Origin of the sequence: Erwinia wuhanensis, assembly GCF_030484085.1 — a bacterium.
GTDB lineage: Bacteria > Pseudomonadota > Gammaproteobacteria > Enterobacterales > Enterobacteriaceae > Erwinia > Erwinia aeris.
In genome coordinates this window covers 629,156-683,135 of sequence record NZ_JAUJUH010000002.1, presented here as the reverse complement: position 1 = coordinate 683,135, position 53,980 = coordinate 629,156, and the positions used below count along the sequence as shown (strand labels likewise).

Annotated in this window: 59 protein-coding genes and 1 riboswitch (1 of these 60 only partly in view); of the genes, 33 read left to right on the top strand and 26 right to left on the bottom strand. The window is 56.6% G+C overall.

The annotated features are described in order from the left end of the window. Positions 1 to 127: flagellin (locus tag QZH36_RS07765; RefSeq protein ID WP_301729716.1), on the top strand; the 127-nt coding region annotated here is incomplete at its 5' end. A 100-nt stretch (positions 128 to 227) separates the two neighbouring features. Here QZH36_RS07765 and QZH36_RS07760 read toward each other — a convergent pair. Then, positions 228 to 461 carry a hypothetical protein gene (locus tag QZH36_RS07760; protein WP_125288333.1) on the bottom strand — a complete coding sequence of 78 codons (234 nt, stop codon included), beginning with the start codon at positions 459 to 461 and terminating at the stop codon, positions 228 to 230. Between the two features lie 174 nt (positions 462 to 635). Between QZH36_RS07760 and QZH36_RS07755 the strand changes: the two genes are divergently transcribed. The 6 genes from QZH36_RS07755 to QZH36_RS07730 all read left to right on the top strand — a co-directional run bounded on the left by QZH36_RS07755 (position 636) and on the right by QZH36_RS07730 (position 6,152). Further along, the gene (locus QZH36_RS07755; protein ID WP_301252258.1) at positions 636 to 761 is read left to right on the top strand and encodes a hypothetical protein; all 126 of its coding nucleotides are present in this window, start codon (positions 636 to 638) and stop codon (positions 759 to 761) included. 97 nt (positions 762 to 858) lie between these two features. Further along, positions 859 to 1,056 (top strand): hypothetical protein, encoded by a 198-nt coding sequence (locus QZH36_RS07750; RefSeq protein ID WP_301252260.1) that lies wholly within the window; start codon positions 859 to 861, stop codon positions 1,054 to 1,056. Between the two features lie 576 nt (positions 1,057 to 1,632). After that, on the top strand, positions 1,633 to 2,307 hold the full coding sequence (locus QZH36_RS07745) for a hypothetical protein (protein WP_301729915.1): 675 nt from the start codon (positions 1,633 to 1,635) through the stop codon (positions 2,305 to 2,307). Positions 2,308 to 2,450: 143 nt separating this feature from the next. Next, complete coding sequence (locus QZH36_RS07740; protein ID WP_253455139.1) at positions 2,451 to 3,869, top strand: sugar porter family MFS transporter; 1,419 nt, start codon at positions 2,451 to 2,453, stop codon at positions 3,867 to 3,869. A gap of 378 nt (positions 3,870 to 4,247) precedes the next feature. Continuing rightward, positions 4,248 to 5,537 carry an MFS transporter gene (locus QZH36_RS07735; RefSeq protein WP_253455138.1) on the top strand — a complete coding sequence of 430 codons (1,290 nt, stop codon included), beginning with the start codon at positions 4,248 to 4,250 and terminating at the stop codon, positions 5,535 to 5,537. Between the two features lie 450 nt (positions 5,538 to 5,987). Continuing rightward, positions 5,988 to 6,152 (top strand): hypothetical protein, encoded by a 165-nt coding sequence (locus QZH36_RS07730; RefSeq protein WP_301729914.1) that lies wholly within the window; start codon positions 5,988 to 5,990, stop codon positions 6,150 to 6,152. Between the two features lie 25 nt (positions 6,153 to 6,177). Here the strand turns inward: QZH36_RS07730 and QZH36_RS07725 are convergent, their stop codons facing one another. Further along, entirely contained in the window at positions 6,178 to 7,221 is a 1,044-nt protein-coding gene (locus tag QZH36_RS07725; RefSeq protein WP_301729913.1) for an FUSC family protein, read from the bottom strand. A 157-nt stretch (positions 7,222 to 7,378) separates the two neighbouring features. Next, a riboswitch (Fluoride riboswitch) is annotated at positions 7,379 to 7,451 on the top strand. A gap of 69 nt (positions 7,452 to 7,520) precedes the next feature. Between QZH36_RS07725 and crcB the strand changes: the two genes are divergently transcribed. Then, positions 7,521 to 7,901, top strand: a complete 381-nt coding sequence (gene crcB, locus QZH36_RS07720; protein WP_301729912.1) for a fluoride efflux transporter CrcB — start codon at positions 7,521 to 7,523, stop codon at positions 7,899 to 7,901. Positions 7,902 to 7,958: 57 nt separating this feature from the next. Here the strand turns inward: crcB and QZH36_RS07715 are convergent, their stop codons facing one another. Together QZH36_RS07715 and QZH36_RS07710 are read right to left on the bottom strand one after the other, a co-directional pair. Beyond that, a complete protein-coding gene (locus QZH36_RS07715; RefSeq protein ID WP_253455134.1) occupies positions 7,959 to 8,741 on the bottom strand; it encodes a hypothetical protein in 783 nt (260 codons plus the stop codon). An 86-nt stretch (positions 8,742 to 8,827) separates the two neighbouring features. Next, on the bottom strand, positions 8,828 to 10,276 hold the full coding sequence (locus QZH36_RS07710; protein ID WP_253455133.1) for a sugar porter family MFS transporter: 1,449 nt from the start codon (positions 10,274 to 10,276) through the stop codon (positions 8,828 to 8,830). 267 nt (positions 10,277 to 10,543) lie between these two features. Here QZH36_RS07710 and iraP point away from each other — a divergent pair, with 267 nt between their 5' ends. Beyond that, positions 10,544 to 10,834 (top strand): anti-adapter protein IraP, encoded by a 291-nt coding sequence (gene iraP / locus QZH36_RS07705; protein ID WP_253455132.1) that lies wholly within the window; start codon positions 10,544 to 10,546, stop codon positions 10,832 to 10,834. A gap of 20 nt (positions 10,835 to 10,854) precedes the next feature. Next, positions 10,855 to 11,331, top strand: coding sequence for a nuclear transport factor 2 family protein (locus tag QZH36_RS07700; protein WP_253455131.1), 477 nt, complete (start codon positions 10,855 to 10,857; stop codon positions 11,329 to 11,331). Positions 11,332 to 11,506: 175 nt separating this feature from the next. On the opposite strand, the gene QZH36_RS07695 is transcribed toward QZH36_RS07700, so the two are convergent. Together QZH36_RS07695 and yjbE are read right to left on the bottom strand one after the other, a co-directional pair. Beyond that, positions 11,507 to 11,710: a hypothetical protein gene (locus tag QZH36_RS07695; protein ID WP_253455130.1), complete on the bottom strand. Its 204-nt coding sequence runs from the start codon at positions 11,708 to 11,710 to the stop codon at positions 11,507 to 11,509. A 159-nt stretch (positions 11,711 to 11,869) separates the two neighbouring features. Then, on the bottom strand, positions 11,870 to 12,124 hold the full coding sequence (gene yjbE, locus QZH36_RS07690; RefSeq protein ID WP_301252269.1) for an exopolysaccharide production protein YjbE: 255 nt from the start codon (positions 12,122 to 12,124) through the stop codon (positions 11,870 to 11,872). A 573-nt stretch (positions 12,125 to 12,697) separates the two neighbouring features. Between yjbE and QZH36_RS07685 the strand changes: the two genes are divergently transcribed. Beyond that, positions 12,698 to 12,928 carry a hypothetical protein gene (locus QZH36_RS07685; protein WP_125288345.1) on the top strand — a complete coding sequence of 77 codons (231 nt, stop codon included), beginning with the start codon at positions 12,698 to 12,700 and terminating at the stop codon, positions 12,926 to 12,928. 146 nt (positions 12,929 to 13,074) lie between these two features. Here the strand turns inward: QZH36_RS07685 and QZH36_RS07680 are convergent, their stop codons facing one another. Beyond that, positions 13,075 to 14,091, bottom strand: a complete 1,017-nt coding sequence (locus QZH36_RS07680; RefSeq protein ID WP_367652765.1) for an acyltransferase — start codon at positions 14,089 to 14,091, stop codon at positions 13,075 to 13,077. 213 nt (positions 14,092 to 14,304) lie between these two features. Then, on the bottom strand, positions 14,305 to 14,544 hold the full coding sequence (locus QZH36_RS07675; protein ID WP_253455129.1) for a hypothetical protein: 240 nt from the start codon (positions 14,542 to 14,544) through the stop codon (positions 14,305 to 14,307). Between the two features lie 647 nt (positions 14,545 to 15,191). On the opposite strand from QZH36_RS07675, the gene QZH36_RS07670 reads away from it, so the two are divergent. Then, positions 15,192 to 15,386, top strand: a complete 195-nt coding sequence (locus tag QZH36_RS07670) for a hypothetical protein (protein WP_125288348.1) — start codon at positions 15,192 to 15,194, stop codon at positions 15,384 to 15,386. Between the two features lie 34 nt (positions 15,387 to 15,420). Here QZH36_RS07670 and QZH36_RS07665 read toward each other — a convergent pair whose 3' ends face one another. From QZH36_RS07665 to QZH36_RS07635, 7 genes are all read right to left on the bottom strand, one after another. Continuing rightward, positions 15,421 to 16,992: an ABC transporter substrate-binding protein gene (locus tag QZH36_RS07665; protein WP_301729909.1), complete on the bottom strand. Its 1,572-nt coding sequence runs from the start codon at positions 16,990 to 16,992 to the stop codon at positions 15,421 to 15,423. 142 nt (positions 16,993 to 17,134) lie between these two features. Beyond that, a complete protein-coding gene (locus QZH36_RS07660; RefSeq protein ID WP_301252330.1) occupies positions 17,135 to 17,797 on the bottom strand; it encodes an ABC transporter ATP-binding protein in 663 nt (220 codons plus the stop codon). Continuing rightward, a complete protein-coding gene (locus QZH36_RS07655) occupies positions 17,790 to 18,638 on the bottom strand; it encodes an ABC transporter ATP-binding protein (protein WP_301252271.1) in 849 nt (282 codons plus the stop codon). The genes QZH36_RS07660 and QZH36_RS07655 overlap by 8 nt, the downstream gene beginning before the upstream one ends. Next, the gene (locus QZH36_RS07650; protein ID WP_253455126.1) at positions 18,628 to 19,488 is read right to left on the bottom strand and encodes an ABC transporter permease; all 861 of its coding nucleotides are present in this window, start codon (positions 19,486 to 19,488) and stop codon (positions 18,628 to 18,630) included. Before QZH36_RS07650 ends, QZH36_RS07655 begins: the two co-directional genes overlap by 11 nt. Further along, the gene (locus QZH36_RS07645) at positions 19,485 to 20,537 is read right to left on the bottom strand and encodes an ABC transporter permease (protein WP_253455125.1); all 1,053 of its coding nucleotides are present in this window, start codon (positions 20,535 to 20,537) and stop codon (positions 19,485 to 19,487) included. Before QZH36_RS07645 ends, QZH36_RS07650 begins: the two co-directional genes overlap by 4 nt. Further along, positions 20,537 to 22,102 carry an ABC transporter substrate-binding protein gene (locus QZH36_RS07640; protein ID WP_301729908.1) on the bottom strand — a complete coding sequence of 522 codons (1,566 nt, stop codon included), beginning with the start codon at positions 22,100 to 22,102 and terminating at the stop codon, positions 20,537 to 20,539. The genes QZH36_RS07645 and QZH36_RS07640 overlap by 1 nt, the downstream gene beginning before the upstream one ends. Positions 22,103 to 22,235: 133 nt before the next feature. Next, entirely contained in the window at positions 22,236 to 22,904 is a 669-nt protein-coding gene (locus QZH36_RS07635) for a CPBP family intramembrane glutamic endopeptidase (RefSeq protein WP_301252273.1), read from the bottom strand. A 222-nt stretch (positions 22,905 to 23,126) separates the two neighbouring features. Between QZH36_RS07635 and QZH36_RS07630 the strand changes: the two genes are divergently transcribed. Continuing rightward, positions 23,127 to 25,724 carry a bifunctional diguanylate cyclase/phosphodiesterase gene (locus tag QZH36_RS07630; protein WP_253455122.1) on the top strand — a complete coding sequence of 866 codons (2,598 nt, stop codon included), beginning with the start codon at positions 23,127 to 23,129 and terminating at the stop codon, positions 25,722 to 25,724. Between the two features lie 273 nt (positions 25,725 to 25,997). After that, positions 25,998 to 26,294, top strand: a complete 297-nt coding sequence (locus tag QZH36_RS07625) for an I78 family peptidase inhibitor (RefSeq protein WP_253455121.1) — start codon at positions 25,998 to 26,000, stop codon at positions 26,292 to 26,294. Here QZH36_RS07625 and QZH36_RS07620 read toward each other — a convergent pair. Beyond that, positions 26,291 to 26,797 carry a redoxin domain-containing protein gene (locus tag QZH36_RS07620; protein ID WP_301729907.1) on the bottom strand — a complete coding sequence of 169 codons (507 nt, stop codon included), beginning with the start codon at positions 26,795 to 26,797 and terminating at the stop codon, positions 26,291 to 26,293. The two genes, QZH36_RS07625 and QZH36_RS07620, sit on opposite strands and share 4 nt — an antisense overlap. Before the next feature lie 369 nt (positions 26,798 to 27,166). Next, the gene (locus QZH36_RS07615; RefSeq protein ID WP_301252276.1) at positions 27,167 to 27,421 is read right to left on the bottom strand and encodes a biofilm development regulator YmgB/AriR family protein; all 255 of its coding nucleotides are present in this window, start codon (positions 27,419 to 27,421) and stop codon (positions 27,167 to 27,169) included. Positions 27,422 to 27,925: 504 nt separating this feature from the next. Here QZH36_RS07615 and cspE point away from each other — a divergent pair. The 4 genes from cspE to QZH36_RS07595 all read left to right on the top strand — a co-directional run bounded on the left by cspE (position 27,926) and on the right by QZH36_RS07595 (position 31,826). Then, a complete protein-coding gene (gene cspE, locus QZH36_RS07610; protein WP_125288360.1) occupies positions 27,926 to 28,138 on the top strand; it encodes a transcription antiterminator/RNA stability regulator CspE in 213 nt (70 codons plus the stop codon). A gap of 398 nt (positions 28,139 to 28,536) precedes the next feature. Continuing rightward, on the top strand, positions 28,537 to 29,739 hold the full coding sequence (locus QZH36_RS07605) for a multidrug efflux MFS transporter (RefSeq protein WP_301252277.1): 1,203 nt from the start codon (positions 28,537 to 28,539) through the stop codon (positions 29,737 to 29,739). 171 nt (positions 29,740 to 29,910) lie between these two features. Beyond that, complete coding sequence (locus tag QZH36_RS07600) at positions 29,911 to 30,060, top strand: hypothetical protein (protein ID WP_301729906.1); 150 nt, start codon at positions 29,911 to 29,913, stop codon at positions 30,058 to 30,060. A gap of 236 nt (positions 30,061 to 30,296) precedes the next feature. Then, a complete protein-coding gene (locus tag QZH36_RS07595; RefSeq protein ID WP_301252279.1) occupies positions 30,297 to 31,826 on the top strand; it encodes an FAD-dependent oxidoreductase in 1,530 nt (509 codons plus the stop codon). A gap of 40 nt (positions 31,827 to 31,866) precedes the next feature. On the opposite strand, the gene proC is transcribed toward QZH36_RS07595, so the two are convergent. Then, positions 31,867 to 32,676 carry a pyrroline-5-carboxylate reductase gene (gene proC, locus QZH36_RS07590; protein ID WP_253455115.1) on the bottom strand — a complete coding sequence of 270 codons (810 nt, stop codon included), beginning with the start codon at positions 32,674 to 32,676 and terminating at the stop codon, positions 31,867 to 31,869. A gap of 98 nt (positions 32,677 to 32,774) precedes the next feature. Here proC and QZH36_RS07585 point away from each other — a divergent pair, with 98 nt between their 5' ends. From QZH36_RS07585 to QZH36_RS07575, 3 genes are all read left to right on the top strand, one after another. Further along, the gene (locus QZH36_RS07585; protein WP_253455114.1) at positions 32,775 to 33,293 is read left to right on the top strand and encodes a hypothetical protein; all 519 of its coding nucleotides are present in this window, start codon (positions 32,775 to 32,777) and stop codon (positions 33,291 to 33,293) included. A gap of 9 nt (positions 33,294 to 33,302) precedes the next feature. Next, on the top strand, positions 33,303 to 33,746 hold the full coding sequence (locus tag QZH36_RS07580; protein ID WP_253455113.1) for a DUF421 domain-containing protein: 444 nt from the start codon (positions 33,303 to 33,305) through the stop codon (positions 33,744 to 33,746). Between the two features lie 80 nt (positions 33,747 to 33,826). Beyond that, entirely contained in the window at positions 33,827 to 34,279 is a 453-nt protein-coding gene (locus QZH36_RS07575; protein WP_301252283.1) for a YaiI/YqxD family protein, read from the top strand. Positions 34,280 to 34,332: 53 nt separating this feature from the next. Here the strand turns inward: QZH36_RS07575 and QZH36_RS07570 are convergent, their stop codons facing one another. Next, the gene (locus tag QZH36_RS07570; RefSeq protein ID WP_301729903.1) at positions 34,333 to 35,046 is read right to left on the bottom strand and encodes a DUF2076 domain-containing protein; all 714 of its coding nucleotides are present in this window, start codon (positions 35,044 to 35,046) and stop codon (positions 34,333 to 34,335) included. Between the two features lie 298 nt (positions 35,047 to 35,344). Here QZH36_RS07570 and aroL point away from each other — a divergent pair, with 298 nt between their 5' ends. From aroL to ppnP, 4 genes are all read left to right on the top strand, one after another. Further along, positions 35,345 to 35,869 carry a shikimate kinase AroL gene (gene aroL, locus QZH36_RS07565; protein WP_253455110.1) on the top strand — a complete coding sequence of 175 codons (525 nt, stop codon included), beginning with the start codon at positions 35,345 to 35,347 and terminating at the stop codon, positions 35,867 to 35,869. Positions 35,870 to 35,998: 129 nt separating this feature from the next. Continuing rightward, positions 35,999 to 36,190, top strand: coding sequence for a YaiA family protein (locus QZH36_RS07560; RefSeq protein WP_125288368.1), 192 nt, complete (start codon positions 35,999 to 36,001; stop codon positions 36,188 to 36,190). Positions 36,191 to 36,572: 382 nt separating this feature from the next. Next, positions 36,573 to 37,280 (top strand): AroM family protein, encoded by a 708-nt coding sequence (locus QZH36_RS07555; protein WP_301729901.1) that lies wholly within the window; start codon positions 36,573 to 36,575, stop codon positions 37,278 to 37,280. A gap of 44 nt (positions 37,281 to 37,324) precedes the next feature. After that, positions 37,325 to 37,615, top strand: a complete 291-nt coding sequence (gene ppnP / locus QZH36_RS07550; protein WP_253455108.1) for a pyrimidine/purine nucleoside phosphorylase — start codon at positions 37,325 to 37,327, stop codon at positions 37,613 to 37,615. A 222-nt stretch (positions 37,616 to 37,837) separates the two neighbouring features. Here ppnP and rdgC read toward each other — a convergent pair whose 3' ends face one another. Together rdgC and eat are read right to left on the bottom strand one after the other, a co-directional pair. Further along, the gene (gene rdgC, locus QZH36_RS07545) at positions 37,838 to 38,749 is read right to left on the bottom strand and encodes a recombination-associated protein RdgC (RefSeq protein ID WP_253455107.1); all 912 of its coding nucleotides are present in this window, start codon (positions 38,747 to 38,749) and stop codon (positions 37,838 to 37,840) included. A 92-nt stretch (positions 38,750 to 38,841) separates the two neighbouring features. After that, complete coding sequence (gene eat / locus QZH36_RS07540) at positions 38,842 to 40,206, bottom strand: ethanolamine permease (protein ID WP_301729900.1); 1,365 nt, start codon at positions 40,204 to 40,206, stop codon at positions 38,842 to 38,844. Positions 40,207 to 40,424: 218 nt separating this feature from the next. Here eat and QZH36_RS07535 point away from each other — a divergent pair, with 218 nt between their 5' ends. Both QZH36_RS07535 and qhpR read left to right on the top strand, forming a co-directional pair. After that, positions 40,425 to 41,429, top strand: coding sequence for a phosphotransferase enzyme family protein (locus QZH36_RS07535; protein ID WP_301252332.1), 1,005 nt, complete (start codon positions 40,425 to 40,427; stop codon positions 41,427 to 41,429). Between the two features lie 62 nt (positions 41,430 to 41,491). After that, complete coding sequence (gene qhpR / locus QZH36_RS07530) at positions 41,492 to 42,544, top strand: AraC-like transcriptional regulator QhpR (protein ID WP_301729899.1); 1,053 nt, start codon at positions 41,492 to 41,494, stop codon at positions 42,542 to 42,544. Positions 42,545 to 42,580: 36 nt separating this feature from the next. Here qhpR and QZH36_RS07525 read toward each other — a convergent pair whose 3' ends face one another. After that, positions 42,581 to 42,982, bottom strand: a complete 402-nt coding sequence (locus QZH36_RS07525; RefSeq protein ID WP_301729898.1) for a cell envelope integrity TolA C-terminal domain-containing protein — start codon at positions 42,980 to 42,982, stop codon at positions 42,581 to 42,583. A gap of 238 nt (positions 42,983 to 43,220) precedes the next feature. Between QZH36_RS07525 and QZH36_RS07520 the strand changes: the two genes are divergently transcribed. From QZH36_RS07520 to QZH36_RS07510, 3 genes are read left to right on the top strand one after another with little or no spacing between them, the layout of a single operon-like run. Further along, entirely contained in the window at positions 43,221 to 43,898 is a 678-nt protein-coding gene (locus QZH36_RS07520) for a CsgG/HfaB family protein (RefSeq protein ID WP_253455103.1), read from the top strand. A gap of 11 nt (positions 43,899 to 43,909) precedes the next feature. Next, on the top strand, positions 43,910 to 44,263 hold the full coding sequence (locus QZH36_RS07515) for a DUF4810 domain-containing protein (protein ID WP_253455101.1): 354 nt from the start codon (positions 43,910 to 43,912) through the stop codon (positions 44,261 to 44,263). Then, on the top strand, positions 44,263 to 44,910 hold the full coding sequence (locus tag QZH36_RS07510) for a DUF799 domain-containing protein (RefSeq protein WP_301252291.1): 648 nt from the start codon (positions 44,263 to 44,265) through the stop codon (positions 44,908 to 44,910). Before QZH36_RS07515 ends, QZH36_RS07510 begins: the two co-directional genes overlap by 1 nt. A gap of 238 nt (positions 44,911 to 45,148) precedes the next feature. Here the strand turns inward: QZH36_RS07510 and QZH36_RS07505 are convergent, their stop codons facing one another. Beyond that, positions 45,149 to 45,619 (bottom strand): DMT family transporter, encoded by a 471-nt coding sequence (locus QZH36_RS07505; RefSeq protein WP_253461091.1) that lies wholly within the window; start codon positions 45,617 to 45,619, stop codon positions 45,149 to 45,151. 7 nt (positions 45,620 to 45,626) lie between these two features. Then, complete coding sequence (locus tag QZH36_RS07500) at positions 45,627 to 46,061, bottom strand: DMT family transporter (RefSeq protein WP_253455097.1); 435 nt, start codon at positions 46,059 to 46,061, stop codon at positions 45,627 to 45,629. 98 nt (positions 46,062 to 46,159) lie between these two features. On the opposite strand from QZH36_RS07500, the gene QZH36_RS07495 reads away from it, so the two are divergent. Then, positions 46,160 to 47,116 carry a LysR family transcriptional regulator gene (locus QZH36_RS07495; RefSeq protein WP_301252292.1) on the top strand — a complete coding sequence of 319 codons (957 nt, stop codon included), beginning with the start codon at positions 46,160 to 46,162 and terminating at the stop codon, positions 47,114 to 47,116. Here QZH36_RS07495 and QZH36_RS07490 read toward each other — a convergent pair. Then, positions 47,089 to 50,757, bottom strand: coding sequence for an SbcC/MukB-like Walker B domain-containing protein (locus tag QZH36_RS07490; protein ID WP_301729897.1), 3,669 nt, complete (start codon positions 50,755 to 50,757; stop codon positions 47,089 to 47,091). The two genes, QZH36_RS07495 and QZH36_RS07490, sit on opposite strands and share 28 nt — an antisense overlap. Further along, positions 50,754 to 51,962 (bottom strand): exonuclease subunit SbcD, encoded by a 1,209-nt coding sequence (gene sbcD, locus QZH36_RS07485; protein ID WP_253455092.1) that lies wholly within the window; start codon positions 51,960 to 51,962, stop codon positions 50,754 to 50,756. Before sbcD ends, QZH36_RS07490 begins: the two co-directional genes overlap by 4 nt. A 198-nt stretch (positions 51,963 to 52,160) precedes the next feature. Here sbcD and phoB point away from each other — a divergent pair, with 198 nt between their 5' ends. Together phoB and phoR are read left to right on the top strand one after the other, a co-directional pair. After that, a complete protein-coding gene (gene phoB, locus QZH36_RS07480) occupies positions 52,161 to 52,850 on the top strand; it encodes a phosphate response regulator transcription factor PhoB (protein ID WP_125288383.1) in 690 nt (229 codons plus the stop codon). Positions 52,851 to 52,873: 23 nt separating this feature from the next. Next, a protein-coding gene (gene phoR, locus QZH36_RS07475; protein WP_253455091.1) for a phosphate regulon sensor histidine kinase PhoR crosses the window boundary here: on the top strand, positions 52,874 to 53,980 show its 5' portion. It continues 207 nt past the right edge of the window; only the first 1,107 of its 1,314 coding nucleotides appear in the window; the start codon lies at positions 52,874 to 52,876; its stop codon lies off the right edge, out of view.

Below are 53,980 nucleotides of genomic sequence, written 5' to 3'. Positions count from 1 at the left end.
CCAGGATGCTGACTACGCAACTGAAGTTTCTAACATGTCGAAGGCGCAGATCCTTCAGCAGGCTGGTACCTCCGTGCTGTCAAAAGCCAACCAGGTTCCACAGGGCGTTCTGTCTCTGCTGCAGTAAGCCTTACGCTACAAGACAAAACCCGGCTCAGGCCGGGTTTTTTTATGCATCAAAAAGGTTACGACACGCTTACATCAAAATAGCCGTACGGCTACAGCTCTTATTTGTGGGTAAAAATAAAATGCTGTGGCACTTCATCGCTCAAAATATAATCTTCCTCACCTAATCGTTCGGATTCAAAATTAAACGTTTCCTGTAATGCGCCGCTGAACAGCGCCGTGCTTTGCTCGGTTTTGGCAATAATTAGCGTTTTATCAAGGCCGCCGCCGGTCTGCGTTTCGCTGTATTCGGCCGGAAAGGTTAAATTGCCATACTTAACCGTCATTTTTTCCATTATTTTCCCCTTAAAGCGTTAACCAGAAAAAATTCAGCGTCATAACCTGTTAAAACCTTAGAGCAGCCTGGTTAAAAAGTCACCATGCCACGGGCTCGCCTTTCCGCCTTTCGGGACTCAGATCTTAAAATTGGGTTTATACTTCTGTTTCATTCGCTATTCAGGAGGTCACCTATGTTCATTTCTTATTCTAACGATCCGCGCTTTACCGGCTTGCAGAATCGGATCGAAAAAGATCCCAAAGAGCAGAAAGACAGCCCGGACGATGCGCCAGAATCGGGCGACAAACTTCCCGAATAAATCGCCGCGAGTTTTATCGGATCTGTGATGCAGCGCGGGATCGGTTTGGTGCCAGCCTCTATAGTTAACTGACCCATATGGGGTGATGGAGGTGGCTATGTCTGAACGTCCGGATTACCAGGAACCGGTTCCTGATGACGCTGAATATCCAGCCGATGATGACCATGAAGATATCCCTGAAGGCAGCGATGAACTCGTCGATCCGCTGGAAGATGACGAAGAAATTGATGCACCGCTGGAGGATGACGATCTCGTTGAGTCCGATGATGAAGAGGACGACGACGAGGACAGGTAGGAGGATATCTGATTGAACCCGTGTCGTGAGCCGCCTCCGGAAACTGAGGCGGCTCGCTTTATTGTGCCTTACGCTGAGGCGATCCTTGCAGAAAAGGCAATAAAAGAGCCGGTCTGAAACATAATTAAAAGCAGCGTGCCGGCAATCTTTAAAACTAAGAGCCGCTGGCTTTGCTTAGCCGGGCAGTTGCTCAGCGATATGCCAGTCATAAACGCGCGAACGTTTATGATTTGAATGCAGGTCGTCAGCAGGCAGGCACAAAAAAACCCGGCTGGTAGACCGGGTTTTTTGAGGACCTTCAGAAACCGTTACTGAGCGTTCCTGACCGTTCCCGAATACAGCAAACAAGCTTTGACAATAGCGCGACTGGCGTCGGGGAAATGTAAGAGCTGTGCTGGCGCGCCTTTAACATTCTGACCCGCCCGCGAAATTTTTAGCTATTGATATGCTTCGCAAAACCCTTTCCGTCCCTGCTATTTTCCTGTTTTTAGTCTTGCTGCTGCCAGCCCGCTGTTTGCCCTTTCTCTCCCGTGGCTTCTACACTGGCATGCTTAACAGCGGACGGGAGAACACAAGGTGGAAGAAGAAAGCCTTACGCAAATCTATCATCAGCGCTCGCAGGAAACGCTGCGCATCTGGCGCGATCCGACAACGGCTAAAGCGTACAGCGGCTTCTATCCGGAAAATCTAAAAGCCATCGCCACCGGCATTAAGCCCGCCTTGACCCAGCCGATAAGCGCGTTGCTGGCAGAGCTGCGGGAACAGGTGCTGGACGATCCGCTTGCCGATATCATGCAGCCTGACCATTTTCATCTGACTTTTCTGGCCATTACCCCTTCGTGTTATGACCAACGCCACCAGCCTGAGGGCATTGAGGAGCTAACGCGAATTGCCGCGGCGCACTGCCTGGAAAAAAAGCTTACCGTCCGCGAGCTGCGGCTGGTGGCTTTGCCTAATCAATTACTTATCGCCGGTATAGCGGATGCGACAGATATCACGAGAAGAGAAGCTTTCTGGCAGGCGTTGCAGCATTCCGGCTATGCGGGCCTGTTAAAAGAGAGGTATAGCGGCAGCGCCCGGCCACCGACGTTCTGGCACAGCACGCTGCTGCGCTATAACGCAGCGGTGTTGCCCGAGCGCCTACAGCAGTTTTTTAAAGCGCGTATGAATCAGCGATATGGCGACATTACCGGCACTATTCAGCTGCGTCTGGTGACCTACAACTGGTCGCAAACCGCCGCGTTGTCCTGAGCATGGCGCAAAGGAATGCGATCGTCATCACAACTTCGTGCGCCACAGCCATTTTATCCATGCCTGTGGACTTTTTAACATAACCTCCGGCCTGCGCGAGTCTGTATGTTACCGGCAGACAGGATAAAACCGGGGTTAAAAAAATGTCTTCAATCAATAACAGTATGGTGCTGCCGCAGGCGCGGAAAAACAAAGTCCGGCGGATGAATCTCTTTATTTCGTTTTCGGCAGGCCTGGCCGGGCTGCTGTTCGGGCTGGATATCGGCGTGATTTCGGGCGCGCTGCCGTTTATTACCCAACACTTTACGCTCGACAGCCATGAGCAGGAGTGGGTAGTGAGCAGCATGATGCTGGGCGCGGCAATTGGCGCTATCTGCAACGGCTGGGTGTCGCACCGGCTGGGGAGGAAATATAGCCTGATGGCGGGCGCGTTGCTGTTTATCGTCGGCTCGCTGGGATCGGCGCTGGCGGTCAATCTGGAGGTCCTGCTCGCTTTTCGCGTGCTGTTGGGCGTCGCCGTCGGCATCGCTTCCTATACTGCGCCGCTTTATCTTTCTGAAATGGCGACGGAAAATATTCGCGGCAAGATGATAAGCACCTATCAGCTGATGATCACCTTCGGCATTCTGCTGGCGTTTTTATCGGATACCGCCTTCAGCTACAGCGGCAACTGGCGCGCCATGCTGGGCATTCTGGCGCTGCCCGCCGTTTTGCTGTTCGTGATGGTGATCTTCCTGCCCAACAGCCCGCGCTGGCTGGCGGCGAAAGGCCTGCATGTGGAGGCGGAAGAGGTGCTGCGGATGCTGCGCGATACGTCCGATAAGGCCAGGCAGGAGCTGAACGAGATCCGCGAAAGCCTGAAAATGAAGCAGGGTGGGCTGTCGCTGTTTCGCAAAAACAGCAACGTCCGCCGCGCCGTGTTTCTCGGCATGCTGTTACAGGGAATGCAGCAGTTTACCGGTATGAATATCATCATGTATTACGCGCCGCAGATTTTTAAAATGGCGGGATTCCAGAGTACCCAGCAGCAGATGATGGCGACGGTAGTGGTTGGCGTCACCTTTATGCTGGCGACTTTTATCGCGGTCTTTACTGTCGATAAGGCGGGCCGCAAACCTATTTTGAAAATCGGTTTCTCTGTGATGGCTTTTGCCACGCTGATCCTCGGCTATTGCCTGATGAAAGTGGGGCAGGGCGAAGCCACCATGAACCTTTCCTGGGTGGCGGTCGGCATGACGATGCTTTGTATTGCAGGCTACGCGATGAGCGCCGCGCCGGTGGTGTGGATCCTCTGTTCGGAAATCCAGCCGTTAAAGTGCCGCGACTTTGGCATCACCTGTTCCACCACTACCAACTGGGTAGCGAACATGATTATCGGCGCGACCTTCCTGACCCTGCTGGGCAGCATCGGCGCGGCGGGCACCTTCTGGCTTTATACCGGCTTTAATCTGGTATTTATTGTAATTACTTTCCTGCTGGTGCCGGAAACCAAAAACATTACGCTGGAACATATTGAAAAGAATCTGATGGCGGGGAAAAAACTGCGGGATTTGGGGCAGTAATGCTGCTGCCACGTTGAAAATATTGGCCCTGAGCCGACCAGCTTCAGGGCCGACAAATAGTGTTTATGCTTTATTTATTGCGCTGCAAAGTATTATTAATCTGATTAAATAATCAACCGAAAAAATTACATTGAGAAAGATATTAATATATTTCCATTTGCTTTGTATTTGCTCACATAACGGTGCAATGCTATGTTTCTGCTGAAGAAAATAATTGTCACTCGGCTCCTGTCTTAATTATTGCAATGACCTCGTCAATATCAACGCATAATTTTTTTGTCTGTTTTTCTGCCCGTTAAGCTTGCTGTCACGGCAAAAGCACGACTACCTTTTACAGTGCAGGTTTGCTTTTGTGGAATAAAAAAGACAGGAAGCGCAATGAAGAAAGTTCTCGGCACCTTTTTACCTTTATACAGCACCACGCTGCTGATGCTGTTGGGTTCCGGCCTGCTGACCACCTATGTTTCCCTGCGTCTGGCGCAGGAACAGGTTAGCGGCAGCCTGATCGGCGGTATTATCGCAGCCAACTACATCGGCCTGGTGATAGGCGGCAAGGTAGGGCATAACCTCATCGCGCGGGTGGGGCATATTCGCGCCTATGTCTCCTGCGCTGGCATCATTACGGCTTCCGTGCTGGGACACGGGCTGACGGAATGGCTGCCTGCCTGGATAGGACTGCGGCTGATTATCGGCCTGTGCATGATGTGCCAGTATATGGTGCTGGAAAGCTGGCTGAACGATCAGGCGGAGCCGGGCCAGCGCGGTCTGATTTTTGGTTTCTATATGGTCGCCACCTATCTGGGACTGTCGTCCGGTCAGATCATCCTGATGACCCAGGCGGCATCCGGTAGCGCAAGCCTGCTGATTGTGGCGCTTTGCTTCGCGCTTTGCCTGGTGCCTATTGCGCTGACCACCCGTACCAACGCGCAGCCAATGTCGCCCGCGCCAATGGAGCTGGGCTATTTTTTTCGCGCTATCCCTCGCATCCTGCTGATTACGCTGGCGACCGGCATGGCCGTTGGCGCGTTTTACGGCATGGCACCCGTTTACGCCAGCCAGCTTGGGTTTACCACGCGGCAAACCGGCTTATTTATGGCCATTACGATTTTCGCCGGGCTGGTGTCGCAATTCCCTTTGAGCTGGCTCTCCGATCGTTTTAACCGCCATCGTCTGCTTTGCGGTACCGCGCTGCTTTATTCGATAACGGCGCTGTTGCTGACGCTGCCGCTGCATTTCACTTTCATCTGGGTGACCGGCGCGGCATTTATCACCAGCATGATGCAGTTCTCGCTTTACCCGCTGGTGGTGGCGATGGCTAACGACAGCGTGGCTCCGGAAAGGCGCGTTTCGCTGACTGCCTGCCTGCTGATGGCATTTGGCGTTGGTGCCTGCATCGGGCCGATGATCACCGGCGCGCTGATGCAGCCGCTGGGCGGGCATATGCTCTATCTGTTTTTCGCGCTTTGTGGCGTAATAATTGCGGTAATGAGCTGGCACCGTAGCGAAATCCAGCAGGAAAATGCCGAAAATCCTACGCCGCATGTCGCCGTACCGGACAGCCTGGCCAGTTCACCGCTGGCCGTCGCGCTGAATCCCTCGCTGGATGAAGAGGAAATTCAGGCGGCAATGGTTAACAGTGAAGAAGATCAGGCCGAAGCGACTTCTTAAAAGCGCTAATCCACCGGCGGTGCCCCGGCATCGCCTTATTGGAATTAATTTTATTTATATGGAATTTTTAAGTTAATAAAATGCGTTAATTCTGGAATGTAAAAATGTTTATCTTTCCTGATATAGCACTAATAAAAAATATTATCAGGCGTTAACTTTTTGAGGGGTGTTGTTAAGCGTTTTTTGTAATTCAAATAGCATTTTGAAAGTTAGTTATTGAAATATAAAGCGCTATTTTATTGTTTATAAATTTAGTGTGGTAGATCCCATATTGCGAAAATAATAAATGGATAGTTAATTTAGTCGCTATATTTTATAGTGGCTCTGTTTCTGACAGAGATAAGGAGCGTCAATGGGAAAATATTTATCATTTCGCGGAAAAGTCTGGCTGAAGATTGTGCTGGGCTGTCTGATATTCTGGATACTGTTGCTGCTGTGGGGGATAGCTTAATGGCTACGCTTCCTGAAAAATCATGCCTGAAGGGCTGGAAAATGAATCAGCAACAGCAACGTTTTCTGGAGTCTTTCTTTCCTGAGGAAGAGGAAAAACCAAAACCGGCCGCAGAGGAACCCACCCTGAACATGGCTGAAAAACGTCCTGCAGCAAAGCGGTGAGCTTCAGCCGGAAAGGGCGCGGTGTTCAGGCCGATTTACGCCGCCGCAGCAGGATCTGTTTGCGGGTAAAGAGGCGGGTCATCACCAGGGCAAACAGCGCGAACAGGCCGCCTATAGCGGTGGTTTCCAGACGATGGGTGGCAACAACAATTTGCGACGTTCCCAGGCTGGCGATCATAAACACCACCATCATGGTGACGATAAAGGCAAAGACGAAATAGGATTTAGCGATCAGCGAATAGGACCAGGTAAAGGCGGCGTAACCAAACAGCATAAATCCGCCTATCAGGTAAAGCGGAGCGTCACACAGATCGATAAGCGCCGCCGCCGCAATACTGCCCATCAGCGTGCCTGATACGCGCGCGCGCACCCGCGACAGCGAGTCCCGATAGTTGTTACGCAGACAGATTAACAGCGTCATGCCCGCCCAATAGCCGTTTTTCAGATGGAAAAATTCCACGCCGGAGAGCGCCAGCCCCATCGCCATTAGCGCAAAGAAAACCGACCATTGCAGATGGATTTTGTGTTTATATTTGCCTGTTGTGACGCGTAAAAAACGCAGCCAGGCGCGCGGATAAACGTCTTTCAGATAAAAAGGGTAGCGGCGGAACACCAGATAGAGGAAAAACATCTGGATCAGACCGCCAGCGCCAACCAGCATAGCCCGATCGGCGGCGTGCTCCGGCGAACCGGCAAAATAACCGGAGACCAGCCAGGCGATCGACCATTGCAACAGCATCCACCATGCGCTGTCATCCACGTTCGCCATCGTCACGTAAACGGCCGCATAAAGCATGGCTCCGGCAATATAGAGCGGCGTGATGTTGCCCGCCAGGCAGCCCAGCGCTGAAGAGAGCGCCACCCCCAGCGTGGTGGTAAACAGCAGCGAAAAAGAAGATCCGCCCCAGGTTTTATTCGCACCGAACGCCAGCGTCAGCGCGCCGCTGGCAACCAGGCCTGCGGCCTGCACCTGTCCGAAGGTAAAGCCGGTCAGATAGATAACGAGCAGCGCGGGCAGGCAGCAGAGGCCCAGCAGTAAATCATGTCGCGGCAGGGGAATTAAACGCATGCGGTAGCCAAATGTCCTTGTAGCTAATAACGAAAGCAAGCATAGCGCAGCACGGCTGATCTGCTATAAATTCCAGTAAATTCATGGCAATGCTTCTGATGCCGTCGCTGATGCCGGGCCGCAGGCTTGCAAAAGTTCACGCGACTGATTACGCTCAACGGCCTGAGGCGATGGCGTGCCGCCTTTCCCAACCGCCCCGCTCATAAGGGGCTGATGACGCCTGACAACGCTCTCTTTTAACCAGCAGGAGTGCGCGTCGGGCTTCTTACGCAATCCTCGTCACTCTATTGAGGAAGATGATGTTTAAACCTCTGCTTGCTGTGATTATCGGCGGTTCGGCCGGTTGCGTTATTCGCTGGCTGCTGGCCGTCCGTCTTAACTCGTTGTTTCCAAATCTGCCGCCGGGTACGCTGCTGGTGAATCTGCTGGGCGGATTTATTATCGGCGCGGCGATGGCGTGGTTTTTACGTAATCCGCAGCTTGATCCTGCCTGGAAGCTGCTGATCACCACCGGCCTGTGCGGCGGCATGACCACGTTTTCCACCTTTTCGCTGGAAATTGTTACGCTGATGCAGGCGGGAAACTATCTGTGGGCGATGATTTCCGTATTAACGCACGTGGTTGGTTCGCTGCTGATGACGTTCGCCGGCTTCTGGCTTATCACTTTAGTGATGGGCTGATGGGCTGATGGGCTGATGGGCTGATGGGCTGATGGGCGCACCAGCCCGAAAACCGTATTACTGCGGCGGCTGTTCCTCATCCTCATCGCTATCGAAAGCTAACGCGCTGGCGCTGGCGGCATCAAACAGCGACAGGCTCTCAATCTGACTGAGCAGAATAACTTTACGGAACGCCATCGCGGATTTCGGTTCCGAATCCAGCGTAATATTATGCTCCGCATACCACTTGCTGTAGTTGTGTTCTACGCATAGATTCAGCGTCTTGCCGTCACGATAGCCGCTCAGCATCGGGATCAGCACAATATTAGCGGTATTCTCGATCTCATAGGAAGCCGTATGGATCATACCGATATAGATGCGGCGCGATTTGAGCGTCACCCAGGCCAGCTCGCCTTCTTCCATGCACTGAAACAGAATGCCTTCAACGCCGTTAGAGCGTGAAAGTTCTTTATAAAGCTTTTTGCGGCCCTTGCTGTTCAGCCTGGCGCTGCCGGACCAGTTAGAACGGTAAAGACAAAAGGCGACGGCAAAAGAGAGCATCACCACAACTGGCGCCTGGATACCGAGAAAGCTCCAGTTCATAAATTCCATTTGCCAGTTGTGGTGATGACCGCCCGTAAGCTCAGGCATGATGTTCAGCAGGCTGGAGCAGGCGAGCAGAAAGAGCCAGATTAGCCCGGTGGCGATCACGCCCTGCAAGACAAAAATACAGCCGTAAAGGGCGACCAGAAAGTAGACGTCCCAGCCAAAAGAACGCTTGATTTTAAAGCGGGTGGAAAGGTCGCGACTGGTGTACCAGTAGCCGCAAACCATCAAAACCATAAATATCGCCGTTCCCATTTCAGGCCTCTTTATTTGTTTACCTGCCGTGCAGGCTCAGAAAGTTTCCTTTGTCAGAAAGTTGTGCGCCATCCCTGGCGCCTCGATTAGTTGTCCGTTTGCGGCGCAGGATCGTCCTGGAGATGCTTTTTAAAGTGCTTCTCGATCTGTTCCAGCGTTTTTCCCTGCGTTTCCGGCGCGAACAGCACCGCAAAGATGCCGCCGGCGATACCGATAGCGGCAAAGGCAAAGAAGGTGTTGGTCAGGCCGAATTTTTCCAGCAGCGTCGGGAAAAGAAACGCGATGGAAAAGTTCGTCATCTGCATGGCGAAAACGGAGATGCCGTTAGCCATCCCACGGATACGCATCGGAAACATTTCCGACAGCAGCAGCCAGGTGACCGGCGACAGCGCGCCCTGCTGGAAGCAGAGGAAGATCAGCATGCCGGCCAGCACCAGGTAGCTGCGCAGCACGTCCGGATGACCATCAACCGTTTCCGGCATCAGCCAGGTCAGCAGCCCAATCGCCAGCAGCGTGCAGGTACAGCCAATCTGGCCGGTCAGCAGCAGCGGACGACGGCCAAAGCGGCTCAGCAGCATAATTCCCACGAAGGTCATAATCACGGAAATGACGCCGTTAGCGATGGTCGCCAGCAGCGAGGCGTTAGTGCCCAGGCCGGTCGCCTGCAGCATGGTTGGCGCATAGAACATAATAGTATTTACGCCGGAAAGCTGTTGCAGCATCGCCACGCCGATACCCAGTGCGACCAGGCGCTTCATCCAGGTCGAAATCGTCTTTTTACGACGGGCGTTTTTCTCGCTTTTCGAGGACATCGATTTACGGATCTCGCCCATTTCTTTCTCTACCACGCGCGAATGGCGGGTGCGCTCCAGCACGTCGCGCGCCTCACGGTAGCGGCCGTGCATTGCATACCAGCGAGGCGTATCCGGCAGGAACAGCATCCCGACCCACAGCACAACTGCCGGAACGCAGGCTACGCCCAGCATCCAGCGCCAGGTGGTTTCGCCGCCCCAGACTTCGTTAATCGCGGCGTTGCTGGTATAGGCGATCAGCTGGCCAGAAACGATCATCAGCTCCTGAAGCGTCACGAACTGCCAGCGGCGATTGGCCGGCACGATTTCCGCAATATACACGGGAACGATAGCCGCCGCGCCGCCTACGGCCAGGCCGAGGATAAAGCGGAAGGTGATCATCATCTCCACGTTTGGCGCGGTGGCGCAGCCCAGCGAACCGGCCATAAAGATCACCGCCATCACCAGGATGACTTTTTTACGACCAAAGCGGTCTGCCACGCGCCCGGCGAAGATGGCGCCGATGGCGGAACCCAGAATTAAGAAGCTGGTGACCATCCCGGTGGTCAATGACGTTAAATGCAGGTCGTGCTTCATAAAAAGCAAGGCGCCCGCAATCACCCCGGTATCATAGCCGAACAGTAAACCGCCAAGCGTCGCGATAAACGCGATCACTTTTACCAGGGGTTCGGTCGGGGTACTCGTTTGAGTGCCGGCTGTCCCGCCGTTTGATGTCTGATTCACAAGTTACTCCCTTGCCAACGTTATTATTGTGATAATGATGTGATAAGCATCACAAGATTAAATCTACTCCACGCCGGGCATTTAGCCAGGCGAAACGGGAAATATAATTGCTTTTGCCCAGGGAAAATGGCCATCTTGCTTATAAAATGCGCTAAAAAGGAAGAAAGTGGATCAGAATGCAACAGAAGGTGCAGCCAGCGGCGTTTCAGTTTGCTCGTTTCTGAACGTAATGGTAATTTCTGGGATAATTTATTGCGGGGAGTAATGATGAAGCAGCTGGTTATCGATATCTTAATGAAGATGGCTAAAATTGAAGTTGATGCAAAAGAGCTGACGGCGCAGGTAGAAGCGCAGTCGCTGCTGGTGGCGGCGCTGCTGCTGACGGCCGGAAAAGGCGATGGCGCATCGACGATTTCAGACAACATCCAGAACGCCATCGTGGCGGCCACGACATCCGGCGAAAGCTTTTTGCAGTCGGATATCGATCTGTTGTTGACCCATATTAATCGACTGCTGGCGGTGACGCGCTACGTCGATGAAAAAGCCGAGGCGCAATAGCCTCTCCGCGAGGAAAAGTGATGGCTGAACAGGAACGTCGTTTGCCGCTTCCGCCCTTTACGCGTGAAACGGCAGCAGAGAAGGTACGCCTGGCGGAAGACGGCTGGAACAGTCGCAATCCGCAAAAAGTGGCGCTGGCCTATACCCTGGATACGCAATGGCGTAATCGGGCGGAGTTTATTCATGGCCGTCAGGAAGCGGAGGCTTTTCTGAGCCGTAAATGGGCGCGCGAGCTGGAGTATCGCCTGATTAAAGAGCTGTGGGCTTTCACGGACAACCGCATTGCGGTGCGCTATGCCTACGAGTGGCATGACGATTCCGGCAACTGGTTCCGCTCTTACGGCAATGAAAACTGGGCGTTTGATGACAATGGCCTGATGACCACGCGCTATGCCTGTCTTAATGACCTGCCCATACAGGAAAGCGAGCGTAAATTTCACTGGCCGCTGGGCCGTCGCCCGGATGACCATCCCGGCCTGAGCGAGCTGGGGCTCTAGCGCCGAGGCAAACCAGAAGCGGGCAGCCTGGCTCAGGCCGTCTGCTTCTGGGCTGTTCTGAGTCGCCTGACGGGCGCCGCATGCAAGCTCAACCAATACCTGCCTTCTGCGTTAACATTCATGGCTTTTGAAGAGCCATCCTCACCTTTGCCACTAAACGCCCAAAAAGATTGTCTTACGGGTTTATATCCGTCGTTTCGCTGTCATGGTTGCGATAGACCTCGCCGCACAGTAATACGGCGGAAGGGCGGCGTTCATGAATACGCTCTGCCATGCGCTCACAGGATGCGCGCGTCGGGAAAATATGTTCGGACACCGGTAAAGCGTCACAGGCGTCGTGGCCGCAGGCGCTAACCAGTAAAACGAAGCCGATTAACATTGTTCCCTCCGTAATAAAACCACATCAGTCCCAAAGTATAGGCGAAAAGCGAGGCGGCCGACGAATGTCAGCTGGCGATGCGGTACAGCCATGGGGTTGAAAAGCGAGGCGGACGTTAACTAAAAGCCGGCCCTTTATGACTAAAAGGCCGGCTGCGGACTAATGAGCCGTGGTGGAGGTGGTCGTTGTGGTGGTTCCCGTGTTCGAACCGTCGCCGCCGCCGCCCATGGTCGCCAGAGCGATACCGAGCAGCGCGCCGACCGCGCCGACGCCAACGGCGTTGGAGTTACCGTCAGAAAGCGTGGTCGCTTCACTGCCGGCGGCGACGCCCGCGGCGGCTGGTGCTGGTGCGGCAAAAGCGGCATGGCTGCCCGTCATCATCAGGAACAAAGCCAGCGCGGTGATTTTTTTCATTATTTTTATCCTCAGGCGTTATACAGGTGTTGTTGGCGGAAAGCTTAGTTTTAATCCTTTGCGTTGCAAATAGCCGCAAAACAGCCTTTTTGATTATTTTCTGTTTAAGAATGGCGTAAACAGATCCAGTAATTAACAGAGTATGGAAAGTAAAAAAGGCTGGCGCAGAAAGCGCTAAAGCTGGCGAGTGCCAGACAGTAAGAGGTGAAAAGGTAAAACTACAGAATAATCTTAATGCGCCGGGCGGCGATAAAACGATCGGGTCTGGTCATAAATCAGATCCGCTTTATTCCAGAGTTTTGGCGCAAATTTAAGAATAAACGACGGCATAAAATCCTGGTTGTTAATCGCTGTTGCGACTTAAGGTAAATTTCGGCCCGAAAAATTGTGTGGCGATATTATTTCTCGTTAATAAGTATGACTAAAAGATGACGAACAGGCGCCCGGTGGCTGATTTCATTGAAAAAAGCGAAAAATAGCGACAGCATAACGATAACCAGTTTAAAAGACTGAGAGATGGCAATCTCCCCAGCTTCTGCCAGACTTAAAATTTACCGGCAACAGGAGGAGACGATGAGTACAGATCACGATTTACTGGCTTCGAGCGATGAAGAAGTGTGCACCATTATTGGTAAAGCGGTGGTTGACCTGAGCATAACAGGACAGCCTGTTAATAAGGCCACGCTGGCGCTTAAGCTGTTGGCGATGGCGGATCAGGACAGCGATGAAGAGCGAATTTTACTCTACTGGATTGCGCGCAGAGCAATCAATCAGCCACACAGATTTGCCGCAGCCAGTTACTGACGGTCCGTGGCGCACCGGTAGTTTGCCGGAAGAACGGCCGCTTTCCGAGGCGGCCGTTCTTACTGCTTCAGGCGATCAGGCAGGACGCCCGGGGGATGTATCGCGCAAGCAGCCAATGCGGCGTACGCAAGGGAGCCGTCGGAACATCAGGTAATACGACGTACCCAGGGGATCTGCCGTAGCAGCCAGGTAATAGCGGCGGAAATAGCGAAGCAGGCCAGCGCGACGGCCGGAATGGTCAGCGCGGATGAATAGCCTTCAAATTCGATATGCAACAGATGCAGCAGCGACTCCAGCACCATCAGGTGCACAAAGAAAATCCCCAGGCTCAGCCGCGATAGCCCGTGGATAAGCCGTATGGCGCGCTTGCTATAGTGGAAGGGCGCATTCAGCAGCATAAAGAAGCAGGCCAGTGAAACCACCACCAGCGTCGGCGCGGAGTAAAACAGAAAAATGGCGTTAGGCGCAAAAGTGCTGATTGAAAGCGAATAGGTCATTACCGACGTTAACACCGCAGACAGAATAAAGATAATGCCTGAAATCAAGACCTTGGGATTGATATCAAAACGCCTCGCCACGCCGCCGATAATATAAAAACCGGACAGATACACCACCATATCAATATTGCTGGGCGCCGGAATGGCGTGGCCTTCCAGCAGGTTCGCCTTAACGTTATCAAACAGCATATAAACCGAAGCCAGCACAAACCAGACAGTAACGGTGTAATTAACGCGCTGCTGGCTACCATTTTGAATAAATGTATTCAGCAACGGCGTCACCAGATAAAGCAGGATCATCGTATAGATAAACCACATATGCGGATAGGCGGGCGTGCTCAGCAGCTCCAGCAGGCTGACCGGTGAAGTATCCGCGTTAACTTGTTTATTATAAATAATATAAATAACGGACCAGACAACCAGCGGGATTACCAGATCCAGCACGCGCGTTTTTAACGTACTGAGCAGCGACTCATTTTTATTAAGAGAAACGTAGCCGGCAATCAGTAAGAAGAGGGGAAAAGCGATGCGCCCGAGCGCTTCATACATCACGGACACTGACCAGGCCAGATGGAAATAGCTGAAAGGAACGGCCGCCGTATGTAGCAGAACAACCAGATAGGTGGCCACCAGCGTCAGCAGCTTAATATTCATTTTTTTCAACACTTAACTCCTTGTCAGGAAGCGTAATCAGACGCGAGCAGTCAGATTATAGCCATTCGGCTAAAGGTAACATACTCCGTCGTACAGACGTATCTCCGGACAGGAAAAAAGCGTTCAGATCTGGCGCCTGGCCGCCTCGCCGTTAGCGTATCAGCGCGAAGCCGATGGGGCGTAGTGCCTGGCCGCCTTGCCGTTAGCGTACCAGGGCAAAGCCGCTCAGATGTGGTGCGTCGCCGCCTCAATAGTTAGCGTGCCGGGGCAAAGCTGGTCAGGCTTGACGAGGCGATATTCGGCCTGGCCCTGGTGGATATACATGCAGGCACGTCCTGCGGATCCGCCATCCTGCTCCTGAGAGAGCGTCAGCGTGACCTGCTGCGCCGGCGCGTTCAGCGGCAGCAGCACGGTAAAAAGCGCTGGCACGGCCAGAGTAAGAAAAGTGTTCGATCCATTCATCATAAACAGCCAGAAGTTAATAGAAGAGGCCCGGCTCTGCTTTTGTGAGGCACTGCCAGTGATAAGCTATGACGGTAGCGTCCCGACACGGCGACCTGCAAGCTTTCACGCATAATATCGGACGAAGCCTGGTCAAATCAGCTGGAAAACTCTTAATATAGCTGGAATCAAAATTTTTGCCGGTTTTGCAAAGAAAGCTCATTAAATATCAACAGGTTTTGATAAGCAGGAAAGCAAATTATTTTCTTTTCAGGGCCAGCGTAATATGAAAAAGGATTAGAAGAGAGGAAATTTGGCTTAGAGGGAAAAAATTGCCTCGGGAAGTGGGAAACCCTACTGCACTTCCTGAGGCTATGCAAATGCATAATACGTTACGCACGGGAATGTAGACTTTTTTAACGCCTTGTACAAGTTTTATTTAATCCTGTACAACTTTTCGTTAATGCATAGTTATGCAGTGGCAATAAACGTGCTATCTGAGGGATCGTGCGAGACAGGATCGCGATCGATCGGGATCGAAAGCTGGCGACAACGCGTGACAAGTAGCAACAGCCGAAAGCCGATACGGCACTGGAAACAGAGAAAATATTCTGCCGAAAAGAACGAAAGTTGTTAAAATTACTCTTTACTCTTTTTTCATGGAAGCCGCTATGTCATCAGAAATTGCTCATCCTTCAAGCAGCCCTAAACAGGCCGCGCTCCAGCTGGTTATTGAACTGGTTCGCGCCGGTAAACTCAGCCCGTTACAGGGCGATGCGTCGAACATGATCTCTATTTACGAGCAGTTCAAAACGCATTTTGAGTCCGACAAGCACAAGCACTCTGCCGACTCCGCTATCTCCTGATATCCCGGCGGGCGGTAAACCGCCCGCTTCGCGCCTAAATCTTACTTACCGCGTCGTAGTACAGCATATTCACGCCGATGCTTTGTTGTGCGCCCTGTACGTTGCTGCGTAAGCCGACCAGCTTCTGCCCCTGAAGCGTCACCACGTAAGGCGAATCCTGCTGGATCTGCGTTTGCAACTGCTGATACAGCGCGTTGCGCTTCTGTACGTCGCTCTCGGCCGCCGCGGCCCGCGTTTCCTGGCTCAGCTGCGGGATGTCCCAGCCCAGTCGCCATGCCAGCGTTTTCGGCCCGCCCGGCACGTTATAGGCAAAGGCGCTGGCGTTGGTGTTGGGATCGATATAGTCCGCGCCCCAGTAGATAAAGATCGACTGAAAATCACGTCCGCGCATTTTGCCCCACAGCTCGGCTTCCGCCACCGGCTGAATATCAAGCTCAATATCCGCTCTGGCAAAGCTGGCCTGTAGCGCCTGCGCCACGTCGGTGTAAGGCGGCTGGTTAACGATGGTCAATGAAAAGCGCGTGCCGGGCTTGATGCCGCCCTGAGATAAAATGGCTTTAGCCTTCGCCAGATCGTAATGAAAGGGCTGGTTTTCCAGCGCGCCGTCGAAACCCTGCGGCAGAAAGCTCTGATGCACCTGATATTGCCCTTTCAGCAGCTGCTGTGAAATAGCCTGATAATCCACCAGCCAGCGCGCCGCCTGCCACAGCGCCGGATTGCCTAAGGCGGGCTGCTGCTTATCCTGGGTATTGAAACCCAGATAGTAGACAAGGCTGGAAGGGAAGCTGGCAACGGTGACGCCCGGCTGGTTTTTCAGCGCCGCAAACTGATCGGCCCCTAAATCATAGGCGACATCGGCATCGCCCTGTTGCAGCAGCAGACGACGCGAGCCGGCATCGGCCACGCCCTTCAGGATCACTCTTTTCAGCTTCGGCGCCGGGACAGCGTGCGTGTTCTCCTCCAGCACCAGCGCCTGCTGCGGCACGAAGTTGCGAATGCCGTAGGCGCCGCTGCCGGCGGAGTGGGTACGCAGCCAGCCGTTGCCGTAATCGTTGCCGCTGGCGTGCTGTATAGCCAGCCTGCGGTCAACGATGGAAGCCACAGGCGCGGTCAGCAGACGCAGCGCCAGATCGCGGCCGATAGCGGCAGGCCAGCGGATTTCCACCTGATTGTCACTGCGGCGGATCAGCTGCTGGTCTATATTTTCCGGCGTCCAGCCGAACTCGGCCAGGATAAACGAAGGCGTCTTATTCAGCTTGACCACGCGGCTCAGCGACCAGATAACATCGTCGGCGGTGACCGGATTGCCGCTGGCGAAGGTCGCGCCCGGCTTCAGGGTAAAGATCAGGCTGTGTTCGCTGCCGCCCGGCTGCCAGGATGTCGCCAGCTGCGGCGCCAGTTTAGTGGGATCGTTGCGATCGGCATCGACCAGCTTCTGATAAAGGTTGATCAAACTGCTGCTGCTGACGGTTTCAAAACTTTCCGCCGGATCGAAGCTGATAATGCCGTCCAGCGGAATGGCTACGATTAACGTGTCGGCGGGCGTAGCGGCGTAAGCCTGCGCGGCGAACAGGCTGGCAAAAAGAACGGAGGCAATCTTGCGCATCGGCATATCCTGAAGAGAGAGATATCAGGACTATAGGAGGAAAAAAGCGGCGGGGAAATGCGAATTCCGGCAAGGGTTAGCAGTTTAAGAGATTAGCCAGATCAAGCGCTTATGGCTGAACACCGCGTTCAGCCATCGCCCGTTATTTAATGTAGCCGCGCTCCATTCTCACCGCGCGGTCGCACATATGGTCGATCACGTCCGGATCGTGGCTGACCAGCACCATCGTCAGGTTATCCTGCTGCTTCAGCTTGTTCAGCAGGTTGAGGATTTCGGCCTGCACCGACATATCCAGCGCGGAGGTCGGCTCGTCCAGCAGCAGAATTTTCGGCTCCAGCAGCAGCGCGCGCACGATAGCGACGCGCTGGCGCTGGCCGCCGGAAAGCTGATGCGGATAGCGATCGGCCAGCGCCGGATCCAGCCCGACATGGCGGAATCCCTGCTCGATACGGTCATCGATATCGCGCACCTTCAGCAGCTTCAGCGGCTCCGCCAGCGTGCGCTTCAGACGATGGCGCGGATGCAGCGAAGCATAGGGATCCTGAAACACCATCTGCACGTCCCGACGCAGCTGCCCGGTAAAGGGTTTGCCGGACGTCGCCTGATGGCCGGCCAGCGTCATCGTGCCCTGCCAGTTTGGGTTCAGACCGGCCATGACCCACAGCAGCGACGATTTGCCGCAGCCGGAAGGCCCGACCAGGCCGAAGCATTCGCCCGCCGCAACCTGAAGCGACACGTCATGCACCACGGTGCGCTGTTCATAGCCCTGGCGGTGCGCGACGCTGAGGTTCTGTAAATCAATCATGCTCACGGTAAGCCTCCAGCGCGGCGCGATCCAGCGTCGGCAGCGGTTTGCCCTGCGTGGCTTTACTCGGGCGACACGACCACAGGGTGCGGGTATAGGGATGCGTGGCCTGCGGCAGATTAGCGGCGGGCAGGGTATCCAGAATATTGCCCTGGTACATCACCATCACGCGCTCGCAGTGTTCGGAAACCTGCTGTAAATCGTGGCTGATCAGCAGCAGGCCCATATTCCGTTGTTCCACCAGACGGCGGATCAGCGCCAGCACCTGATCGCGCATGGCGTGATCCAGCGCGGAAGTCGGCTCGTCGGCAATCAGAAACTGCGGGTCGGCAATCAGCGCAATCGCCAGCATCACGCGCTGGCCCATGCCGCCGGAAAGCTGATGAGGATAGCGCTGCATCAGCTGCGCGGGCTGCGGCAGGCCTACCGCATCCAGCATCTCGCAGACTTTTTCTTTGATTTCGGCACGGCTGAGGCGGGCGTGCAGCTTCAGCGGCTCCGCCACCTGCCAGCCAATGGTGCGCATCGGGTTCAGCGCATATTTCGGATCCTGCATCACCATCGCCAGCCTGCTGCCGCGCAGCTGGCTCCAGCGGCTTTCGCTCAGCGTCAGCGCATTTTCGCCCGCCACGCTAAGGGTGGAAGCCTGTAAATGCAGGGCGGGGGAGAGCAGGCCCATCAGGCTGCGCGCGGTCAGCGACTTGCCGGAGCCGGATTCGCCCACCAGCGCCACGCGCTCGCGGCCCAGCGTAAAGCTGATGTTTTTGACCAGCGCCACACCGGCGGCGCTGCTTATCGTCAGGTTGTCCGCCACAACCAGCGGCGTAGAGTCAGTTGGCATTTCGGGTATCCAGTCGGTCACGCAGGCCATCGCCCGTCAGGTTAAAGGCCAGGCTGGCGAACAGGATCGCGCCGCCCGGCGCGGCGGCTACCCACCACTGGTCAAAGATGACCTTGCTGCCTTCAGCGACCATCGATCCCCATTCCGCCGTCGGCGGCTGCACGCCCATGCCCAAGAAACCGAGGCCGGCGGCGGAAAGGATAATGCCGCCCAGGCTCAGCGCGGCGCGCACCACGGCGCTGGGCAGGCAGAGCGGCAGAATATGGCCGAACATCAGGCGCAGGCCGTTGATGCCCTGCATTCTGGCGGCGGCCAGATAGTCGCTGCGGCGCAGCGCCAGCGTTTCGGCGCGCGCCTGACGAGCGAAAGGCGGCCAGCTGGTTAACGCCAGCGCCAGCGCGCCGTTCAGCAGGCCAGGGCCAAGCATTGCCACCAGCGCCAGCGCGATCACCAGGTTCGGCAGCGACAGGAAAATATCGGTAATGCGCATCAGCACGCGCTCCGTCCAGCCGCCAAGATAGCCCGCGCAGATGCCGACCAGCATCCCGACCGGGATAGTCAGCAGCAGGATCAGCGATACCAGCAGCAGCGTAGGGCGAGAGCCGTAAATCACGCGGGAAAGCAGATCGCGGCCAAAGCCGTCGGTGCCCAGCCAGTGCGCGGAAGACGGCGGCAGCAGGCGCGCCGAGATAATCTGCGCGTTGGGGTCGAAAGGCGCTAATAGCGGCGCAAACAGCGCGGCCAGCAGCAGGATAGCCACCAGCGTGCCGCCGATAGCCAGCGACGTGACGCGTGGTCGACGGCGTCGGCGCGGGGCGGCGAGTTCAAGATCGGTAAGATTTTGCGTCATCGGGTTCTCGGATCGGTGAGATAAGTTAACGCATCCGCCAGCGCGTTCAGCAGAATAAAGCAGCCGCCGATCAGCAGCGTAGAGCCGAGGATGGCTGGCGTATCGGACGCAAACAGGGCGGTAGTCATATAGCGGCCCACGCCTGGCCAGGCAAAGACGGTTTCGGTCAGCACCGATCCTTCCAGCAGCGTGGCGTAAGAAAGCGCCAGTACGGTGATAAGGGTGCCGCGCACGTTAGGAAAAACGTGCAGCAACAGAATGCGGCCCCGGCTGGCGCCTTTTGCCCGCGCCAGCGTTACGTACTCTTTGCTGCTCTCTTCCAGCAGCGCCGCGCGCAGCAGACGGGTAATGCCCGCCATCGCCAGCAGGCCCAGCACCACTACCGGCAGCCACAGATGGGCAACCGCATTGCGGAACATCTCGGGATCGCCGGAAAGCCAGCTGTCGATCAGCACCAGGCCGGTTTTAGGCTCCAGCGTATAGATCCAGATATCGTCCAGGCGACCCGGCCCGGCCGACCAGTGCAGCACGGCGTAAAACAGCAGCAGGCCGAGCAGGCCCAGCCAGAACACCGGAACGGAATAGCCCAGCAGCGAAACCAGACGCGCCAGGTTATCCACCAGACTGCCCGGTTTCCATGCGGCGACCAGCGCCAGCACGATGCCGAAAAAGGCACCGAAAATCATCGAGCAGGTGGCCAACTCGATGGTGGCCGGAAAGGTGCGCAGCAGATCGCTGGCGACGGGCGAATTGGTCAGGCGTGAAATCCCTAAATCGCCGTGCGCCAGATGCGTCAGATAGTGCCAGAACTGCATCAGCAGCGGCTGATCCAGACCCAGCTCGCTTCTTACCTGCGCGTAGGTTGATTCGCTGGCGTGATCGCCGGCAATCTGCAAAACAGGATCGACCGGCGACAGATGCGAAAGCGTAAAGGTGAAGGCGAGCAGGCCGAGCAGCGTGACCGCCAGCGAGACCAGACCGGTCGCCAGGCGGCCGCCGCGCAGCCAGAACAGCCGTGCGGACCCGGCTTCAGCGGTAAAACGCGCCATTACTTACTGACCTGGCTGTAGTAGACCATATCCGGGTTGATGCCCTGCACGTAGCCTTTGAGATTGGCGCGCAGCGCAATCAGGTTGCGAGCCTGTAAGCCGATTACGTAAGGTGAGTTTTTCTGCACTTCGCGCTGCATGTTTTCATACAGTTTGATGCGCTTTTCCTTATCGCTTTCCGCCGTGGCCGCCAGCGTCTGTTTATTCAGCTCCGGGATATGCCAGTTAGAGCGCCATGCCAGGGTTTTGCTGCCGTCTTCCGGGTTGTAGGCAAAGGCGGAGGCGTTGGTGTTAGGATCGAAATAGTCCGCTCCCCAGGCGTTCAGCGTGGCCTCATACTGATGGGCTTTGACGGCTGTTGCCACTTCGGTGCTGATACCAGGGATCAGCTGAACCTTGACGCCGCCGCGCGCGAAGCTGGCCTGTAACGCCTGAGCGATATCCAGGTAAGGCGGCTGGTTGCTGACGCTCAGCCTGAAGCTGACGTCTTTCAGTCCCGCCTTCGCCAGAATCGCCTTAGCTTTTTCCGGATCGAAGGTGTAAGGATTGTCGTTCAGCGCGCCCAGAAAACCCTGCGGCAGAAACGACTGATGCACCTGGAACTGGCCTTTCAGCAGATCGTCCGCGATGCCCTTGTAATCGAACAGGTAGCGGGACGCTTCCCAGAACGCCGGGTTTTTCAGCGCCGGGCTGGCGTCGATATTAAACTGCATGTAATACAGCGAGGCCATCGGCACCGCCATTGGCTTCACGTCCGTTTTGCCCTTGAGCGACGCCATCTGATCGGCGCCCAGGTTGCGGGCGATATCCGCATCGCCCTGTTCCAGCAGCAGGCGACGGGCAGCCGGTTCCGGCACGTTTTTAATCAGCACGTTTTTCAGCTTTGGCGCGCCCGCTGGTGAAGAAGCGTTAGCGGAAAGCAGCAGCACCTCATGCGGAATATATTTGCGGATCTGATAAGGGCCGCTGCCCGCCGAGTGCGCGATCAGCCAGTTATTGCCGAAATCATTTTTTTGCGCGTTAGCCATCGCCACTTTTTCATCCACGATGGAGGAAACCGGCGCGGCGAGCAGGCTCAGCACGTAGGTCGGGCTGACGTCAGCCGTCCAGCTAATCTGCACGTGGCTGTCGTCGATCTTTTTCAGATGCGAGTCCACGTTCTCTTTGGTCCAGCCCAGCTGGGTCAGGATAAAAGAGGGATCGAGGTTAAGCTTGACCACGCGTCCCAGAGAGAAGATCACATCTTCCGGGCGCAGCGGGTTGCCGGAAGAGAATTTCGCGCCGTCGCGTAGGGTGAAAGTCAGGCTGCGGTTATCGCTGCCCGGCTGCCAGGCGCTGGCCAGTGTCGGCTGCAGGTCGACAGGATTTTGCGGATCCGGCTGTACCAGACGCTGATAGAGATTGGTAAACGCCTGTACCGAGGTCAGCTCAAAGCCCTGCGCGGGATCGAAGCTGTTGGCGTCATCAATAGACTGCGCGATAACCAGCGTATCCGGCGGCGTAGCGGCCTGTGCCGCAAAAGAACCTGCCAGCGCGACGGCAATGGCGGGAAGCAGAAGTTTCATGACGTTTCCTTACCCTGTTTTAATTTGTTGGCGAGTGTAGATTACCTGCATACCGGATAAATAGTAGATTATCGGCTATCGATATGCGAATTGGTTATAAGCAAAACCTATTGGTTATAAACACTAACCATTGTTACCGCAGGAAGGTGGCCCACAGCCAGGGCGCAACGCCGATAAAGTTATTCAGCATATGCAGCGCGACGGGCAGCTTCAGGCCGCCCGAATAAAAACGGGCCAGGCAGAGCAGCAGGGAAAGCGCCGTTAGCGCCAGGAGCGTTTGCAGATGAACATACTGGGTGTGGAGTCCGGCAAAGATTAGTGATGTGAGTAGCGCACAGGCCAGCCGCTGTCCCGGCACCATCGTTAACAGCGCCTGCAGCAAAAAGCCCCGGAAAACAATCTCTTCAGCCACGGGCGCCAGTATCACCACCGCCAGCGAAAAGGCCAGCGTGCGCCAGGCTTCGATCTGTTCGTCGCCGTTTAGCTGCGTGGCGGTCCAGCTTTCCGGCTGTAAATAAAAAGACTGGGAAAAAATCAGGGCAAGCAGCAGCAGGCCGAACAGGAGCAGCGGGCGGAGCCGCAGCACGCCTGACGGCACGCCCGAATAATGGCGGTTATACCAGCGCCAGAGCGGCACCAGCACCACAAATTCCAGCAGACAGAGCGCCGGCATCAAAATGCCGTTTTCCGTTAAAAAAGGATGAAGCAGCGGCGTGCCGATCAGCAGCGTAATGCCGTACCAAATCAGGCAAATCCCCGTACAGAGCAGGGCCTCAGTCGCTTTATCCGTTTCTTTATTCATTAGCATGGGCGTGGGAAGCGTATCAGCCGATGGTAGCAAGGGCGAAGGGGAGTGTCGAGGCGGCAGAATTAGTGCGCGCTGCATCTAAATTGTTCAGCCTCCAGGCCGATAGTGCATTAACGATCGCGTCTGGAAGGGAAAAAGGACCTGCGATTTTCAGATAGCAGTCAGGGCGGGCAAACGGGAGTTGTTTGTCAGCCCGCAGGATAAGGTTCGGAGTAGATGAATTTTCCCCCCATGCTTAGCCACCAGGTGCCTTACGGCCAGAAATCCACCTTCTTTACCCGACGAATAGCCGTATCGCTTATTCTGTTGATGAGCGGCGTGACGCTGCTCGCCATGCTTATGGTGGTCGGTATCGCCTGGCGTCAGAACGAAGAGGCCGTTAAACAGGAAAGTTTTTTACTGCATAACGCCTGGCAGGACGCTCGTCAGGAGCTGATGACCAATATCCGCGATTACGCCTTTTGGGGTGAAGCCTGGAACCATTTACATCTGACGATGGATAAGGTCTGGGCGTTTGAGCAGCAAAACCTGGGGCCGGGTTTATACAGCGAATTCCATTATGACGGCGTCTTTGTGGTCGACGGCGAAGGGCGCACCACCTATTCAGTGGTTAACGGCCAGCTGGACGATCTCCAGCTGGAAAGCTGGCTGGGTATTCAGACCGCGCCGCTTATCGCCAGGGCACGTCTGCTGGCAAAGGAGGAGGGCGCGACCTCGCTGAATACGCTTATCGGTTCGACGCCGGCTATCGTAGCCGCTGCGCCGATCACCACAGGAAAAGTGCCGGGGCTGAAAGCCCGCTCAGGGCCGCCTTCGGTCATGGTGTTCGTCAGCCGCTACACGCCGGAAAAGCTGGCGCAGTTCGGCCGTACGGTCGGCGTGATGAATGCTCGTGTGCCGGGCAACGCGCAGGATACCGCTACCGAGCCCTTTTTGCTGGAGGCGGTATTCGACGGGATGCCGGTGGTGATCCGCTGGGATTCGCAGCAGCCGGGACGGGCGCTGCTGCTGCTGCTGTTACCTGTGCTGCTGCTGGCAGCGGTGATGCTGGCGTTGGTGACGCGACGCGTTATCAGGCACGCCATGTACAACGCCAGGCTTTGCGACGAGCGTTTTTTGCAGCTGATCCACAGTCAGCACGAGCTGGCCGTTAGCGAGGCTCGCTTTCGCGACGTGGCCGAAACCGCGTCTGACTGGATTTGGGAAACCAACGCCGAAGGCGTGCTGACCTACCTTTCCCGGCGCTTTACCGTCGCCACGGGCTTTGCGGTGGAAAAGCTGCTGGATAAATCGATCGACGCGATCCTGCAGCACGATACGCAGCCGGTTTCCGAATGGCTGTTTCAGCATCGGCAGGAAGGGCATCGCCATACCCTGCGCTGCTATTCGGTATCGGCCAGCGGCGAAAAGCGCATCTGTAGCCTGGTGGCTAACGCCGTAGAAACAGGCGGACAGATTAGCGGCTATCGCGGCACGGTTTCCGATATTACTCAGGAAATCGAGTCTCAGGCGCGCATTCACTATCTGTCGCAGCACGACGCGCTGACCGGGCTGCCAAACCGGCTCTATATGAGCGAGTTTTTGCTGAGCAGGCTACAGGCTCAGCCCACGGCGGAAAGACCGCTGGTGTTGATCAGTCTCGATCTCGATCATTTTAAGCCGATCAATGATACATGGGGCCACGCGGCGGGCGACAGCGTGCTGAATGAGGTCTCGCACCGGTTGCGCAGCGTGCTCAAAGCCGGCGATCTGGTGTCGCGGCAGGGCGGCGACGAATTTATTATTATCGTTTCCGATCTGAACGGCGAACATGAGATTGACGCTTGCTGCCAGGCGCTGCTGGACGAGGTTTGCCGACCTTTCCAGCTGGGTCAGCAGGAAATTTTTATCGGCGCGAGCATGGGGATTGCGCTGGCGCCTGACGATGCGATGCAGGCCGACGAACTGCTGCGGCTGGCGGATATTGCGCTTTATAAGTCGAAGCGGGAAGGGCGAAATCGGTGGACGTGGTACAGCGCGGAAATGGCCGAACAGCTGGTGCTGCGTCGCGAGATGGAGCGCAATTTGCGTAAGGCTATCGCCGGAAACGAACTGAAGCTCTTTTACCAGCCGCGCTATTGTCTGAGAAACACGCGGCTGGACGGCGCGGAAGCGCTGATCCGCTGGGAGCATCCGAGCCACGGCCTGATTATGCCGGATAAATTTATTTCGCTGGCGGAAGAGACCGGGCTGATTATTGATATCAGCGACTGGGTGCTGCATCGGGCCTGCCACGACGCGCTGGGCTGGCCGGAGCCGATGTACGTTTCGGTGAATATCTCGCCGGTGGAGTTTCGTAGCGGCAATCTGGCGCAGCGCGTAGCCAGCGCGTTGGCCACCAGCGGCCTGGAAGCGCACCGGCTTGAACTGGAGATTACCGAAAACATTACGCTCGAAAATCCGCAAAGCGCGCTGGAAGTGATGCAGTCGCTCAAAGCGCTGGGCGTAAAGCTGACGGTGGATGATTTTGGCGCGGGCCATGCTTCGTTGGGCTATCTGAAAATGTTCCCGTTTGACGGCATGAAGATGGATCGATCCTATATGAGCGATTTCCCGCACTCTCCGCAGGCGCTGTCGATTGTTGAAGGCATTATCGGGCTGGGGAAAGCTTTCTCGCTGACGGTAACGGCGGAAGGGATTGAAACGCAGGAGCAGTTGCAGGAGCTTCAGGCTATCGCCTGTCAGGAAGGGCAGGGCTACTATCTGGGCCGACCGATGCCGCTGGATCGCTTCAGGCAGCTGCTGGACGCGCCTTGCGATATCGTTCGCAGCTGAATAACAACAGCCCGCTAAAAGCGGGCTGTTGATTAACGGACTTTCACCGCGACCAGCGTCATCATGGCCGCAATCAGCATGAACACTATCAGATCCATGAGTTGCTCCTTTGTTGAGATAATTCCTAAATTATAGCGGATTTTCCTGATTAAAATAAAAGCAATCCGTGCCATTTTCCGCTGGAATCGCTGCGCGAAAAGACCGCGTTTTTGCACCCTGGCGCTTATCTGCTACCCTTGCGACGACAAAAAAAGCAAGCTGAGGAGAGAAATCATGATCGGTAAGAAAACACTGGCCGCTTTTGCGGCGGCGATTCTGCTGGCGGGTTGTCAGTCGGGCGCACACAAAGGTGCGGCGTCCGGCCCGACGGATCCAGAACTGGATCGCTGCGGCGCTTCCGACTACCAGCAGTACGTTGGCAAACCGCTTTCCGCCATTGACGGGCTCCGCTTTGAGCACCCGGCTCGTGCGGTGCCGTGGAACTCAGCGGTTACCATGGATTTTAATCTTAACCGGTTGAATTTTATGGGCGACAGCCAGAATACTATCACCCGCGTCTACTGCGGCTAATACCACTTATTCACCCACCAGTGGCGCAGCCGAATGCCCGTGGCGCTGGTCCAGCCGGTGGTGCTTTGCACCACCTTGCTTTTCTTCACGATTAACAGCGTTGGCATCACGTCTGTCTGCCAGCGTGCGGCTATAGCGCCGGTGGGATCGTTAATGACCGGCAGGGTAAGATGTTTACCGTTCAGCAGACGGACGATCTGAATATCGTTGCCGGCATGGTGCACAATGGCCAGCACGTTATAGCCGCTGTTGCTCAGGTTAGTGATATCGCGGGTGGTATAACGACAAACGCTACAGTTGCCACTCCAGAAGTAAATCAGCAGCGGTTTTTTTGCGCTCAGCTCGGCAATAGTAATCGTCCGGCCATCAATAGTATGGAAAATCTGTTGGGCAAAATCTTCTGGCGGTTTCGGCGCGCGCAGCCAGTCCATCAGCCATAACACCACAGCAATCGCCAGCAATAATGAAAAAATCGTCCGCAAGCCCTGTCTGATATTAGCCATGAGCCTGCCCCACCCTGCGCGTCCGGGGCAGATGAGCGTAATACGCCGTTGTAAAGCCTGTAAGCATGTCCTTTTACCTGAGTAGGAGCAACGGATCCGACCGTTGCTGATAAAGAGAAGTCCGTTCACTTTATCATTTGAAATGTCAGTCTCTTTCACGATACGAAAGGTTATCTGATTGTCATACACCTGCAACAGGCGCGCTGTACTTTACGCTATTAATAAAGGTGACATTTTGATCTCGCCACAGACAGGTATGCCCGTTTGCTTCCCGCCCCGTGCGGGTTTTTTTTGGGGCGAGCATTATCAGGGCGTTATCAGTAAAAAAATAAGGCATAAGGTAAGCGCACTGCTCCCGCTTCAGAGGCGTTACCGTTCAGGGCGTTTTTCTTCCAGTAGCTGGGTCAGCAAGTTGCGATAGCCCTGCAGTTGGGTTTCATCTATCTCGCCTTCCAGCCTGGCAATAACGGTAGCGATAATCGCTTTGCTGGTGGTTGGTCTGCCGTTACGCATCAGTTCGGTCATGATGGCCGCCAGCAGCTCGCTCTCTTTCGGCGCGTTGAAAGCAGGGCTGTTAAAATACTCGGTGATTTCCCGGCCTGCGCCGGTAGCGTGATGAACCATGGTAAACCTCCTGCAAAGCGCCATCGACAGCCCGGCAATGAGATCGGGAAAGGCTTAACGGGCTAATTTACCAAACCGAATAAATTGCCATTTAGCCTGGAAAATAACCAGGTGGAGATTTTTATTAGTCTGGATGGGCGTAGCGGAATGTCCAGCCGCCGCCGCACTATTTTTTTGTCGTTATGCCGTAGCAAAAAGCGTCGCGAGTGAAGGTTTAACTGAATGCGGCAAAAAGATGAAAATTATCTTTATAAAAATCAGAGAATTGACATTAAATTACTTTTTTTTAGTCATCAGCGCTTGTGCCGCAGCGCTGGTTATGAGTAAATGCACCGTCGGTTTTGAAACAGACACGTATGCGAGCAATTTTAGTAAAGCAGTTTTCAGTTAAAGCGTTATCTCAGATATCTCTTCTTCCTGACTTCCTTCTTGAGTGCCCCATAAGTCTACCCTGTTGACAAACCTCGTGCCTTAACGGCTTTATACTTATTGAAGGAAAGACAAATGTCTAACAAAATGACTGGTTTAGTAAAATGGTTCAACGCTGAGAAAGGTTTCGGCTTTATCTCTCCAACTGACGGCAGCAAAGACGTGTTCGTACACTTCTCTGCAATCCAGAACCAGGGTTTCAAAACTCTGGAAGAAGGTCAGAAAGTTGAATTCTCTATCGAAAACGGCCAGAAAGGCCCTGCAGCTGCTAACGTAACTGCGCTGTAATTCGAGAGAAACTTCTGCTGCGACCTCGTCGGGCAGAAGAACAAAAACCCGCCTTATGGCGGGTTTTTTGCGTTTAGCGTCAGAAGAATTACCCTCTGCCGCCTGTTTTCTGTTTCTGGCTTTGCACGCCAGCCGTTATCCGCCTTCTGAAGCTATTGCTTGTCTTCAGTTGTGGCCTGGCGCCTTTATGGTCTTCTGACCTTCTGACCACCGCTCATTGATGGCTTACCGCTTTGCTATTTATCGCCGGCGAGCGTGCTTTGCGGGCAGCGTCCCACCGTGAAAACAACCGCTTGTGAACCATGCCGATGGCCTGTAACGATGTCTGACCGTTTTGGCGTTCAGGCAGGGAGTTGTTACACTCATGGCTCGCATTCTCCTGCAGAGCATAAAAAAACATGGAATCCTGGAAGGTTAACCTTATTTCGGTCTGGTTTGGCTGCCTGTTTACCGGCCTTGCTATCAGCCAGATTATTCCTTTTCTGCCGCTCTACGTGGAGCAGCTGGGCGTCACCGATCCCAGCGCGCTGACGCTGTGGTCAGGGTTAATCTTCAGCATTACCTTTATGGTTTCAGCCATTGTCTCGCCAATGTGGGGCAGCCTTGCCGATCGTAAAGGGCGCAAGCTGATGCTGCTGCGCGCTTCGCTGGGCATGGGAATAGTCATTTTTTTACAGGCTTTTGTAACCAACGTCTGGCAGCTGCTGCTGTTACGGGCGTTGATGGGGCTGACCTCCGGCTATATTCCCAACGCCATGGCGCTGGTCGCTTCGCAGGTGCCGCGCGAGCGCAGCGGCTGGGCGTTGAGCATGGTTTCCACCGCGCAAATCTGCGGCGTGATTATGGGGCCACTGCTGGGCGGCTTTCTGGCCGACTGGGTCGGGCTACGTGCCGTATTTTTTATTACCTCCTGCCTGCTGCTGACCAGCTTTATGATTACGCTGTTTCTGATCAAGGAAACCGGGCATCGCAAAATCAGCAAAGAAGAAAAGCTCAGCGGCGCCATGGTTTTTCGTTCGCTGAGTCATCCCGGATTAATTATCAGCCTGTTTATCACCACGCTGGTTATCCAGCTTTGCAACGGCTCAATTAGTCCAATCCTTACGCTGTTTGTGCGCCAGCTGGAGCCGAACGTAGAAAATATTGCCTTTATCAGCGGCGTCGTGGCGGCCATTCCCGGCGTATCGGCGCTCTTTTCCGCGCCCCGACTGGGCAAGCTGGGCGACCGCATCGGCGCGCAGCGCATTTTATTTGCCGCGTTAATGCTGACGATAGTGCTGTTTCTCGCCATGTCGTGGGCAAGCAGCGCCTTACAACTCGGTGCGCTGCGTTTTCTGCTGGGGTTTGCCGAAGGCGCCATGATGCCGGCGGTGCAAACGCTGCTGCTGCGCTACTCCAGCGACCGCATTACCGGACGGATTTTTGGCTATAACCAGTCGTTTATGTATCTGGGTAACGTGGTCGGGCCGCTGATTGGCTCAGGCGTTTCCGCCATCGGCGGTTTCCGCTGGGTCTTTACCGCCACGGCGATCGTGGTGCTGATTAATACCGTGCAGCTGATGCTGGTCTGGCGGCGCAGAAAAGCGGCTGCGGCGGCCTGATCACGCCTCGTTTGCGGCTTTAGCCTTTTAAGGTTTTTCGCGCTTTCCCGCAAGGAAAGCGTTAAGCGTGGTTACGCCGGGTAAAAACAGGGGCTAACAGGATTTTTCTGCATTGTCGGCCCGTGCGGCGAGGCTTACTATCAGCGCCATTGTTACCACGAGGAAAGAGTAATGAGTCGTTTGATTAAGGCATTAAGTGTGGTCGCGCTGGTAACAGCATTAAGCGGATGTCTGTTCCCGCCGCCGGGCGGCGGTGGCGGTCACGGCGGTTGGGGCGGCGGCGGCCCACGCGGCGGTTTCTCCCAGGGGCCGGGCCGCTAACGGATGACGGGCCGGCGTGGTTTACGCCGGCGCTTTTTTTACCAGTACGTTTCTCACAGCCGCTTGCCAACAGCATGGCTTGTTCGCTATCCGTCATAAAATTTAATCCGTATAAATAACAATACCTTATCCAATCCTGCGCACGGCATGCTTCGTTTTAAGATGGCCGATCTCCCTGTTAATGCCAGGCTTATCAAGTCTGATAATACAAAAGCATAACAAGAAAGGAGCCTGTCGTGAGCTATCAAAACGCTATCGTCCTGCAGGATTTACCGCAGCTGAAACCGGTCAGGGTGCCGATTGGGGAGCAGGAGATCCTGCTGATTCGGCAAGACGATGAAATCAAGGCCTACCAGGCCAAATGCCCGCATTCCGGCGCGCCGCTGGAGCAGGGCGCTATCCGTGACGGCTATCTGGTTTGTCCCTGGCATAAGGCCAATTTCGCCATCAGCGACGGCAGTCTGTGCGAGCCGCTGGCGCTAAGCGATCTGCAACGCTATCCGGTCAGGGTCGAGAACGGCATGGTGCAGGTGGATCCCGAAGCGCTTCCCCCGCTGTATCAATTTGCAGAAGAAGAAGATGAGCCGGTGTTCGCGATCCTGGGCACCGGCGCGGCAGGCGCGGCGGCGGCCTGGACGCTGCGTCGGGAAGGCTTTAAGGGAAGGCTGGTGCTGGTCGATCGCGAACAGCAGGCACCTTACGATCGCACCGTGCTGAGCAAATTCGTGCCGTCCGGCAAGATGGCGATTGATGAGGTGCCGCCTCTGCTGGATGACGATTTCTGGCACTATGCCGAACGCAAGCACGGCGACGTGGAGCAGCTGGACAGCCGCGAGCAGCTGCTGCGCTTTGCCGATGGCTCCACTCTGCATTATGACCGACTGCTGATTGCCACCGGCGGGATCCCGCAGCGGCCCGATTTCAGCGGCAAGGCGCTGTTCGGCGTACACGTGCTGCGCAGCCTTGAACAGGCGGCGACGCTGTTGCAGGAGGTGGATGAAAGCAGTCAGCTGGTGATCGTCGGCAACAGTTTTATCAGCATGGAGCTGGCTTCTGCGCTAAGAGCCAAAAAAGTGCAGGTGCAGGTTATCGCGCCCGATGCGCTGCCGTTTAAAAAGCAGTTCGGCGAGCAAATCGCGCGCTATTTTCGGGAGCTGCATGAAGAAAACGGCGTGGAGTTTATCGAAGGCGAAGTGGCCGCGCTGCAGGGCGAGAAAGGCCACGTCAGCGGCGTCGAGCTTAAAAACGGTCGCGTGGTGCCCGCCACTGCCGTGCTGCTGGCAACGGGCGTCGCGCCCGGCACCGGGTTTATTCACGATCTGCCGCTGAACGATGACGGCAGCCTGACGGCCAGCGAGGAGCTGGAAATCGCGACCAACGTCTGGAGCGCGGGCGATATCGCCACCTGGCCCGCCGCTTCCGGCCCCATGCGCATCGAACACTGGCGCGTGGCGCAGCAGCAGGGCCGGGTGGCGGCGAAGAACATGCTTGGTCGCGGCGAGAAGTTCGATCGCGTGCCCTTTTTCTGGACGGCGCAGTTCGGCACGCGCTACGAGTATCTGGGTCATGCCAAAGAGTGGGATGATTTTCGGCTGTTCGGCTCGCTGAAGGAAAAAACCTTTGTGGCGCTCTACGGGCAAAGAGGCCAGCTGGCCGCGGTCGCCTCCTGCGGGCTGTATACCTTTACCGCCGATCTGGTGCGTCGGATGCAGCAGCCGATGACCATGGCCGAAGGCGCGGCGCTGGCGCAAAAAGCGCTGGGCTGAATACGCATTCAGCCCCTCCGTAATGAGGGGCTGAAGTGGGTCAATCTTTACTCATCCGTTCCGACTTGTTCATGCACTGCTGCATCGCTTCCATGACCGCCGCACGGAATCCTTTCTCCTCCAGCACTTTTACCGCTTCGATGGTGGTGCCGCCTGGCGAGCAGACCATATCTTTCAGCTCGCCGGGATGCTTGCCGGTTTCCAGCACCATCTGCGCGGAGCCTTTTACCGCCTGCGCCGCAAACTGATAGGCCTGCGCTCTTGGCATCCCGCCGAGCACCGCCGCGTCGGCCATCGCCTCGATAAACATAAAAACGTAGGCCGGCGCAGAGCCGCTGACGCCGACCACGGCGTGGATTTGATATTCCGGCACCAGCGCCGCCTTGCCGAAGCCGTTAAAAATCGCCACGATTTCATCCGCTTCTTCTTTGGTCACCAGCACGTTCGGCGTCACGGAGGTCATGCCTTCATTGACCAGCGCTGGCGTATTGGGCATTACGCGCACCAGTTTGCGATCGTGCCCCAGCGCCTGCGCCAGCGAATCAAGCGTGACGCCAGCCGCGATGGAAACCACCACGGTATCTTTGTTCAGGCAGCCGGAAATTTCCTTGAGTACGCTAAGAATAACGTTGGGCTTCACCGCGCCGAATAAAATATCGGCCTGTTTCGCGACTTCTTCCGCGCTGCTGCCCGGCGTAATGCCGTACTGCTCGTGCATGGCCTGATTCGTTTCGGGCTTGCGATCGTAAACCCAGATGTCTTCCGCTTTCACCTGGCCGGCGGCAACCAGGCCGCCAATAATAGCTTTCGACATATTACCGCAGCCGATAAAACCGATTTTTTTCATCATCCTTCTGCCTCTTTTTGTCTTTTCATTCCGTTCAGCTTACGTCATTACCCGGCTTAATTCAGCTTCGGCTACGCTTAAGCAACAACCAGGAGCCGCAGATGAATCTAAAGAAACAAAATGAAATGGACAGCCGCCGCTATCCGGTTCAGGAGCATATGCGCCTGCAGCGGATTGAATGGCGGATACAGCGTATTGGCTATCTTTTTCTGTTTACTATCGTGATCCTGGGCGCCTGCGGGCTTTTCTCAAAAGGGATGCTGAGCAACAAACGGGTGAAGTCGGCAGACGGCGCCCTGGAGGTGGAATACGAGCGTTTCGGGCGGCTGGCGAGCGATATGTCGATGACTATCCGCATCAGGCCGCAGCAGGACGGTGACTTCAGGCTGGTGCTCAACGGCGAGGAGATGGACAACTTTCAAATTCAGTCGCTTCAGCCGCAGCCGCAGCAGGCGTTCAGCCGTGGCAATGCTCTTGAACTGCACTGGTCTTCTCCTCGCTATCGCGACGGCGCGACGGTGTGGATTGGCCTACAGGCGCAGAACCCTGGCCGCTATCCGGTTACCGTGACGCTGGACAATAAAACCAGCGTGCAGTTTACCCAGTGGATTTATCCTTAGGAGCCAATTATGGAAACCGTTTTGCGGGCTGCCAGTATGTATTTATTGCTGCTGGTAGTGTTGAAAATCGCCGGACGCCGCACGCTGATGGAGATGACCTCGTTTGATTTGATCCTGCTGCTGATTATCAGCGAGGCGACGCAGCAGGCGCTGCTGGGCAACGATTTTTCGGTCACCGGCGCATCGCTGACGATTATCACCCTGGTGGTGGTCGACATCCTGTTCGGCATGTTGAAGGCGCGTTTTCCCCGGCTGGATATGCTGATTGACGGCACGGCGCTAATCCTGGTGGAAAACGGCAGTCTGCTGCCGGAAAGAGCCAGAAAAGCGGGCATTTCCGAAGAGGATATCCTGAATTCTGCCCGCAGCACCGCCGGGCTGGAGCGGCTGGATCAGATCAAATTCGCTATTCTGGAGAAGAACGGCAAGATCAGTATTATCCCGCAGCGCTAAGATGCGGTGAATAACAGGTTGCCATTCCTGAAAAGCCAGGCAAGATCGCAGGCAGTGTTGTGTTGATAAAGGAAAGGGCGATGCCAGTCTGGGTAGATGCCGATGCATGTCCAAAGGTAATTAAAGAAGTGCTGTATCGTGCGGCGGAGCGCGAGCAGGTAATGGTGACGCTGGTGGCGAATCAGTCGCTGAGCGTGCCGCCCTCGCGTTTCTTACGCACGCTGCGGGTGCCGGCGGGTTTTGACGTAGCGGATAATGAAATTGTTCGAAGGGCGCAACCCGGCGATCTGGTGATCACGGCGGATATTCCGCTGGCGGCGGAAGTGATGGAAAAAGGGGCCGTGGCGCTGAATCCGCGCGGCGAACGCTACAGCGAGGCGACGATAAAAGAGCGGCTGACCATGCGCGATTTTATGGACACGATGCGGGCGAGCGGCGTGCAGACCGGCGGCCCTGCGACGCTGAACCAGCGCGACCGTCAGCAGTTCGCCAACGAGCTGGATAAATGGCTACAGGCGCAGCGCGGCAAATAGCAAAAGGCGGGGAAATCCCCGCCTTTCATTTATGCAACCAGCCTCGACCTTATTCAGACAAAGCTGTCGTCGTCGTCAAAACCGCCGTTATCGAAATCATTATCGTAGTCGCTGGCGTAATCCTGCGGCAGTCCGGCATCCTGATTCAGGAAGGGGGCGTCGGTGCCGTTGTTAAACGTATCCAGATTATTGTCAAAACTTTCCTGCGGCAGCGCCGGTTCGTTAATAATGTTTACGATCTCTTCCGGCTGCGAGTGGTGGAACATGCTGGTCAGCATATCCGCCATCACTACGCCGCCCGCCACGCCGACCGCCGTCTGTAGCGCGCCGCCTAAAAAGCCTCGGCCAGCCGAAGGCGCCGCGGGCGCAGAATAGGGCTGCTGCGCGTTATTCCACGGCTGCTGCTGCTGTGGTGCATTGCCCCAGGCAGACTGCTGCTGTGGCGCGTTGTAGGATTGCTGCTGCTGCTGCTGCTGCTGCTGCTGCTGGCGGCCGCCGCCAAACAGGCCGGAAAGAAAGCCGCCGCTGCTTTGCTGCGGCTGGGCCGCCAGCTTCGCCTCTAATTCGCTCACCCGATTGTTCAGCTGTTTCAGAGCCGCTTCCTGGATCAGGATCGCCTGCGCCATGTAATAAGGCGCGCCAGGCTGCTGCTGAAGCTGTTGCTGGATCAGTTTTTCTGCGGCGGCATCACGCGGGCCGGACTGGGTTTCAGCCTGTTTCAGTCGGCCAAACAGGCTTTCAATTAACTTTTGTTCTTCGCTCTGCATAAGAGATCCTCATTAACGGGCTGTCCCTTTATTTTGGGGCAGAACCGGGGAAAGTAAACGAGGTTCGGGTAAGGAAATGTTGCCGGGCTTACCGCCAGGCTAAAATGGCTGTAACGGGAGGTTTACATGCTATTTTTGCTTTATATCAAAGGGATGTGCTGTTTCTGTCGTGCAATGGGTGTAAAGAAAAAGTGACTGCTGGTGACAAACAAGAATTCTCGGTATGATGCCTGCCTCTCATTATTCACTGCCGGTTGCTGCTAAGCGGCCAGTAAACAAGGCTGAGGAATTTTTCGCCATGTCCTTACCCCTCTATCTTATCGGCGCGCGCGGCTGCGGAAAAACCACGGTTGGCCAGGCATTGGCGCTGGCGCTGGGCTACGCCTTCAGCGATACGGACAAACATCTGCAGCAGACCACCGGACTGACCGTCACGGAAATTGTTGCGGCTGAAGGATGGCAGGGCTTCCGGCAGCGCGAGTCGCTTTCTTTACAGGCGGTAACGGCCGATCGCACGGTTATTGCTACCGGCGGCGGCATGGTGCTGGCAGCGGAAAACCGGCAGTTTATGCGCGAGCACGGCCAGGTTATCTATCTGAAAGCCGATGCCGCCGTACTGGCCGCCAGGCTGGAAGCCTATCCGGAACAGGCGCAGCGGCCCACGTTAACGGGCCGACCTATTGCTGATGAAATGGTCGACGTGCTGGCCGCCCGCGATAAGCTTTATCATGAGGCGGCCCACTATATTATCGATGCCATGCAGCAACCTGAGGTCGTGGTTGAGGAAATTATTAGCGCGCTGGCGCTGGCTCGCGCCAGTTAAACCTACGATTTTTCCCAAGTTGCGCAGAGCGGACAGAGAATTATCAGCCTTTGTCTATACTTGAAGTACGGAAGCTGGCCGCGCGGTAAATCCCGGCCAGCTCGGTAATACTTTAAGGAGGGAAAAGATATGCCTGGCAGACCGCCCTATCCTCGTGAAGCGCATATTGTTCCGATAAAAAAAGGAACGGAAGAAAATTGTGTCACCTGGTACGAACTTCGTGCCGATCATCCTAAGCCGGATACGCTAATCAGTGAGCACCAAAGCGAGCAGGAAGCGGTCGACGCTAAAGCTCGTTATGAAGATATCGAAAAAGAGTAACGTATGACGGCATGGACGCCGTAAAACACCGGAGCACAGCAAGGCGTGGTTAAAATGTAAGCGCTACCACCTGTAATTCAGGCGAATCTTCTGCCAAAACGACCGCTGCTGTTGCGACAGCAAGCTGTCTGGCTCAAGCAAAAAATAATTTTGCGGCAGAAGACAAATTACCAACATAATTTGCTGTGTATTGATATTTGTATCATGGGATCCGGGCTTGACCGAAAGCGACTGGCGTCATATTTTCGCTGCAAGTTTATAAGCCTGACGCTTCCATCGCCTTTAACTGGACAGACCATTGACCGAGATCTTCACCACTCCGCTTTCCCATCCAAATCCGTCGTCTTTTTCCGGAACTGATATCCTGTTTTCCGGAAGTTTTATGTCCGACGTGTTTAATGAGGCAGAAAGCAATACCCACAAACTGGCTACCTTAACCTTAGGAAAGGCGCCTCGCAGAGATCTGCTGCCTCTGCTGCTGGAACACCTGCCTGAAGAGAATATTGCACACTTCGGATTGCTTGACGGCCTTTCAGCGGCCGACATCGAACAGCGTTATGGGCCGGTAGCGGGCGAAAAGGTGACGATGACGCACATGGAGGATGGCTCTTTCGTCATTCTCTCTGCCGCGAAGGTCGAGGCATCCCTGCAAAAGTTGATCAACAAGCTGGAAGCGGAAGGATTTGAAAATATTCTGGTTCTTTGCGCAGGCGAGTACAAAAACCTTAAGACCAGCAGCGCTGTTCTGCTGGATGCGTACCGTATGCTGCCGCCGTTGGTTAACGCCATTACCGACGGCCATCAGGTCGGCGTCATGGTGGCGCGAAAAGAATATCTGGGCGAGCAGGGCTATAAGTGGCAAAGTCTGTCTTCAGGGCCTCGCTTTGCCGTAGCCAATCCCTGGGTAAAGCACGACGACGAGCTGATTGACGCCGCGCTACAGCTTCAGGAGCAGGGCGCCGATGTTGTGGTGCTGGACTGCCTGGGCTATCAGCAGCGTCATCGTGATTTCTTACAAAAACTGCTGGGTATCCCTGTACTGCTCTCCAACGTGCTGCTGGCCGGACTGGCCGCAGAGCTGGTAGCGTAACGATTACGGGCCGCCCGTTTTCATCTCTGATAAAGGATAGTGCCATGCTCAACGTCAGCGAGTACTTCGAAGGAAAAGTGAAATCGATCGGGTTTGACAGCGCCAGCACAGGGCGCGCCAGCGTCGGCGTGATGGCGGAAGGAGAGTATACTTTTAGCACCGGCGATCCGGAAGAGATGACCGTGGTCAGCGGCTCGTTTAAAGTGCTGCTGCCGGGCGAAACCGAATGGCGTCACTACGATCCGGGCCAGGTTTTCAACGTGCCGGGCCACAGCGAGTTTCACCTGCAGGTAGCCGAACCTTCTTCCTACCTTTGCCGTTACCTGAAAGCGTGATGCAGAGAGGCCGGGCATCCGGCCTTCGTGTTTCCTGGCTTTGCTGGTATCTGCAAGCGTGATGCAGAGAGGCCGGTTATCCGGCCTTCGTGTTTCCTGGCTTTGTCGTTACCTGAAAGCGTGATGCAGAGAGGCCGGGCATCCGGCCTTCGTGTTTCCTGGCTTTGTCGTTACCTGAAAGCGTGATGCAGAGAGGCCGGGCATCCGGCCTCCGTGCTTTGCTTAACGCTGCGCTTCGCCGCCCAGCGCTTCGATAGTATTGGCTATCAGTGCAGACAGCTCGCCGGTCATCAGGATAAAGTCGGCATCAAAGCGTGCCGCCACGTCTTCCCTGTCGATGTCGTCATTCTGCTCGCGCAGCGTATCGGCGAACTTCAGGCGTTTCAACGATCCGTCGTCCGACAGCACCAGCTGCACGCGTTCCTGCCAGTCCAGCGCCAGCTTCGTTACCAGCTTGCCCGCTTCGATATGATTAGCGATTTCATCGCACACCAGATCCTGCTTTTTACAGCGGATCACGCCGCCGTCTTCCAGCAGCGCTTTCAGCTCCGCTTCATCCATCAGCGCAAAGCCCGCCGGCGTATCGCCGGAGCGAACCCATTCGGTCAGCGTCAGCTCAATCGGGCTTTCCAGCGTTAGCGGTACCACCGGCAGCGACCCCAGGCTTTTACGCAGCAGGGCCAGCGTATCTTCCGCTTTTTTGGCGCTGGCGCAGTCGACCATAATCATGTTGTTAACGGTGTCGATCCAGACAAAGGTCTGGCTGAAGCGGCTGAAGGCGCGCGGCAGCAGGCTGTGCAGCACTTCATCCTTTAACGAATCCTTTTCCGTTTTCTTCAGCTTGCGCTGCTGCTCCGCTTCCAGCTTGCTGATTTTCGCTTCCAGCGCCTGTTTGATCACCGGCGACGGCAGGATTTTCTCCTCTTTGCGGGCGCAGATCAGGATCTGTCCGTTATTGACGTGGGTCAGCGCATCGCTTTTGGATCCCATCGGCGCAACCCAGCCGGTTTTCGCCATGTCCTGACTGCCGCAGGGAGTGAAAGAGAATGCCTCAAGTTGTTTTTCCATTTCGTCTGCCGCCAGCGGGATCTCGCGATTCAGACGATATACCATCAAATTTTTAAACCACAGCATTGTACTTTCCCTCTCCGGCGCGTCATGCGCGCTCATTCAAAGTCAGCGCGCATGATAGCGAATCGGCGACGGGGTTTCATTGCCTTTTGTCGTTATTCTCCGACCAGCATCGCATCGCGCGGCGCGCTGGCGCGCTGGGCTTTGGTCAGCAGGAAATAGCCGTAGCCAGCGGCCATTAACAGCGCAAACAGCCCGCCAATAACCGGGTTAAACCACAGCATCGCCACCAGGCAGACCAGCGCCAGCAGCAGCGCGATGCCGGGCACAACAGGGTAGCCTGGCGCGCGGAAACTGCGTTCCAGATCCGGCGCGCTACGCCGCAGACGGAACAGGCTTAACATACTCATCAGGTACATTACGATGGCACCAAACACCGCCATGGTGATCATCGCCGCCGTCAGCGTCATGCCCTGAAGATTGATCCAGCCGTCGCTAAAAATGGCGGCGATACCAATCACGCCGCCGGCGATAATAGCGCGGTGCGGCGTCTGAAAACGGGAAAGCTTCGCCAGCCCGGCGGGCAGGTAGCCCGCGCGAGAAAGCGCGAAGAACTGGCGCGAATAGCCGAGAATAATGCCGTGGAAGCTGGCGACCAGGCCAAAAAGACCGATCCAGACCAGCATATGCATCCAGTTAGAGTGCTCGCCGACAATCATTTTCATGGCCTGCGGCAGCGGGTCGTTGATGTCCGAAAGCCTGCGCCAGTCGCCCGCGCCGCCCGCCAGCAGCATCACGCCAATCGCCAGCACCACCAGCGTCAGGATCCCGGCGATATAGGCCTTAGGGATGGTGCGTTTGGGATCGCGGGCCTCTTCGGCCGCCATCGCCGCGCCTTCAATGGCCAGAAAAAACCAGATGGCAAAAGGGATAGCGGCAAAAATGCCGGAGACGGCGGGCAGGCCGAAGCTTTCGCTGCCCGCCCAGCCGTGCGCGGTAAAATTGCTCAGGCTGAAGCCCGGTGCGACCACGCCCATAAAGACCAGCAGCTCGATCACCGCCAGCACCGTCACCACCAGTTCAAACATGGCCGCCAGCCTGACGCCCAGGATATTCAGCGTCATAAAAATCAGGTAAGCGCTGACCGCGGCATATTTAGGATTCAATCCCGGATACTGCACGTTAAGGTAAGCGCCGATCGCCATGGCAATGGCCGGGGGAGCGAAGACAAACTCAATCAGCGTCGCCATACCGGCGATCAGCCCGCCGGTTTCGCCAAAGGCGCGGCGGCTGTAGGCGAAAGGGCCGCCCGCGTGCGGAAGCGCCGTGGTCAGTTCGGTAAAGCTGAAGATAAAGCAGGTGTACATAAGGGCAATCAGGGCGGTCGTCACCAGAAAACCCATGGTGCCCGCCACGCCCCAGCCGTAGCTCCAGCCGAAATATTCGCCGGAAATGACCAGGCCTACCGCAATGCCCCACAAATGTATCGTGCCCAGAGTAGGCTTTAGCTTGCTTGTCATATCGCTGTTCCCGCCAGTAAGTGTTGATTGATAATGCAGCCGTCGTCCCGGGGAAACTTGACGCGGGCATAAGGATTTTTGCGCTCTGCTGTCAACTCACAAGCAAAAAAAGTGCCCGCTGTACGCTAAAGTCAAAAGAGGGTTACCTGCGGTCAAGCGATTGAGGAAGCGTCACGCCATGCTGGTTCAGGCCGTATCAACTTCTTTCGGGAGCCACACTGATGACCAGCCAATATGACGACCTGACCAATGCCGCGCTGCTGGCGCTTGCCCACCGCGCTCTGAGCCGCTATCCGGCCGCTTTACAGGGCAAACTCAGCCTGCTTTGCCGCTCGGAGAACGCTACCTTTCTGCTGGAGGCCGCCGGAAAACGCTATGCGCTGCGCCTGCATCGCGGCAATTATCATCAGCGCGCCGATATCCTCAGCGAGCTGCGCTGGCTGGATGCGCTGCGCGAAACGGGTATCGTGGTGCCGCAGGCGCTTGCCGATCGGGAAGGGCAGACCGTTCAGGATTTGCGGCTGGCGGACGGCAGCCTGCGCCACGCGGTGCTGTTCGACTGGATCGAAGGCGAGATGCCGGACACCGACGTCGATCCCCGCGCGTTCCAGGATCTTGGCCAAATCACCGCGCGGCTGCATCAGCACAGCAAAAGCTGGCAAAAACCGGCGGGTTTCCAGCGCATCATCTGGGATCATCAGACCATGGTCAGCCCGCAAAGCCACTGGGGCGACTGGCGAGACGCGCCGGGCTTGCGGCGTGACGATCGCGGCGTGGTGGAGCAGGCCATTACCCGCGCTGGCGAAGAGCTGGCCCGATTCGGCAAAGATCCTTCCCGCTATGGCCTGATCCATGCCGATCTGCGCCTGACCAATTTGCTGCGGCATAAAGGCGAAACGCGGGTGATTGACTTCGACGACTGCGGCATGGGCTGGTATCTGCACGATCTTGCGGCAGCCATCAGCTTTGTGGAGCACCATCCTCGTGCAGCGCAATGGGTGGACAACTGGATCAAAGGCTATGAGCAGGTGGCGCATATCAGCGATGCGGAGCTGGCGCTGGTGCCGACGCTGCTTATACAGCGCCGTATACAGCTGCTGGCCTGGGTCGGCTCGCACGCGCAGACCGCGATGGCGCTGAGCCTGGGGCCGCTGTGGGCCGATCATTCGGTGCGCCTCTGCCATCGCTACCTTGAAACCAGCGAGCTGCCGGTGGGCGCTTAGCCGCCAGCTGGTATAGAAATTGCTGAGTAAGCAGAATGTTTTCTGCAGCGAGGCGATAAATAATGGAAAGCGGAGCGATCAAACGGCCTGAGATGGCAGCGGTGCTGAATGCTGGCTGTAACCATGGCGTGCTGGCCGCCGCTGCCAGCGGCCTCGGTGAATTTATCACGGAAAAAGGCGGCGACGTCGACCGCATTTTCGGCGTCAGCGGCATCGATCCGGAGCAGCTCGCCAGCCCGACGCTGAGCCTGGGGCTGGTTAACTACTGCCGGGTAATGGAGGAAGCGGCGCGCTGCTCAGGGTTTGATAACTTCGGTTTGCACTACGGCAGGCAGTTTAAACCGCAGTCATTAGGCCTGATTGGCTATGTCGGGCTTTGCTCCGCCACGCTGGAGCAGGCGCTGCACAACGTCGTCAACGCTTTTCCGTGGCATCAGCACGATACCCTGACGCGGCTGACCGACAAAGGCGACTGCTGGCGTCTGGACTACCAGGTGCGCCACGGCGCGATTTTATGCCGCAGGCAGGACGCCGAGCTGACGATGGGCATGTTTATGAACCTGATCCGTCACGTTGCCGGCAGGCACTGGGCGCCAAGAGAAGTGCACTTTGAACATCCCCGCCCCGAGCAGTGGCATGAGCACTGCAAAGTCTTTGACGCACCTGTTTGGTTTGAACAGCCCTGCAATGCGATGATCATCCCTAAAAAAGAGCTGACGCGCGCGATGCCGGAAAGCGATCCGATGCTGCTGCTGGTGATGCAGGACGCGATCCGGCGTCTGAACAGCGCGACGCCGCGCCAGAGCGTGGTCGATCGGGCGCGTTCGCAGGTGCGTCTGATGCTGATGCAGGGCGAGCCGGCGCTGCCCGAGGTGGCAGAAAAAATGGGCATGTCGAGCTGGTCGCTCCAGCGCCGCCTGCGCGAAGAGAACCTGAGCTTTACCGCGCTGGTGGACAAGGTGCGCTGCGAGCTGGCGACCTGGTATTTACAGCAGCGGCAGCTGCCGGTGTCCGAAATGGCGCTGCTGCTGGGCTATTCAGAAGTCAGCGCCTTTTCGCGCGCTTTTCGGCGCTGGTTTGGCGTCAGCCCGCGCCAGTGGCGGCAGGCCAGCTAGTCCGGCTTAAGCTCGATAGCCATTGAAGCCGGCCAGCTAGTCAGGCTTCAGCTCAATAACCATTGAGGTCGGCAGCGAAGGCGGCGGCGGCGGCAGGTTTTCCGCGCTGCCGATCACGCCCCATGCTTTCAGGCAGAGCTGTTCATCGCCCTGGGTGCTCTGTACGCCGTAGCGGCCGTTCTGGCGCCAGGTGACGGTGACGGTACAGGCGCGTCCATGATAGCGATGCGCATTATAAAAATTGCGCTGAATGCCGTACTGCATCTCAGCGAAATAGCGACAGTTATTCTCCGTGCGGCCGCTACAGACTTTGTCCGCCCATGCCTGCATCTCCTGCGGCGTGGCCGGTACAGGACGCGGCTCTTCTGGCGGAGAGTGGCAGGCCGTCAGCAGCAGCGCCAGCAGCGTCAGTCCGCTTTTAATCATTCCCGATGGCATTTTTTTCCCATGATTACTAAAGGTTTTCTGATGTAAGCCGATAGTTTAGCCTGTTAGCCTCAGGCTGACAGGTTATTCCGGCGATCCTGGGCCATTTACAGATTATTTCCCTGTCATGGCCAGGCAGTAAAATACCGCTTGTTCGTCAAACGCTATTATTTCCTGTGTTTTTCTGCATCATTATTGTATTCTGCGCGCGGACGCTGGATGTATTTTTTTATTCATGGAAAAGAAAAGAATGAAATATCGTTATAACCTTGTTGCTTTTTCTTTATTAAGCTGCGCGCTGCTTAGCGGCTGCGCCACCGAATCCTCCCGAGCTATTGAAGCGCCGCAGGTAGCTGCTGCCAGCCAGCCGGTATATCAGGGCGCAAAAAGCCCGATAGCCATTGGCAAATTCGATAACCGCTCTTCTTATATGAACGGTATTTTCTCTGACGGCGTGGATCGCCTGGGCAATCAGTCTAAAACCATTCTTATTACTCATCTGCAACAAACCGGTCGTTTTAACGTGCTGGATCGTGCCAACCTTGATGAGCTGAAAAACGAAGCGGGCTATAAGCACAGTACTCAAACGATTAAAGGCGCGGATTACGTTATCACCGGCGATATTACCGAATTCGGTCGTAAAGAAGTCGGCGATCAGCAGCTGTGGGGCATCCTGGGCCGTGGCAAAACGCAGGTAGCCTATGCGAAGGTCAACCTGAACGTTGTCGACGTGGCGACCTCAGAAGTGGTCTACTCCGTGCAGGGCGCGGGCGAATACGCACTCTCCAACCGCGAAGTCATCGGCTTTGGCGGCACCGCCAGCTACGACTCCACGCTTAATGGCAAGGTCATGGACCTGGCGGTACGCGAAGCGGTAAATCATCTGGTCAGCGGTCTGGAATCAGGCGCGTGGCGTCCGGTTAAATAACGGAGAAAAAAATGCGAGTAATAAAATATACCGCAGCAGTTGCCACGGCACTGCTGTTAACTGCCTGCGCGCAGAAAAAAGAAAATATCTATTACTGGGGCGACTACCAGAATTCGCTTTACAGCTTTTATCAAAACGGCAGCGCGCCGGAAAAAGAAATCGCTACGCTGAATAAAGTGATTGAAGAGGCGAAAGCCAAAAATAAACCGGTGGCACCGGGCCTGCACGCGCAGCTGGGATTACTTTATGTTAACGCTGGCCAGCCCGATTTAGCTTTCCAACAGTTTACCGCCGAGAAAACGGCTTTTCCTGAGTCCGCTTCTTATATGGATTTCCTGATGCGTAATAAGCAGGGAGCAAAATAATGAAAAAGCTTTTCGCCTTTACCGCTCTGCTGGCCGTTATCACGCTGACCGGCTGCGCAAAGAAAACGCCGCATGACTACAGCGCGTTTCGCGCCAGCAAGCCCGCTTCCATTCTGGTACTGCCTGCGGAGAACCACACAACGGATATCGCGGCGGCGCACAGCCTTACTTCGCTGGTCACCCAGCCGCTGGCGGAATCCGGCTATTACGTTTTCCCCGTGGCGGTGGTTGAGGAAACCTTTAAGCAGAACGGTCTGAACAACGCCACGGATATTCGCAGCGTTTCCACCACTAAGCTGCACGATATTTTTAACGCCGACGCGGCGCTGTATATTGATATCAACACCTACGGCACTAAATACCTGATCGTGGACAGCGAAACGCGCGTGACCGCTTCGGCAAAACTGGTGGATTTACGCAGCGGCAAGCAGATCTGGAGCGGGTCGGCGACGGCCTCCGATAATGAGAGCAGCAACAATAATCAGTCCGCGCTGGGGATGCTGATCGCCGCCGCCGTGCACCAGATCGCCAGCAACGTCTCGGATAAAGCCCATGATGTCGCGGCCATTACCAGCGCCCGCCTGCTGACGGCTGGCGACGACGGTGCGCTTCTGCCAGGCCCGCGCGCTAAGGCCGGGAAGATCTGACGGTTTACCGTCTGGCTAAGTAAAACGGTGAAGCCTGATGGTTTACCGTTTGGCGAAGGCAAAACGGTGAAATTTGATGGTTTACCGTCTGGCTATGTAAAACGGTGAAATTTGACGGTTTACCGTCTGGCTAAGTAAAACGGTAAAATCTGATGGTTTACCGTTTGGCGAAGGCAAAACGGCCCGGCTCGCATTCACGCGTGCCGGGCCGTTGCTTTTTCACGTTGCAGGGCGTTAGTCAGTCGCGCCCGACGGCCGCCGCGTTTTTACTGCGGTTGCTGGCGTAGATAAAGAACAGGGCGATGCCGAGACAAACAATAGCGCCCAGACGACTGGCCGAAAACGACACGGCCGCGTTGCCCAGCCAGCCAAAATTATCAATCAGCATACTCATCGCTAGCTGGCCGAAGATCACCGCCACCGTGGCGACCGCCGTCCCGATACGCTGTACCGCCAGCACCATAATCACAATGTAGGGAACGCCGCACAGCGCGCCCAGCAGCTGCCACTTCGGCACGTCAAGCAGGCTGACCGCCTGCTTCGGTTCAAAGAAAAAGATCAGCAGAGCCGTAATCAGCGCGCCGACGGAAAACGTCAGAAAGGCGCAGCGGAACACGCCCACTTTACTGCCCAACTGGCCGTTGATCGCGGCCTGAATGCTCAGCATCGCGCCGCCAGCCACTGCCAGAATAATCATCAAAATCGTTATCATTGTTTTACCCCCTTGCCACCAATACCAGCGCGACGACAATAAATAGCAGCGCGATCAGGCGCTTGCCGTCCGTTTTTCTTTGCGGCGTGCCCAGCAGGCCGAAGTGATCGATGATCAGGCTTTTAAACACCTGCCCGGCAAGAATGCCGATCATGGTCATCGCGACGCCGATGGTCGGCGTGGCAACGGTAAGGATAACCACGTAAATCGGCCCCAGTACGCCGCCCAGCAGCTGCCAGCCGGGCTGGGCAAAAAACGACGGGCTGTTGCGCGGGCTGAAAAAAAGCATCAGCAGAAAGGTCAGCGCGGCGCCAACACCGAAAATACTGAAGGTTGCCCACAGGTCGCCCACTTCTCCGCCCAGCGGCCCTAACAGGCCTGCCTCTACGGACAGGCCCATACCGCCGGCAATAACCAGGACAATCAATAAAAGTTGCATAGCAAAATTTCCCCGTTAATCAGGCGCGGAAGGTTACAGCGGTCGAGAGATGATAGAAATGCTATAGTGCGGTAAACACTTTTGCAGGAAATGCATTAATGCCGGGTCTGGAATCGGTCAATCTGCGCGCGATAAAACTCTTTATTGCGGTTTACGATGCGCAAAACTTCTCGGCGGTAGCCAGACGTGAGGGCATCTCCGCCTCTCAGGTGTCGCGCGTGATCCATCAGCTGGAGGATTCGCTGGGCCAGCAGCTTTTTTATCGCAATACCCGCGCGATAGCGCCCACGGAAAGCGGGCGGCTATTTATCGATTATGCGCGCGGCATAACCGGCAATATGGAGGAGGCGCGCAGAACGCTGCACGAAAGAACGCTGGCGCCTTCTGGTCTGGTACGGATTAACGCGCCAATCTACTTTGGCCAGCGGCACGTCGCGCCTGGCCTCGCGGCATTAGCCGAACGCTATCCGCAGCTGACCATCGAGATGATGCAAACCGATGACTATATCGATCCGCATAAAGAACCGGCTGATGTGATCTTTCGTATCGGCGCGCTGACCGATTCTTCTTTTCACGCCCGCGTATTCGGCACGCAATACTATTATCTGGCCGCTTCGCCTGAGTATGTGCGTAAGCATGGCGCGCTTGTCCATCCCGACGAACTGCATCGCCACCGCTGTCTGGTTTACCGCGGTTCGTCCGGCCCGAACCGCTGGTTTTTCCGCCAGCCGGGCAGGGAGTGGATCCACTATCCCGTGTCGCCGCTGCTGGCGTCAAACCATGCGGAAACGCTGCTGGTCGCCGCGCTGGGGGGCATGGGGCTGCTGCTCTACCCGGACTGGCTGATCGGCGACAGACTGCAAACGGGCGAGCTGGTCAGGCTGCTGCCGGATTTTGCTGCCGCTATCACTACCGAGCCGCAGCATATCGCTGCGATTTACCCCCATACGCGGCATCCTCCTCTTAACGTCAGGGCGGTCATCGACCATTTTGTTGAGGCTTTCGGCTCGCCGCTTTACTGGCAGATTCAGCCCGGCACTTCCAGTCGGCTGTAACCCAGTCCGTTGATTTTGCGCACCTTGATCTGCACCGGGATACGCTCTTTCATCGCTTCCACATGGCTGATTACGCCAATGGTTTTACCGCTGGCGTTCAGCGCGTCTAGCGCATCCAGCGCGCCGTCCAGGGTAGCGGCATCCAGCGTGCCGAAGCCTTCGTCCAGAAACAGCGATTCGATCTGCGTTTTATGGCTGACCAGATCCGAGAGCGCCAGCGCCAGCGCCAGGCTCACCAGAAAACTTTCGCCGCCGGAAAGGGTGCGCGTATCGCGCAGCGCGTCCGCCTGCCAGGTATCCACGACCTGCAGCTCCAGCGCCTCCTGCGATTTGCGCTGGAGCAAATAGCGGCCGTGCAGGCGGTTTAGCTGGTTGTTCGCCAGCCAGACAAGATGATCCAGCGTCAGGCCCTGGGCGAATTTGCGGAACTTATCGCCTTCCTTCGAGCCGATAAGCTGATTGAGATAGCTCCAGTCTTCAACCTGGCGCGTTTCCTGCTCAATGGTCGCCAGCAGGTTTTTTTGCTGCTCGCGGCGGGCCGCGTCGCTGCTGAGCTGCTGTCGCGTCTCGCCCTGTTGACGGGCGTTTTCTTTCAGCTGTTGCGAGAGGCTCTCCACGGCGGCGTGCAGCGCAGAAGGATCTTCCGACAGATCCTGCGGCTTTTCCGGCAGCGCCGTCAGGGTTTTTTCTGCCTGAGCCAGCAGGATCGCTGCCTGCTGGCGTCGCTGCTCGTGCGTTTTCTGTAGCGCCTGCAGCTGCCGCAGCCGATCTTCATCCAGCAGCGCCGCCGTAAAGGCCGCCTCGCTGCTGAAGTCGCTGGCTTCCAGCGCCGCGCTAAAGGCCTGCTGCGCCTGTTCCAGCCTGTGCGTCAGCATGGTCAGCTGCTCGTCCAGCGAATTATGCTGTCCGGTCAGGGTATTTAACTGGTTCTGCCGCTGCTGCCACTGCTGCTGTAGCTGCTGGCCGCGCTCAAGATGCTGCTGCGACAGCGCGCGCAGCTGCTGCTGCACCTCGGCCGCCACCTTGTCGCCAAACAGCTGTCGCCGCTGGTCGCGCAGGACGGCCAGCGCCTGTTGACCGGCCTGGCTGCGCTGCTCACGCTGGATCAGCTGCGCCTGTTCACGCGCGATCTCTTCCTGCAACGCCTGCTGCTGCGCGGCCAGCGCGGTCAGCTGCGAAGCCGAAGCCGTCAGCGACTGCGCAACAGTGTTCCACGCATCCCACTCTTTCTGTCGTTCATGCAGCCAGTTTTCGGTTTCCTCCGCCGGCGGCAGCGTCAGATCCCGTTCGGCCAGCGCAGCGCGCAGGCTGTCATGCTGCTGCTGCGCCTGCTGTTGTTGCTGGGCGAGCGACTGCTCCAGCTCTTCCTGCGTTCTGACAGAAGTAAGCAGTTGCTGACCTGCCAGCTCCTGCTGCTGCTTCATCTCGCTGAGCGCTTTCTGCATTTCCGCCAGCCGATCTTTCTGCTGCTGAAGCTGGCGGGCGCGCTGCTGCAAATCCAGCAGCTGCGTCTGCGTTTCGCTTTCCTGGCGTTCCTGAGCGGTCAGCCAGTCGCTGGTCTGTTGCAGATCGTCCGGCGAAGCGCTCAGGCCCAGCGCCTGCGCCGTGCTCTGCCACTGTTCGCGCAGGCGCGCCGCTTCGCTGTCACTTTCCGTCAGCTCGCGCTGCAGCTTGTCCAGCTGCACCTGCAGGCTTTTCACCTGTTCGCCTCTGGCGGTACCGCGATCCTTCAGCTGGTCGACTTCCAGCCTTAAGGCGGCAAGGCGCTGCTGGTTTTCAGAAAGCTCAAGCGCCTGATAGTCGGCGACGGCGGGATGCTGGCAGGAGCCGCACAGCGGGCAGGGCTGTTCCGGCTCCAGCCGGGCGCGATACTGCTCCAGATCGGCGATGCGCTGCTCCAGCTCGCAGCGTTTTTCCAGGTCCTGCAAATGCTGCCGCTTCTCTTTCCAGCCGCTACGCAGGTTTTGCAGATCGGTTTGCGCCTGCTGGAGCTGCTGCTGCAACGCGGTGCGCTCGTTGTGCTGGCTTTGGCTTCGCTGCATCAGCGGCGGCCACTGCGAGGCGATCAGCGCCAGGCGTTGCCGCTGCGGCCGCTGCTGCTGTAGCCTGGTCAGCGAGGCCTGTAGCTGCTCTTCGGAACGCTGCTGCCGCTGGCTGGTTAACGCCGCTTCGGCTTCCGCGACCTGTTTTTGCTGCGCTTCAAGCTGAGCCTGCTGCGGCTGCGCCTGCTGTTCCGCCTGGGCAATCTGCTGCCGTAGTCGGCTGACCGCCTGCTGCTGTTCGTGGATACGCTGGCGCAGCGCGGCCAGCGCCTGTTCGCTTTGCTGCCGCTGTTCGAAGCGCGCGCGCCACAGCGGCAGCGATTCTCCCCAGTGGGCAAAATGGGCGTGCTGCTGCTGCCAGCGCTGCTGCTCCTGCTGGCGGGCCGCGTTTTCCTTGTGCTGGTTTTGGGCCTGATGCAGCGCGGCCTGGCGCGCGTTAAGATGAAGTTGGTAATCGCTTACTTCTTTTTCCAGCGCCTGGTTCTGTTGGGCCAGCGTGTCGATACGGTTATCCAGCGGCAGCAGCTGTTCGGCGATCAGCGTCTCCTGCTGCTGCCTGTCGTTTTCGTGCTGCTGCCGGGCCGCCTCCGCCTTTTTCAGCTCGTCGGCCAGCTTGTCCAGCTGCTGTTGAGCCTGCTGGCGCTGCGTATTGATGTGCTGCTGCTGCTCAGCGAGCGCGAGCCGATCCTGCCGATGCTGATTGCGCAGTAGCCACTGAGGGCGCAGCTTTTCCGCCGGTTCGGCCTGTTGCAGCCGGTTCAGCTGCGGCATCGCTTCCTGCCAGGCCGCTTCCACCTCCTGCTGCCCGGCGACGGCCGCTTCTTTTGCCTGTAGCGCCGTCTGGTACTGCTGGTGCCAGTGCAGCAGCTGCTGCCGATGCTGAAGCTGCGAAGTGAGCGCCTGCTCCTCTGCCAGCAGCCGGGCTGACTGTAACGTAAGTTGTTGAACCTGTTCATTATCCAGCAGCGCCATCCCGGCGGCCTGCGCCCGCAGATTCTCCAGCGCGCCACGGGCGTTTTTATGCCGCTCAAAAACGCTGGCGGAAAGGCGACCGTAGATTTCCGTGCCGGTCAGCTCCTCCAGCAGCTCGGCGCGGCTGTTGGCGTCGGCGTTAAGAAAGGCGGCAAACTGTCCCTGCGAGAGCATCATCGACTTGGTGAAGCGCTCAAAATCCAGCCCGGTCAGCTCGGTCAGCATCTCCAGCTTGTCTTTTACCTTGTCGGCGACGATTTTGTTATTGTCGCAGCGGGCCAGCTCGACGCGCGGTGCCTGAAGATTGCCGTCTACGGCACCGCGTGCGCGGTTCTGGCTCCAGAACGCCCGCCAGGCGACGCCTTTTACTTCAAACTCCACCTCGGCCAGGCATTCTGAGGTATCCCGCGTCATCAGGTCGTTCTGTGACTGCGACAGCTTACCCAGCCGCGACGTTTCGTGATAAAGCGCCAGGCAGATGGCATCCAGCAGCGTGGTTTTGCCCGCGCCGGTCGGGCCGGTAATGGCGAACAGCCCGTTGCTGGCGAACGGTTCGGCGGTAAAGTCAATTTTCCATTCGCCTTTCAACGAGTTGAGGTTTTTAAACCTTAGCGTCAGGATCTTCATGATGGCTCCTCCATGTCCGCCAGCGTCTGGCTGAACAGCAGCGTGGCGCGCGCGATGCGCTCCGGCTCTTCTTCTTCGGCGGCCAGACGGCGCTGAAAGACTTCCTCCACACTCAGCTCGCTCAGGGTTTCGTTGTTCTGCCGGCTGATAATGCTGTCGCGCTGCTCGCGGCTGCGGCGCAGCAGCACCACCTCGACCGGCAGGCTTTCCGTCAGTTCCTGGATACGCCGCTGGAGGTCGTTGAGCCAGGTTTGCGTGGCGATTTCGATATCCAGCCAGACTTTCTGCCCCGTTTCCGGCGGCTGGATCTCGCGCAGCTGGCGCTCGATCTCTTCCAGCGAGCCTTTAATCATCTGCATGGGCTGAAAGAGCGGCACCGTCAGCGGCATGACCTGCTGTAGCTGGCCGTCGGCGAAATCGACCAGGAACACGCTTTTATCGCGTCCCAGCTCGTCAAAGCTGAGCGGAATGGGCGAGCCGCTGTAGCGAATATGATCCGTATCGGCGATGCGCTGCGCGCGGTGAATATGGCCCAGCGCGATATAATCCGCAGGGGGAAAGGCCTGGGCGGGAAAAGCGTCCAGCGTGCCGATATAGATGTCGCGTACGGCGTCGCTTTTGGTGACGCCCATTGTGGTCAGATGGCCGGTGGCAATAATGGGCAGCGGCAGCTCGCCGCGTATTTGCACCGCTGCCGCGTAGCTGCGCTGATAGTGGTGAGTAATCGCTTCCAGCAGCGTCTGCTGTTTTTCCCGTCCCGACTGACCCGCTTTGCTGACGGTAATATCGCGGGGGCGTAAAAAAGGAATAGCGCAGAGCACCGCGCCGGGCTGACCGTCCCGCTGGTTCAGCATCAGCACCTGATCGGCCGGATCCTCGCTGGCGGCGGCAATCACCCGCGTATTCAGACAGGCCAGCAGCTCGCGCGATTCGTTCAGCATGGCGACGGAGTCGTGGTTGCCCGCCAGAATAATCAGCTGGCAGCCGGTCTGATGCAGCCTGACCACAAACCGATTGTAAAGCTCGCGCGCGTAGCTGGGCGGCGAGCCGGTATCAAACACGTCGCCCGCGACGATCACGGCATCGACCTGATGTTGCTCAACCTGTCCGACCAGCCATGTCAGAAAAGCGTCATGCTCCGGCGCCCGGCTTTTGGTGTAAAAAAACTGGCCCAGATGCCAGTCGGCGGTATGAATAAGTCGCATAGCGTCCCTTCAGTGTCAGGTAAGCGAAACGCCGATTATAAACGCCTGGCCAAAAAACCTCAGCTACGCATTTCCATCCTGCTGAAAGTGTTATAAAACTGATGATTAGCCGGCGCTTTTTTCATAAAAGTGTCATAAATCTGACGCATAATGACGCCGCATATCCAGTGACATTCCGTCACAAACGCAGGAGCAATAATGGCTAAGCGCATTCTGGTGGTCGAAGATGAAGCCCCAATCCGTGAGATGTTGTGTTTTGTGCTGGAGCAAAATGACTATCAGCCGATAGAAGCGGAAGATTATGACAGCGCCATTAATCTGTTGATTGAGCCGTGGCCCGATCTGATCCTGCTGGACTGGATGCTGCCCGGCGGCACCGGTATTCAGTTTATCCGCCATCTGAAACGCGAGGCGATGACCCGCGATATTCCGGTGATGATGCTGACCGCGCGCGGCGAAGAGGAAGACCGCGTGCGCGGGCTGGAAGTGGGCGCGGACGACTATATTATCAAGCCTTTTTCGCCCAAAGAGCTGGTGGCCCGCATCAAAGCGGTGATGCGCCGTATTTCGCCCATGGCGGTGGAAGAGGTGATTGAAATTCAGGGCCTGAGCCTGGATCCCTCCTCGCACCGCGTGATGTCGGCAACGCAGCCGCTGGAGATGGGGCCGACGGAATATAAGCTGCTGCATTTCTTTATGACGCACCCCGAGCGCGTCTACAGCCGCGAGCAGTTGCTTAATAACGTCTGGGGCACTAACGTGTACGTGGAAGATCGTACTGTAGACGTGCATATTCGCCGTCTGCGTAAGGCACTTGAACTGACCGGGCACGATCGTATGGTGCAGACAGTGCGCGGAACGGGTTACCGCTTCTCTGCGCGTTACTGATTGTCCCCACTGGAGTTTTCATCGTGCTGGAACGCCTCTCCTGGAAGAGATTGCTGCTTGAGCTGCTGCTCGCCTGCCTGCCAGCGCTGATTGTCGGTCTGCTGGTCGGCGGGCTGCCGTGGTGGCTGCTGCTGGCCGTACTGGCCGTGCTGGGCTGGCATTTTGCTAACCTGCTTCGTCTTTCCCACTGGCTGTGGATCGATCGCAGCATCACGCCGCCGACCGGACGCGGCAGCTGGGAACCGCTTTTTTACGGCCTTTACCAGATGCAGGCGCGCAACCGCCGCCGCCGTCGGGAGCTGGGCCATCTGATTAAACGCTTTCGCAGCGGCGCGGAATCCTTGCCGGATGCGCTGGTGCTGACCACGGAAGAGGGCACGATTTTCTGGTGCAACGGTCTGGCGCAACAGCTGCTGGGGCTGCGCTGGCCGGAAGACAACGGCCAAAATATCTTAAACCTGCTGCGCTATCCTGAATTTACCCTCTATCTGCGCCAGCGCGATTTCTCGCGGCCGCTGACGCTGGTGCTGAACAGCCATCGCCATCTTGAGTTCCGCGTGATGCCCTATAGCGAAGGCCAGTGGCTGCTGGTGGCGCGCGACGTGACGCAAATGCATCAGCTGGAAGGCGCGCGGCGCAACTTTTTCGCCAACGTCAGCCATGAGCTGCGCACGCCGCTTACCGTGCTTCAGGGCTACCTGGAGATGATGAGCGACGCGGTGCTGGAAGGCCCGTCGCGCAATAAGGCGCTGCATACCATGCAGGAACAAACCCGCCGCATGGATGCCCTGGTTAAACAGCTGCTGACGCTGTCGCGGATCGAAGCCGCGCCCGCGCTTGATTTGCAGGAAAAAGTCGATGTGCCGCTGATGCTGCGGCTGCTCCAGCGCGAGGCGGAAACGCTCAGCCAGGGGCGGCACGAAATCCACTTTTCCGCCGATCCGCAGCTGCGGGTATTCGGTAACGATGAGCAGCTGCGCAGCGCCATTTCCAATCTCGTCTATAACGCCGTCAACCATACGCCGGACGGCACGCGCATCACCGTCAGCTGGCAAAAGACGTCGCACGGCGCGCAGTTTAAGGTCTGCGACAACGGGCCGGGCATCGCCGCCGAGCATATTCCTCGCCTG

Coding starts and splice junctions, on each gene's coding strand:
- QZH36_RS07560 (WP_125288368.1), top strand. CDS start 35,999: ATGCCTGGCAGACCGCCCTATCCTCGTGAAGCGCATATTGTTCCGATA.
- QZH36_RS07500 (WP_253455097.1), bottom strand. CDS start 46,061: ATGCAACTTTTATTGATTGTCCTGGTTATTGCCGGCGGTATGGGCCTG.
- QZH36_RS07645 (WP_253455125.1), bottom strand. CDS start 20,537: ATGGCGCGTTTTACCGCTGAAGCCGGGTCCGCACGGCTGTTCTGGCTG.
- QZH36_RS07580 (WP_253455113.1), top strand. CDS start 33,303: ATGGAAACCGTTTTGCGGGCTGCCAGTATGTATTTATTGCTGCTGGTA.
- QZH36_RS07670 (WP_125288348.1), top strand. CDS start 15,192: ATGTCATCAGAAATTGCTCATCCTTCAAGCAGCCCTAAACAGGCCGCG.
- QZH36_RS07600 (WP_301729906.1), top strand. CDS start 29,911: ATGAGTCGTTTGATTAAGGCATTAAGTGTGGTCGCGCTGGTAACAGCA.
- QZH36_RS07510 (WP_301252291.1), top strand. CDS start 44,263: ATGAAAAAGCTTTTCGCCTTTACCGCTCTGCTGGCCGTTATCACGCTG.
- crcB (WP_301729912.1), top strand. CDS start 7,521: ATGTTTAAACCTCTGCTTGCTGTGATTATCGGCGGTTCGGCCGGTTGC.
- QZH36_RS07740 (WP_253455139.1), top strand. CDS start 2,451: ATGTCTTCAATCAATAACAGTATGGTGCTGCCGCAGGCGCGGAAAAAC.
- QZH36_RS07675 (WP_253455129.1), bottom strand. CDS start 14,544: ATGATGAATGGATCGAACACTTTTCTTACTCTGGCCGTGCCAGCGCTT.
- QZH36_RS07735 (WP_253455138.1), top strand. CDS start 4,248: ATGAAGAAAGTTCTCGGCACCTTTTTACCTTTATACAGCACCACGCTG.
- ppnP (WP_253455108.1), top strand. CDS start 37,325: ATGCTCAACGTCAGCGAGTACTTCGAAGGAAAAGTGAAATCGATCGGG.
- QZH36_RS07585 (WP_253455114.1), top strand. CDS start 32,775: ATGAATCTAAAGAAACAAAATGAAATGGACAGCCGCCGCTATCCGGTT.
- QZH36_RS07515 (WP_253455101.1), top strand. CDS start 43,910: ATGCGAGTAATAAAATATACCGCAGCAGTTGCCACGGCACTGCTGTTA.
- QZH36_RS07655 (WP_301252271.1), bottom strand. CDS start 18,638: ATGCCAACTGACTCTACGCCGCTGGTTGTGGCGGACAACCTGACGATA.
- proC (WP_253455115.1), bottom strand. CDS start 32,676: ATGATGAAAAAAATCGGTTTTATCGGCTGCGGTAATATGTCGAAAGCT.
- QZH36_RS07490 (WP_301729897.1), bottom strand. CDS start 50,757: ATGAAGATCCTGACGCTAAGGTTTAAAAACCTCAACTCGTTGAAAGGC.
- QZH36_RS07665 (WP_301729909.1), bottom strand. CDS start 16,992: ATGCGCAAGATTGCCTCCGTTCTTTTTGCCAGCCTGTTCGCCGCGCAG.
- QZH36_RS07685 (WP_125288345.1), top strand. CDS start 12,698: ATGAGTACAGATCACGATTTACTGGCTTCGAGCGATGAAGAAGTGTGC.
- QZH36_RS07725 (WP_301729913.1), bottom strand. CDS start 7,221: ATGCGTTTAATTCCCCTGCCGCGACATGATTTACTGCTGGGCCTCTGC.
- QZH36_RS07730 (WP_301729914.1), top strand. CDS start 5,988: ATGGCTACGCTTCCTGAAAAATCATGCCTGAAGGGCTGGAAAATGAAT.
- rdgC (WP_253455107.1), bottom strand. CDS start 38,749: ATGCTGTGGTTTAAAAATTTGATGGTATATCGTCTGAATCGCGAGATC.
- QZH36_RS07650 (WP_253455126.1), bottom strand. CDS start 19,488: ATGACGCAAAATCTTACCGATCTTGAACTCGCCGCCCCGCGCCGACGC.
- QZH36_RS07625 (WP_253455121.1), top strand. CDS start 25,998: ATGATCGGTAAGAAAACACTGGCCGCTTTTGCGGCGGCGATTCTGCTG.
- QZH36_RS07630 (WP_253455122.1), top strand. CDS start 23,127: ATGAATTTTCCCCCCATGCTTAGCCACCAGGTGCCTTACGGCCAGAAA.
- QZH36_RS07620 (WP_301729907.1), bottom strand. CDS start 26,797: ATGGCTAATATCAGACAGGGCTTGCGGACGATTTTTTCATTATTGCTG.
- QZH36_RS07575 (WP_301252283.1), top strand. CDS start 33,827: ATGCCAGTCTGGGTAGATGCCGATGCATGTCCAAAGGTAATTAAAGAA.
- QZH36_RS07520 (WP_253455103.1), top strand. CDS start 43,221: ATGAAATATCGTTATAACCTTGTTGCTTTTTCTTTATTAAGCTGCGCG.
- QZH36_RS07495 (WP_301252292.1), top strand. CDS start 46,160: ATGCCGGGTCTGGAATCGGTCAATCTGCGCGCGATAAAACTCTTTATT.
- QZH36_RS07640 (WP_301729908.1), bottom strand. CDS start 22,102: ATGAAACTTCTGCTTCCCGCCATTGCCGTCGCGCTGGCAGGTTCTTTT.
- QZH36_RS07615 (WP_301252276.1), bottom strand. CDS start 27,421: ATGGTTCATCACGCTACCGGCGCAGGCCGGGAAATCACCGAGTATTTT.
- QZH36_RS07570 (WP_301729903.1), bottom strand. CDS start 35,046: ATGCAGAGCGAAGAACAAAAGTTAATTGAAAGCCTGTTTGGCCGACTG.
- cspE (WP_125288360.1), top strand. CDS start 27,926: ATGTCTAACAAAATGACTGGTTTAGTAAAATGGTTCAACGCTGAGAAA.
- QZH36_RS07715 (WP_253455134.1), bottom strand. CDS start 8,741: ATGGGAACGGCGATATTTATGGTTTTGATGGTTTGCGGCTACTGGTAC.
- QZH36_RS07760 (WP_125288333.1), bottom strand. CDS start 461: ATGGAAAAAATGACGGTTAAGTATGGCAATTTAACCTTTCCGGCCGAA.
- yjbE (WP_301252269.1), bottom strand. CDS start 12,124: ATGAAAAAAATCACCGCGCTGGCTTTGTTCCTGATGATGACGGGCAGC.
- iraP (WP_253455132.1), top strand. CDS start 10,544: ATGAAGCAGCTGGTTATCGATATCTTAATGAAGATGGCTAAAATTGAA.
- QZH36_RS07525 (WP_301729898.1), bottom strand. CDS start 42,982: ATGCCATCGGGAATGATTAAAAGCGGACTGACGCTGCTGGCGCTGCTG.
- phoB (WP_125288383.1), top strand. CDS start 52,161: ATGGCTAAGCGCATTCTGGTGGTCGAAGATGAAGCCCCAATCCGTGAG.
- QZH36_RS07555 (WP_301729901.1), top strand. CDS start 36,573: ATGTCCGACGTGTTTAATGAGGCAGAAAGCAATACCCACAAACTGGCT.
- eat (WP_301729900.1), bottom strand. CDS start 40,206: ATGACAAGCAAGCTAAAGCCTACTCTGGGCACGATACATTTGTGGGGC.
- qhpR (WP_301729899.1), top strand. CDS start 41,492: ATGGAAAGCGGAGCGATCAAACGGCCTGAGATGGCAGCGGTGCTGAAT.
- QZH36_RS07660 (WP_301252330.1), bottom strand. CDS start 17,797: ATGATTGATTTACAGAACCTCAGCGTCGCGCACCGCCAGGGCTATGAA.
- sbcD (WP_253455092.1), bottom strand. CDS start 51,962: ATGCGACTTATTCATACCGCCGACTGGCATCTGGGCCAGTTTTTTTAC.
- QZH36_RS07605 (WP_301252277.1), top strand. CDS start 28,537: ATGGAATCCTGGAAGGTTAACCTTATTTCGGTCTGGTTTGGCTGCCTG.
- QZH36_RS07750 (WP_301252260.1), top strand. CDS start 859: ATGTCTGAACGTCCGGATTACCAGGAACCGGTTCCTGATGACGCTGAA.
- QZH36_RS07700 (WP_253455131.1), top strand. CDS start 10,855: ATGGCTGAACAGGAACGTCGTTTGCCGCTTCCGCCCTTTACGCGTGAA.
- QZH36_RS07635 (WP_301252273.1), bottom strand. CDS start 22,904: ATGAATAAAGAAACGGATAAAGCGACTGAGGCCCTGCTCTGTACGGGG.
- QZH36_RS07695 (WP_253455130.1), bottom strand. CDS start 11,710: ATGTTAATCGGCTTCGTTTTACTGGTTAGCGCCTGCGGCCACGACGCC.
- QZH36_RS07755 (WP_301252258.1), top strand. CDS start 636: ATGTTCATTTCTTATTCTAACGATCCGCGCTTTACCGGCTTGCAGAAT.
- aroL (WP_253455110.1), top strand. CDS start 35,345: ATGTCCTTACCCCTCTATCTTATCGGCGCGCGCGGCTGCGGAAAAACC.